General features: G+C 74.2%; 61 protein-coding genes, 2 tRNA genes and 1 pseudogene (1 of these 64 running past the window's edge). 46 read left to right on the top strand and 18 right to left on the bottom strand.

The features are described 5' to 3' along the window. Positions 1-201 precede the first annotated feature (201 nt). The 11 genes from K7640_RS07060 to K7640_RS07010 all read left to right on the top strand — a co-directional run bounded on the left by K7640_RS07060 (position 202) and on the right by K7640_RS07010 (position 8,566). A complete protein-coding gene (locus tag K7640_RS07060; RefSeq protein ID WP_222953904.1) occupies positions 202-717 on the top strand; it encodes a MaoC family dehydratase in 516 nt (171 codons plus the stop codon). A 98-nt stretch (positions 718-815) separates the two neighbouring features. Further along, positions 816-1,304, top strand: a complete 489-nt coding sequence (locus K7640_RS07055) for a hypothetical protein (RefSeq protein WP_222953903.1) — start codon at positions 816-818, stop codon at positions 1,302-1,304. Between the two features lie 46 nt (positions 1,305-1,350). Continuing rightward, positions 1,351-1,974 carry an RNA methyltransferase gene (locus tag K7640_RS07050; protein WP_222953902.1) on the top strand — a complete coding sequence of 208 codons (624 nt, stop codon included), beginning with the start codon at positions 1,351-1,353 and terminating at the stop codon, positions 1,972-1,974. Positions 1,975-2,021: 47 nt separating this feature from the next. Continuing rightward, entirely contained in the window at positions 2,022-2,720 is a 699-nt protein-coding gene (locus tag K7640_RS07045) for a DUF6758 family protein (RefSeq protein ID WP_374198064.1), read from the top strand. Between the two features lie 117 nt (positions 2,721-2,837). After that, a complete protein-coding gene (locus K7640_RS07040; protein WP_007455302.1) occupies positions 2,838-2,996 on the top strand; it encodes a hypothetical protein in 159 nt (52 codons plus the stop codon). A 6-nt stretch (positions 2,997-3,002) separates the two neighbouring features. After that, a complete protein-coding gene (locus K7640_RS07035; protein ID WP_222953901.1) occupies positions 3,003-3,866 on the top strand; it encodes a PH domain-containing protein in 864 nt (287 codons plus the stop codon). Positions 3,867-3,970: 104 nt separating this feature from the next. Next, positions 3,971-4,804 (top strand): SigE family RNA polymerase sigma factor, encoded by an 834-nt coding sequence (locus K7640_RS07030; RefSeq protein WP_222953900.1) that lies wholly within the window; start codon positions 3,971-3,973, stop codon positions 4,802-4,804. Continuing rightward, complete coding sequence (locus K7640_RS07025; RefSeq protein ID WP_222953899.1) at positions 4,801-6,069, top strand: hypothetical protein; 1,269 nt, start codon at positions 4,801-4,803, stop codon at positions 6,067-6,069. The genes K7640_RS07030 and K7640_RS07025 overlap by 4 nt, the downstream gene beginning before the upstream one ends. A 20-nt stretch (positions 6,070-6,089) precedes the next feature. Beyond that, a complete protein-coding gene (locus K7640_RS07020; protein ID WP_222953898.1) occupies positions 6,090-6,950 on the top strand; it encodes a PHP domain-containing protein in 861 nt (286 codons plus the stop codon). Between the two features lie 32 nt (positions 6,951-6,982). Continuing rightward, positions 6,983-7,597 carry a MarC family protein gene (locus tag K7640_RS07015; RefSeq protein ID WP_222953897.1) on the top strand — a complete coding sequence of 205 codons (615 nt, stop codon included), beginning with the start codon at positions 6,983-6,985 and terminating at the stop codon, positions 7,595-7,597. A 147-nt stretch (positions 7,598-7,744) separates the two neighbouring features. Beyond that, complete coding sequence (locus K7640_RS07010) at positions 7,745-8,566, top strand: PD-(D/E)XK nuclease family protein (RefSeq protein ID WP_255608453.1); 822 nt, start codon at positions 7,745-7,747, stop codon at positions 8,564-8,566. Positions 8,567-8,569: 3 nt separating this feature from the next. On the opposite strand, the gene K7640_RS07005 is transcribed toward K7640_RS07010, so the two are convergent. Then, positions 8,570-9,424 (bottom strand): oxygenase MpaB family protein, encoded by an 855-nt coding sequence (locus tag K7640_RS07005; RefSeq protein WP_222953895.1) that lies wholly within the window; start codon positions 9,422-9,424, stop codon positions 8,570-8,572. Between the two features lie 141 nt (positions 9,425-9,565). Here K7640_RS07005 and K7640_RS07000 point away from each other — a divergent pair, with 141 nt between their 5' ends. Further along, complete coding sequence (locus K7640_RS07000; protein WP_222953894.1) at positions 9,566-10,048, top strand: DUF2231 domain-containing protein; 483 nt, start codon at positions 9,566-9,568, stop codon at positions 10,046-10,048. Between the two features lie 32 nt (positions 10,049-10,080). On the opposite strand, the gene K7640_RS06995 is transcribed toward K7640_RS07000, so the two are convergent. Beyond that, complete coding sequence (locus K7640_RS06995) at positions 10,081-10,425, bottom strand: hypothetical protein (protein ID WP_222953893.1); 345 nt, start codon at positions 10,423-10,425, stop codon at positions 10,081-10,083. Between the two features lie 176 nt (positions 10,426-10,601). Here K7640_RS06995 and K7640_RS06990 point away from each other — a divergent pair, with 176 nt between their 5' ends. Further along, a complete protein-coding gene (locus K7640_RS06990) occupies positions 10,602-10,808 on the top strand; it encodes a hypothetical protein (RefSeq protein WP_222954380.1) in 207 nt (68 codons plus the stop codon). Positions 10,809-10,858: 50 nt separating this feature from the next. Here the strand turns inward: K7640_RS06990 and K7640_RS06985 are convergent, their stop codons facing one another. From K7640_RS06985 to K7640_RS06975, 3 genes are all read right to left on the bottom strand, one after another. Further along, positions 10,859-11,368 (bottom strand): flagellar biosynthesis protein FlgA, encoded by a 510-nt coding sequence (locus K7640_RS06985; protein ID WP_222953892.1) that lies wholly within the window; start codon positions 11,366-11,368, stop codon positions 10,859-10,861. Between the two features lie 250 nt (positions 11,369-11,618). After that, positions 11,619-11,993: an FmdB family zinc ribbon protein gene (locus tag K7640_RS06980; RefSeq protein ID WP_222953891.1), complete on the bottom strand. Its 375-nt coding sequence runs from the start codon at positions 11,991-11,993 to the stop codon at positions 11,619-11,621. Between the two features lie 40 nt (positions 11,994-12,033). Next, positions 12,034-12,720 carry a 5-formyltetrahydrofolate cyclo-ligase gene (locus K7640_RS06975; RefSeq protein ID WP_222953890.1) on the bottom strand — a complete coding sequence of 229 codons (687 nt, stop codon included), beginning with the start codon at positions 12,718-12,720 and terminating at the stop codon, positions 12,034-12,036. 81 nt (positions 12,721-12,801) lie between these two features. Here K7640_RS06975 and K7640_RS06970 point away from each other — a divergent pair, with 81 nt between their 5' ends. The 8 genes from K7640_RS06970 to K7640_RS06935 all read left to right on the top strand — a co-directional run bounded on the left by K7640_RS06970 (position 12,802) and on the right by K7640_RS06935 (position 20,109). Then, positions 12,802-15,018, top strand: coding sequence for a diguanylate cyclase (locus K7640_RS06970; protein WP_222953889.1), 2,217 nt, complete (start codon positions 12,802-12,804; stop codon positions 15,016-15,018). 9 nt (positions 15,019-15,027) lie between these two features. Next, the gene (locus K7640_RS06965; protein ID WP_222953888.1) at positions 15,028-15,975 is read left to right on the top strand and encodes a UTP--glucose-1-phosphate uridylyltransferase; all 948 of its coding nucleotides are present in this window, start codon (positions 15,028-15,030) and stop codon (positions 15,973-15,975) included. Beyond that, positions 15,972-17,285 (top strand): gephyrin-like molybdotransferase Glp, encoded by a 1,314-nt coding sequence (gene glp / locus K7640_RS06960; RefSeq protein WP_222953887.1) that lies wholly within the window; start codon positions 15,972-15,974, stop codon positions 17,283-17,285. The genes K7640_RS06965 and glp overlap by 4 nt, the downstream gene beginning before the upstream one ends. Positions 17,286-17,337: 52 nt before the next feature. Further along, complete coding sequence (locus K7640_RS06955) at positions 17,338-17,982, top strand: GNAT family N-acetyltransferase (RefSeq protein ID WP_222953886.1); 645 nt, start codon at positions 17,338-17,340, stop codon at positions 17,980-17,982. 180 nt (positions 17,983-18,162) lie between these two features. Further along, entirely contained in the window at positions 18,163-18,957 is a 795-nt protein-coding gene (locus K7640_RS06950; protein ID WP_222953885.1) for a hypothetical protein, read from the top strand. Positions 18,958-19,093: 136 nt separating this feature from the next. Beyond that, positions 19,094-19,170, top strand: a tRNA-Ala gene (locus K7640_RS06945). A gap of 9 nt (positions 19,171-19,179) precedes the next feature. Then, complete coding sequence (locus K7640_RS06940) at positions 19,180-19,341, top strand: hypothetical protein (RefSeq protein ID WP_222953884.1); 162 nt, start codon at positions 19,180-19,182, stop codon at positions 19,339-19,341. Positions 19,342-19,476: 135 nt separating this feature from the next. Further along, on the top strand, positions 19,477-20,109 hold the full coding sequence (locus K7640_RS06935; protein ID WP_222953883.1) for a hypothetical protein: 633 nt from the start codon (positions 19,477-19,479) through the stop codon (positions 20,107-20,109). A 192-nt stretch (positions 20,110-20,301) separates the two neighbouring features. Here K7640_RS06935 and K7640_RS06930 read toward each other — a convergent pair whose 3' ends face one another. Both K7640_RS06930 and K7640_RS06925 read right to left on the bottom strand, forming a co-directional pair. Beyond that, positions 20,302-20,706: a hypothetical protein gene (locus K7640_RS06930; RefSeq protein WP_222953882.1), complete on the bottom strand. Its 405-nt coding sequence runs from the start codon at positions 20,704-20,706 to the stop codon at positions 20,302-20,304. A 328-nt stretch (positions 20,707-21,034) separates the two neighbouring features. Next, positions 21,035-21,730, bottom strand: a complete 696-nt coding sequence (locus tag K7640_RS06925) for a proteasome protein (protein ID WP_222953881.1) — start codon at positions 21,728-21,730, stop codon at positions 21,035-21,037. Positions 21,731-21,934: 204 nt separating this feature from the next. Between K7640_RS06925 and K7640_RS06920 the strand changes: the two genes are divergently transcribed. The 4 genes from K7640_RS06920 (at position 21,935) to K7640_RS06905 (ending at position 25,290) form a co-directional block, all read left to right on the top strand. Continuing rightward, positions 21,935-22,414 (top strand): hypothetical protein, encoded by a 480-nt coding sequence (locus K7640_RS06920; RefSeq protein WP_374198069.1) that lies wholly within the window; start codon positions 21,935-21,937, stop codon positions 22,412-22,414. 78 nt (positions 22,415-22,492) lie between these two features. After that, a complete protein-coding gene (locus tag K7640_RS06915; protein WP_222953879.1) occupies positions 22,493-23,695 on the top strand; it encodes an MFS transporter in 1,203 nt (400 codons plus the stop codon). 244 nt (positions 23,696-23,939) lie between these two features. Further along, positions 23,940-24,251, top strand: a complete 312-nt coding sequence (locus tag K7640_RS06910; protein ID WP_222953878.1) for an NIPSNAP family protein — start codon at positions 23,940-23,942, stop codon at positions 24,249-24,251. Positions 24,252-24,405: 154 nt separating this feature from the next. Then, a complete protein-coding gene (locus K7640_RS06905) occupies positions 24,406-25,290 on the top strand; it encodes an aminoglycoside phosphotransferase family protein (RefSeq protein ID WP_222954324.1) in 885 nt (294 codons plus the stop codon). Positions 25,291-25,374: 84 nt separating this feature from the next. Here K7640_RS06905 and K7640_RS06900 read toward each other — a convergent pair whose 3' ends face one another. Next, entirely contained in the window at positions 25,375-26,490 is a 1,116-nt protein-coding gene (locus tag K7640_RS06900) for a hypothetical protein (protein WP_222953877.1), read from the bottom strand. Between the two features lie 148 nt (positions 26,491-26,638). On the opposite strand from K7640_RS06900, the gene K7640_RS06895 reads away from it, so the two are divergent. Together K7640_RS06895 and K7640_RS06890 are read left to right on the top strand one after the other, a co-directional pair. Then, positions 26,639-27,190 carry an RNA polymerase sigma factor gene (locus K7640_RS06895; protein ID WP_222953876.1) on the top strand — a complete coding sequence of 184 codons (552 nt, stop codon included), beginning with the start codon at positions 26,639-26,641 and terminating at the stop codon, positions 27,188-27,190. Positions 27,191-27,201: 11 nt separating this feature from the next. Continuing rightward, on the top strand, positions 27,202-28,323 hold the full coding sequence (locus K7640_RS06890; protein ID WP_222953875.1) for a CU044_5270 family protein: 1,122 nt from the start codon (positions 27,202-27,204) through the stop codon (positions 28,321-28,323). A 71-nt stretch (positions 28,324-28,394) separates the two neighbouring features. Here K7640_RS06890 and K7640_RS06885 read toward each other — a convergent pair whose 3' ends face one another. Together K7640_RS06885 and K7640_RS06880 are read right to left on the bottom strand one after the other, a co-directional pair. Then, a complete protein-coding gene (locus K7640_RS06885) occupies positions 28,395-28,748 on the bottom strand; it encodes a hypothetical protein (protein WP_222953874.1) in 354 nt (117 codons plus the stop codon). A 267-nt stretch (positions 28,749-29,015) separates the two neighbouring features. After that, entirely contained in the window at positions 29,016-29,444 is a 429-nt protein-coding gene (locus K7640_RS06880) for a hypothetical protein (RefSeq protein ID WP_222953873.1), read from the bottom strand. Between the two features lie 117 nt (positions 29,445-29,561). On the opposite strand from K7640_RS06880, the gene K7640_RS06875 reads away from it, so the two are divergent. Further along, positions 29,562-30,146, top strand: coding sequence for a hypothetical protein (locus tag K7640_RS06875; protein WP_222953872.1), 585 nt, complete (start codon positions 29,562-29,564; stop codon positions 30,144-30,146). A gap of 9 nt (positions 30,147-30,155) precedes the next feature. On the opposite strand, the gene K7640_RS06870 is transcribed toward K7640_RS06875, so the two are convergent. Continuing rightward, a complete protein-coding gene (locus tag K7640_RS06870; RefSeq protein ID WP_222953871.1) occupies positions 30,156-30,812 on the bottom strand; it encodes a 4'-phosphopantetheinyl transferase in 657 nt (218 codons plus the stop codon). A gap of 232 nt (positions 30,813-31,044) precedes the next feature. Between K7640_RS06870 and K7640_RS06865 the strand changes: the two genes are divergently transcribed. Further along, complete coding sequence (locus tag K7640_RS06865; RefSeq protein WP_222953870.1) at positions 31,045-31,314, top strand: hypothetical protein; 270 nt, start codon at positions 31,045-31,047, stop codon at positions 31,312-31,314. Positions 31,315-31,699: 385 nt separating this feature from the next. On the opposite strand, the gene K7640_RS06860 is transcribed toward K7640_RS06865, so the two are convergent. The 3 genes from K7640_RS06860 to K7640_RS06850 all read right to left on the bottom strand — a co-directional run bounded on the left by K7640_RS06860 (position 31,700) and on the right by K7640_RS06850 (position 35,711). After that, positions 31,700-32,479 carry a peptidase gene (locus K7640_RS06860; protein ID WP_222953869.1) on the bottom strand — a complete coding sequence of 260 codons (780 nt, stop codon included), beginning with the start codon at positions 32,477-32,479 and terminating at the stop codon, positions 31,700-31,702. Positions 32,480-32,481: 2 nt separating this feature from the next. Beyond that, entirely contained in the window at positions 32,482-33,762 is a 1,281-nt protein-coding gene (locus K7640_RS06855; protein ID WP_222953868.1) for a VWA domain-containing protein, read from the bottom strand. Positions 33,763-34,043: 281 nt separating this feature from the next. Beyond that, positions 34,044-35,711: a dolichyl-phosphate-mannose--protein mannosyltransferase gene (locus K7640_RS06850; protein ID WP_222953867.1), complete on the bottom strand. Its 1,668-nt coding sequence runs from the start codon at positions 35,709-35,711 to the stop codon at positions 34,044-34,046. A 92-nt stretch (positions 35,712-35,803) separates the two neighbouring features. Here K7640_RS06850 and rsmI point away from each other — a divergent pair, with 92 nt between their 5' ends. Then, positions 35,804-36,646, top strand: coding sequence for a 16S rRNA (cytidine(1402)-2'-O)-methyltransferase (gene rsmI / locus K7640_RS06845; RefSeq protein ID WP_255608349.1), 843 nt, complete (start codon positions 35,804-35,806; stop codon positions 36,644-36,646). A 65-nt stretch (positions 36,647-36,711) separates the two neighbouring features. Here the strand turns inward: rsmI and K7640_RS06840 are convergent, their stop codons facing one another. Continuing rightward, positions 36,712-37,620, bottom strand: a complete 909-nt coding sequence (locus tag K7640_RS06840) for a hypothetical protein (protein ID WP_308042478.1) — start codon at positions 37,618-37,620, stop codon at positions 36,712-36,714. 147 nt (positions 37,621-37,767) lie between these two features. Between K7640_RS06840 and metG the strand changes: the two genes are divergently transcribed. Then, complete coding sequence (gene metG, locus K7640_RS06835; protein ID WP_222953865.1) at positions 37,768-39,570, top strand: methionine--tRNA ligase; 1,803 nt, start codon at positions 37,768-37,770, stop codon at positions 39,568-39,570. 88 nt (positions 39,571-39,658) lie between these two features. Here the strand turns inward: metG and K7640_RS06830 are convergent, their stop codons facing one another. Then, a complete protein-coding gene (locus K7640_RS06830; RefSeq protein ID WP_222953864.1) occupies positions 39,659-40,510 on the bottom strand; it encodes an alpha/beta fold hydrolase in 852 nt (283 codons plus the stop codon). Between the two features lie 48 nt (positions 40,511-40,558). After that, positions 40,559-41,818: a hypothetical protein gene (locus tag K7640_RS06825; protein WP_222953863.1), complete on the bottom strand. Its 1,260-nt coding sequence runs from the start codon at positions 41,816-41,818 to the stop codon at positions 40,559-40,561. A 71-nt stretch (positions 41,819-41,889) separates the two neighbouring features. Here K7640_RS06825 and K7640_RS06820 point away from each other — a divergent pair, with 71 nt between their 5' ends. From K7640_RS06820 to K7640_RS06795, 6 genes are all read left to right on the top strand, one after another. Beyond that, positions 41,890-42,789: a TatD family hydrolase gene (locus K7640_RS06820; RefSeq protein WP_222953862.1), complete on the top strand. Its 900-nt coding sequence runs from the start codon at positions 41,890-41,892 to the stop codon at positions 42,787-42,789. A 91-nt stretch (positions 42,790-42,880) separates the two neighbouring features. Next, entirely contained in the window at positions 42,881-43,750 is an 870-nt protein-coding gene (gene rsmA, locus K7640_RS06815) for a 16S rRNA (adenine(1518)-N(6)/adenine(1519)-N(6))-dimethyltransferase RsmA (protein WP_222953861.1), read from the top strand. A 106-nt stretch (positions 43,751-43,856) separates the two neighbouring features. After that, positions 43,857-44,804 carry a 4-(cytidine 5'-diphospho)-2-C-methyl-D-erythritol kinase gene (locus K7640_RS06810; RefSeq protein ID WP_222953860.1) on the top strand — a complete coding sequence of 316 codons (948 nt, stop codon included), beginning with the start codon at positions 43,857-43,859 and terminating at the stop codon, positions 44,802-44,804. A gap of 133 nt (positions 44,805-44,937) precedes the next feature. Continuing rightward, complete coding sequence (locus K7640_RS06805) at positions 44,938-46,737, top strand: ABC-F family ATP-binding cassette domain-containing protein (RefSeq protein WP_222953859.1); 1,800 nt, start codon at positions 44,938-44,940, stop codon at positions 46,735-46,737. A gap of 93 nt (positions 46,738-46,830) precedes the next feature. Then, on the top strand, positions 46,831-47,286 hold the full coding sequence (locus tag K7640_RS06800; RefSeq protein WP_222953858.1) for a DUF4383 domain-containing protein: 456 nt from the start codon (positions 46,831-46,833) through the stop codon (positions 47,284-47,286). Positions 47,287-47,420: 134 nt separating this feature from the next. Then, positions 47,421-47,891, top strand: coding sequence for a DUF4383 domain-containing protein (locus K7640_RS06795; protein WP_222953857.1), 471 nt, complete (start codon positions 47,421-47,423; stop codon positions 47,889-47,891). Positions 47,892-47,897: 6 nt separating this feature from the next. Here K7640_RS06795 and K7640_RS06790 read toward each other — a convergent pair whose 3' ends face one another. Then, positions 47,898-48,578: a TetR/AcrR family transcriptional regulator gene (locus K7640_RS06790; protein ID WP_222953856.1), complete on the bottom strand. Its 681-nt coding sequence runs from the start codon at positions 48,576-48,578 to the stop codon at positions 47,898-47,900. A gap of 86 nt (positions 48,579-48,664) precedes the next feature. On the opposite strand from K7640_RS06790, the gene K7640_RS06785 reads away from it, so the two are divergent. From K7640_RS06785 to K7640_RS06745, 9 genes and pseudogenes are all read left to right on the top strand, one after another. Next, entirely contained in the window at positions 48,665-49,528 is an 864-nt protein-coding gene (locus K7640_RS06785) for a helix-turn-helix domain-containing protein (protein WP_222953855.1), read from the top strand. Positions 49,529-49,538: 10 nt separating this feature from the next. After that, a tRNA-Gln gene (locus K7640_RS06780) sits at positions 49,539-49,610 on the top strand. 122 nt (positions 49,611-49,732) lie between these two features. Continuing rightward, positions 49,733-51,256, top strand: a pseudogene (gene glmU / locus K7640_RS06775) (bifunctional UDP-N-acetylglucosamine diphosphorylase/glucosamine-1-phosphate N-acetyltransferase GlmU); the annotation flags it as partial. Positions 51,257-51,312: 56 nt separating this feature from the next. Further along, the gene (locus tag K7640_RS06770; protein WP_222953853.1) at positions 51,313-52,293 is read left to right on the top strand and encodes a ribose-phosphate diphosphokinase; all 981 of its coding nucleotides are present in this window, start codon (positions 51,313-51,315) and stop codon (positions 52,291-52,293) included. Positions 52,294-52,543: 250 nt separating this feature from the next. Next, positions 52,544-53,251: a 50S ribosomal protein L25/general stress protein Ctc gene (locus tag K7640_RS06765; RefSeq protein ID WP_222953852.1), complete on the top strand. Its 708-nt coding sequence runs from the start codon at positions 52,544-52,546 to the stop codon at positions 53,249-53,251. 136 nt (positions 53,252-53,387) lie between these two features. After that, complete coding sequence (gene pth, locus K7640_RS06760) at positions 53,388-53,978, top strand: aminoacyl-tRNA hydrolase (protein ID WP_222953851.1); 591 nt, start codon at positions 53,388-53,390, stop codon at positions 53,976-53,978. 100 nt (positions 53,979-54,078) lie between these two features. Further along, positions 54,079-54,912, top strand: a complete 834-nt coding sequence (locus K7640_RS06755) for an inositol monophosphatase family protein (RefSeq protein WP_222953850.1) — start codon at positions 54,079-54,081, stop codon at positions 54,910-54,912. A 79-nt stretch (positions 54,913-54,991) separates the two neighbouring features. After that, the gene (cysD, locus tag K7640_RS06750) at positions 54,992-55,900 is read left to right on the top strand and encodes a sulfate adenylyltransferase subunit CysD (protein WP_222953849.1); all 909 of its coding nucleotides are present in this window, start codon (positions 54,992-54,994) and stop codon (positions 55,898-55,900) included. Then, on the top strand, positions 55,900-56,026 hold the 5' end (the start) of the coding sequence (locus K7640_RS06745) for a sulfate adenylyltransferase subunit 1 (RefSeq protein WP_222953848.1). It continues 1,175 nt past the right edge of the window; only the first 127 of its 1,302 coding nucleotides appear in the window; it begins with the start codon at positions 55,900-55,902; the stop codon falls past the right edge of the window. Before cysD ends, K7640_RS06745 begins: the two co-directional genes overlap by 1 nt.

The raw sequence follows: 56,026 nt of genomic DNA, 5'->3' as shown, positions 1-56,026 counted from the left end.
AGAATCTTGAGCATCAGAGCGTGGGCGGCGGGTGCCGGGGAGGGCCCCGCCGCTCATTGCGTCTCCACCCGGATGCCCCGATGTCTCGCGGCGGCGCGGCCGGTGTGACTTTTCCGCCCCGCCAGCGCCCCCGGCATCGCCTTAACAAGCGGTAAGGCATGCTGTGCCGAACTCCATCGCCGCCCGTCGAAGGGGACCAGGATGCAGTTCGGCCGCTACTACGAGGAGTTCGAGGTCGGCGCGGTCTACCGGCACTGGCCGGGCAAGACCGTCACCGAGTACGACGACCACCTCTTCTGCCTGCTCACCATGAACCACCACCCGCTGCACATGGACGCCCACTACGCCGAGTCGGCGAGCCAGTTCAAGCGCAACGTGGTGGTCGGCAACTACATCTACTCCCTGCTGCTCGGCATGTCGGTGCCGGACGTCAGCGGCAAGGCGATCGCCAACCTGGAGATCGAGTCGCTGCGCCACGTCGCGCCGACCTTCCACGGCGACACCATCTACGGCGAGACCACCGTGCTGGACAAGCGCGAGTCCGCCTCGAAGCCCGACCGGGGAGTGGTCGCGGTGGAGACCCGCGGCTACAACCAGGACGGCACGCTGGTCTGCGTCTTCCGACGCAAGGTAATGGTCCCGAAACGGGAGTACGCGGCGGCGGCCGTCCCGGACGGCGTGGACCCGGAGCGGCCCAGCTTCCCCCAGCCCCGCTGAGCCACGCGTCGCGGCCAGGGTCCCGTCCTGCCCGGTGTCTGTCGCGGGAACGGGGCCCGTTCCGCCTTTCGGGGCATATGCTGACGCCGGAGGTTCCCATGAGCCACTCCCGCGCCGGAGAGCCGCCCGCCGCCGGCCGCCGTGCCGCTCCGCTGACCACCGCCGTCTACTCCGCCGCCGAGTGGGAGTTGCTGACCAGCCTGCCCGGCCGGGTGCTGGTCGCCGCCGCGGCACCCGGGCCGGGCCGCCCGCCGCGGGGGGTGGCCGCCGGCCTCGCCGGCCTCGACGCGGTGGCCGCCGGCCGGGCCTTCGACAGCGATCTGGTCCGCGCCGTGGTCGCCGCCATCTACGCCCGGCACGACGGGACCCAGCCGTCGGTCGAGCGCCTCGCCGACGTGGTGGACCTGCTGGCCGCCTGCCGCGCGGCCGTCCGCGTGCTGAGCCGCCGGGCGGACCCGGCCGACTCGGCCGCCTACCGGCAGTGGGTGCAGTCGGTGGCCGCGCGGGTCTGCCGCACCGGCGACGGAACGATCCCCGCCGACCGGCGCCTGCTCGACCGGCTCGCCGACGCGCTGAGCCTGCGCTGAGCCCGGCCGCCGGCAACCCTCGCGCGGACCGTACGCTCTGGAAACCGTGACCGACGACCAGTTCGACGTGGGGGTGGGCCCCTGGCCCGGCGACCCGCCCGACGACCCCCGGTACGACCCGGAGCTGCTCGCGGCGGGCGACCGGCGCAACGTGGTCGACCGCTACCGGTACTGGCGTCGGGAGGCCGTGGTGGCCGACCTGGACCGCCGCCGGCACGACTTCCACGTGGCGATCGAGAACTGGCAGCACGACTTCAACATCGGCACCGTGGTCCGCAACGCCAACGCCTTCCTCGCCGCCGAGGTGCACATCGTGGGGCGGCGGCGGTGGAACCGGCGCGGGGCCATGGTGACCGACCGCTACCAGCACGTCCGGCACCACCCGACGATCGAGGAGTTCGTCGCCTGGGCGGCGGGGGAGCGGCTGGCGGTGGTCGGGATCGACAACCTGCCCGGCTCGAAGCCGCTGGAGAGCAGCGTGCTGCCGCGCCGCTGCGTGCTGCTCTTCGGTCAGGAGGGGCCGGGGCTGTCCGAGCCGGCCCGGGCGGCCTGCGCCGAACTCTTCTCCATCGCCCAGTACGGCTCGACGCGCTCGATCAACGCCGGGGTGGCCAGCGGCATCGCCATGCACGCCTGGGTCCGCGCGTACGCCGGACCGCCGCCGGACTGAGTCGGCCCGCTCCGCTTGACGGGCGGGCGGGCCGGGGTGACCGTGGGGTGGTGACTGTCGCGGTGAGTTGTCCGAGGTGCGGTGGCCCGGTGCGGCCGCCGGACCTGATGCACAGTGGCTCGCGCTGTGCCCGCTGCGGACCGGTCCCCCCGCTGCACGTGCCCGAGCACATCGGCCCGGACATCGTGGCGAGCGTGGTGGAGCGGATCAGCGGCGCAGACGAGCCGGACGGGCCCCGCCCGCCGCTCTGGTGCCCGTGGCCGCTGCCTCCGAGCTGGACCCTGACCGGGGTGGCCTGGGCGGGGGACGAGGGCGCCGGGGTGCGGGCCACGGCGGTGGCCTGCGCCGGCCCGGCGCCGCTCGGCGGTGGGCCGGCCGACCTGGTCTTCGTCGCCGAGGAACCGGGCGTGGGGCTGGGCAGCCGGTTCGCCGGCACGGCCGGCCCGGACCCGGGTCCGGAGCTGGCGGAGGCGCTGGCCGAACCCGGGCGCGGCCACCCGGAACGGGTGGCCCACGCGAAGATCCGGGTCGCCGGCCATCCCACTCCACTTTGGCCGGTGAATTCCTCCACGAATCGAAGCGCGTACGCCGGCGAGGCTCGGGGAATGTGGCTCCATGCGATAGCCTGGCCGGCGAGCGCGGGTCACCTCCTCGCGGAAGAGGTCATGCTGCACGACCTTGCCGAGTGGACTCCGCCCGAGCTCGTGTACGGCGCACCATCTCCGTACCTGCACGGCGCGGCCTGAGGGCCGAACCGGGCGCGTCGGGGTCGATACGCAGATATTCACTGTACGAGACGATGCTGATACTCTGGGTGCCGCTGCGGTAAACGGACCCGGCGCCGCGCGAGAGGATGGCCCGCCATGGTCAAGAAGGTCCTCACCTGGGCCGGAATCGCATTCTTGATCTTCTTCGTCGCCTATCGACCCAACTCGGCGGCGGACGTGTTCAAGTCCCTCGGGGGCGGCATCATGGACATCGCCCAGGGCTTCGGCGACTTCTTCACCAGCCTCGTGGCCTAGCCGCCGATGGGAAGCCCCTCCGGACCACCGTTCGATCCCGACGACCCCGACCGGGAGCGCCGGGAGCGCGACACGGAGCCGATCCCGCGGCACCGCCCGGACGACGGGCCGGGCTACGGGTCGGGAGCCGGGCTGTCCGACGGCGCCTCCTTCTCGGACGACGTCGGCTACGGGCCGGGGCCGGGCTACGCGGGCGAGGGCCGCACCTGGGCCCGGGACCCGGACGAGCCGCCGGTCATCTCCGAGGAGGAGCTGGCCGGTCTGCGGGTGGACGCGTCCGGGATGCCGCTCGGCCCCCGCCGGGTGCTGCCCCTGGAGGACGAGCCCAGTTCCCTGGTTGCCCGCTACCTCTTCCCCACCGAGCGCTACCGGGGCGAGTGGAAGCGGCACTGGATCCACCTCACCACGCCGATCCTCATCGGCATCGGGGCGACCTTCGTCCTGGGCTACCTCTCCGGCTTCCTGGCCGGGCAGGACGTCGGGGCGCTCACCACGGTCGCGGTGCTGCTCTGGTTCGCGGTGATGGGCTGGGTGGCCTGGCGGGTCGCCGACTGGTGGTACGACCGGTTCATCCTGACCAACAAGCGGGTGATGGTGGTCAACGGCATCGTCACCCGCCGGGTCGCGATGATGCCACTGGTCCGGGTCACCGACATGAAATACGAGCAGTCCCCGACCGGCCGGGCGCTCAACTACGGCACCTTCGTGCTGGAGTCCGCCGGCCAGGAGCAGGCGCTGCGCGAGGTCAAGAACCTGCCCAACCCCAACGAGCTCTACCTGCGCGTGGTCGAGGAGATGTACGAGCCGCAGGCCGTCGAGGCGCGGCTGGGCAAGGAAGCGGACGAGGCCAAGGCCGACGACGGGGCGTGAAACTTTCCGACCGATGATCGGAGCAGTTCCACACCTTTTGCCGTCGACCCGGGCCGCCCGGCCGTGGCAGCCTTCCTCCAGGTACGGGGGCGAGGAGGTGAGCGGTGGCGGCGAGGGACCCGCTGGAGGAGGAGTTCCGCGAGTTCGTCGCGGCGCGCTCACCGGCCCTGCTGCGGACCGCCTACCTGCTCGCCGGTGACTGGGCGACGGCCGAGGACCTGCTGCAGACGGCGCTGACCAAGACCTACCTGGCCTGGAAGCGGCTCGGCGGGATCGAGGCCATCGAGCCGTACGCGCGGCGGGTGCTGGTCAACACGTCGACCAGCTGGTGGCGGCGGCGCTGGCACGGCGAACGCCCGACCGACGTGCTGCCCGAGCGGGCCGGCATCGACGAGATCGAGCAGCAGCTCGACCGGGACGTCCTCTGGCGGCACCTGACCGCCCTGCCGGCCCGGCAGCGCGCCGTGCTGGTGCTCCGCTTCTACGAGGACATGTCGGAGGCGCAGACCGCGGCCCTGCTGGAGATCTCCACGGGCACCGTCAAGAGCCAGACCTCCCGGGCCCTCGCCACCCTGCGTCGCCGCCTCGGCGAGTCCGCGGCGGCTGAGCTGGCCGAGCGGGAGTCGGCGGCACCGGCCGGCACCGCCCGCCGTACCCCCGAACGGTCGGCGCCGCCCACGGTCGGCCCGGACCCGCGTAGCCCCGAGCGGTCGGCGCCGCCGGCGGCCCGGCCGGACCCGCGTAGCCCCGAGCGGTCGGCGTCCCAAGCGGTCCGGCCGGCGAGCACGGCCCCGGCGCCCGTGCCGGCGTCCACCGTCCCGCCGCGCCCGGCCGGCCCCATCCGGAGGGCGGCCCCGGCGGGCCCGGCCCGGAGCGCGGCCCTGGCCGGCGGGACGGCGACCCCCTCCACGGTCGGCGCGGCCCGGGAGCTCCCGTGAACACCGGCCGCCCCGACGCCGACAACCGGACGGTCCCGCCGGAGCGTTCTACAGCCGTGGGGCAGGACGAGCTGGAGCGGGCGCTGCGGGAGATGCTCTCCCGGCAGGCGGGTGAGCGGCGGGCGCCCGGCGCCGCCGACCACGCCGACCTGGCCATCCGCCGCGCCAACCGGGGACGGCGGCGGCGCACGTTCGCCGGGACCGCGCTGGCCGCCGTCGCCACCGTCCTGGGCTCGGTGGGGCTGGGCCAGTTCGGCGGGCTGGCCGGCGGTCCGGCCGCGCCGGTCGTGGTGCTGGCCGACCCGGATCTCACCGCCGCGCCGACCTCGGCCGCCCCCCGTTCGACGGAGGCCGGCGGCACCGTCCGCGCCGAGGTCGACCTGATCATCGCGGGCAGTCTGCACGCGCGGGGCGGCTGGCGGGTGGACCTGGCCGGGCTCGGGCCGGTCGACCGGGCGCAGCGGGTGGCCGGCACCGACAGTTGGCTGGTGGCGGGCGCCCGGACGCTGGCCGGCCGGACGCTGTGGCTGGTACGCCGGGACACGCCCCCGCAGGTGCTGCTGGCCGGCGCCGAGTCGATCGTCTTCGCCCCCGACGGGCGGTACGTCGCCTGGCGGGAGGGGTCCCAGTTGGCCACCGCCATGCTGGTCGGCCACCGGCTGGTGGCGGTCAGCCGGGTCCCCGCGCCGGTCCGCGCGGCACCGGCCGGCTTCGTCGGCAACGCGGTCCTGGTCAGGTGGGACGAACGTGCCCCGGGCGTCACGGTGTGGCGCCCCGGCACCGGCCCGCTGACGGCCGGCGCGGACCGGCGCACCATCGCCGTCTACGGGGTGCTGCCGGACGGCCGGGTGGTCGGTCAGGTCGCGTCCGACCCGGGCGACCGGGCCTGCCTGGCGCTGCTCGACCCGAGCCGCGACCTGGCCCCGGTCCGCACCGACTGCGAGCTGAGGCTGCGCGCCGACGGGCGGGGCGGGGTGTCGCCGGACGGCCGCTGGCTGCTGGTGAACGGCGTGAAGGACGGCGCCGCCGGGGCGTACCTGGTGGACCTGGCCGCCCTCGGCCGGGTCGTCGCCCGACCTGCCGGCCCTGAGGTCACCGGCGACGTCGCCTGGGCGTCGCCGCAGGCCGCGGTGTACGTCGCCGGCGAAGGCGCGCTGAAACGGTTCCAGGTCGACGGGGTGCTCGCCGGCGAGCAGGCCACCGGTGACGTGGCCGCCGTGGCGCCGGCCGACCGTCCGGTGGTGGTGCCCGGCGAGGGCGGCTGACCGCCCGGTAGCGTCGGCCGATGACCCCGCGCATCGACCTGCACACGCACTCGACCGCCAGCGACGGCACGCTCACCCCGGCCGAGCTGGTCCGGGCCGCCGCCGACGCCGGGCTGGACGTCGTCGCGCTCACCGACCACGACACCACCGCCGGCTGGGACGCCGCGGCGCGGGCCCTGCCACCCGGCCGCACCCTGATCCGGGGTGCGGAGCTGTCCTGCCGGTGGCACGGGGCGGAGCCGGCGGTGCCGCTGCACCTGCTGGCGTACCTGTTCGACCCGGCGGAGCCGGAACTCGTCGCCGAGCTGGCCCGGGTCCGGCAGGCCCGGCGGGAGCGCGGGGAGCGCATCGTCCGGCTGCTCCAGGCCGACGGGATCGAGGTGAGCTGGCCGGAGATCCTCGCCGGGGCGGCCGGCGGGACGGTGGGCCGCCCGCACATCGCCGCCGCGCTGATCCGGGCCGGGCTGGTCGCCACCACCACCGAGGCGTTCGGGCCGGACTGGCTGGGCGAGCGGTACCGGCTGCCCAAGGACGACATCGACGTGTTCCGGGCGGTGGCGCTGGTCCGGGCCGCCGGCGGGGTGCCGGTCTTCGCCCACCCGCGGGCCACCCGGCGCGGCCGGATCGTGCCCGACGAGCTGATCGCCGAGCTGGCCGCCGCCGGGCTGGCCGGCCTGGAGGCCGACCACGAGGACCACTCCCCGGCCGAGCGGGCGCACGTGCGCGGGCTCGCCGCCGAGCTGGGCCTGCTGGTGACCGGCTCGTCGGACTTCCACGGCAGCCACAAGACGGTCCGGCTGGGCGCGCACACCACCGACCAGGAGGCGTACGAGCGGATCCTCGCCGAGGCCAGCGGGGTGACGCCGGTCATCTCGACCTGATCGAGCGGCACCCGCGCCGCTACCGTGTCCGGGTGGATGTCAAGCTCTTCGTCGAGGTCTTCGTGACCCTGTTGGTCATCGTCGACCCGCCGGGCATGATGCCCATCTTCCTCGCGCTGACCGGGCCGCTGGCCGCCCGGGACCGGAACCGGGCCGCGTGGCAGGCCGTGGCGCTCGCGCTCGGCGTGATCGTGATCTTCGCGGTGGCCGGCCAGACCCTGCTGGCCTACCTGCACGTCGACCTGCCCGCGTTGCAGGCCGCCGGCGGCCTGCTGCTGGTGCTTGTCGCGCTGGAACTGCTGACCGGCAAGGCCGACGACCCGAGCCAGCAGGTGACGTCGAACATCGCGCTGGTGCCGCTCGGCACGCCGCTGCTGGCCGGCCCGGGCGCGATCGTGGCGACCATGCTCTTCGTGCAGCGGGCCGACGGGCTCGGCGACTACTCGGCGATCGGCGCCGCCATCATCGCGGTGATGGTCGCGGTCTGGGTGGTGCTGCGCTTCTCCGGCGGCATCGTGAAGGTGCTGCGGCCCGGCGGCATCGAGGTGCTGACCCGGATCGCCGGCCTGCTGCTGGCCGCGATCGCGGTGCAGCTCATCGCCGACGCGGTCGCCGCCTTCGTGACCCAGTACATCAACACGGCCTGACGCCTCGGCGGGCCCGACCGGCCGGTGTCGGACCGGGGTGGCAGGATCGGCGGCGTGCGAGGATCCTCCCCTTCCGGGCGACCCACCGCCGGCACCCGGGCGCCCCGGCCCCGGGCCGAGCAGCCCGAGCAGCTCGGCTTCGAGGGCATGCCGGAGCGGCTGTTCGTCTGCACCCCGAGCAAACTCGGCGCGTACGAGGACTGCCCCCGCCGCTACCGCTACGCCTACGTCGACCGGCCCGCCCCGCCCAAGGGGCCGACGTGGGCGCACAACTCGCTCGGCGCCAGCGTGCACACCGCCCTGAAGAACTGGTATGCGCTGCCCGCCGACCGGCGCCGCCCCGAGGCGCTGCCGGCCCTGCTCAAGGGCACCTGGGTCCGCGAGGGCTACCGCGACGACGAGCAGGAGCGGGCGGCCTACCGGCGGGCGCTGGGCTGGCTGGAGTCCTACGTGGCGACCCTCGACCCGGCCGAGGATCCGCTCGGCGTCGAGCGGGTGGTGGCGGTCAAGACCGGGGTGCTGGCCTTCAACGGGCGCGCCGACCGGATCGACTCCCGCCCGGGCCCCGACGGGCCGGAGCTGGTGATCGTCGACTACAAGACCGGCCGCACCGGGCTGGACGCCGACGACGCGCGGGGCTCGCAGGCGCTGGCGCTCTACGCGTACGCGGCCGAGCGGACGTTCCGCCGGCCCTGCCGGCGGGTCGAGCTGCACCACCTGCCGACCGGCACGGTCGCCGGGCACGAGCACACCGCAGACTCGCTGGCCCGGCAGCTCGACCGGGCCGAGGCGACCGCGCGGGACATCATGGCCGCCGAGCGGGCGGTCGCCGAGGGCGCCGACCCCGACGAGTCCTTCCCGACCGTCGCGGGGCCGCGCTGCGGCTGGTGCGACTACCGCCGCAGCTGCCCCACCGGCGCCCAGACTCCCGGCAAGGAGCCCTGGTCGGCGGTCGCCGCCGCGACCTGACGGTCAGGCGGCGGCGGAGAGGCGGGCCGCCCGGGCCTTGGCGGCCTGCTGGAGCGGGCCCTCGCGATAGCGGCGGGGCAGGGCGGCCAGGGCGAGCCGGAGCGCGCGGACGCTGAGGTCCGCCGAGAGCGCGGTGGTCGGCAGCCCGAGCCCGCCGTACATCCGGCGGGCCCAGGCCGGCAGCAGCGCCAGGGCGGTGCCGGCGATCCCGAGGTACGCCCAGCGGGGCGGCCCCAGGTGCAGGCCGAGCTTGACCGGCAGGCTGACCTTCCACGGGATCGGCGGCGCGGTCAGGAAGAGCGCGGTCTCCGCCGCCTCCTTCGTCATCCGCAGCTCGGGCCGGACCCGGCGGTAGTAGTCGGCCACCTCGGCGGCGGTGCCCGGCACGTCGCCCGGGTCCAGGCCGACCAGGGCGGCCGAGCGCCGCTGCTCGGTGTAGTAGCGGTCCACCTCGGCGCCGGTGAGCGCAACCCCGGCGCGGCGGGCGGTGCTGAGGAACGACTCGACCTCGGTGACGTGCACCCAGCGCAGCAGGTCCGGCTCGTCGACCCGGAACACCTCGCCGGTGACCGGGTCGGTGGCCCGCAGCCGGGCGTGCAGCGCGCGTAGCCGGCGGCCGGCCGCCTCGACCTCGGCGGTGGTGCCGTACACGGTGGTGCCCACGTACTCGGCGGTGCGGACCAGCCGGCCCCACGCGTCGCGCCGGTAGTTGCTGTTCTGGGCCACCCCGGCCATCGCCCGGGGGTGCAGGGCCTGGAGATAGAGCGAGCGGAGGCCGGCGACGATCAGGATCGGTTCCTCGTGCAGCTTCCACGTGACCGATCCGGGACCGAACAGGCCGAGGTCATCGGAGTCCACCGACCAAGCGTGCCACGCCCCGCCGGCGCCGGCCCCCGGGAGCTGAACCGATCCGAGGGCCGGAGCGTGTAATCGGTCGACGGGGCACATCCGTCGTACGCTGCTCTTCGCGCCACCGCGCGTCGACCATCGGAGGTGCTGGTGTTCAGGGAGATTGCCGGTCTGCCCGGCCACGTGCTGATCGTGCACGCCGTGGTGGTGCTGGTGCCGTTGCTGGCGCTGCTCTCGGTGGCGTACGGGGTGCTGCCCCGCTGGCGGTCCCGGCTGGGCTGGGCGGTGGCCGCGCTGGCCGTGCTGAGCCCGATCTTCGCCTTCGTGGCCACCGAGTCCGGCGAGGCGTTCCAGGAGGTGCTGGAGGAGCGCGGCTACCCGGCCGACGCCCTTCAGAAGATCCACGAGCACGCCGAGTACGGCGAGGACCTGCGCCTGTACGTGGTCGGGTTGGCCGTCGCCGCGCTGGTGCTGCTGGTGCTGACCAGCGGCCACCCCCGGGTGCCCCGGCTGCCCGGGTTCGTCGTGCCGGCGGTGACCGTGGTGGTGATCGTGCTGGCGGCCCTGTCGCTGCTCTACGCCTACTGGACCGGGGACTCCGGCGCCCAGTCGGTCTGGGGCAACACGCTCTAGACCCCGGGCGGTGGCCCGTCCGCGCGCCGGGGTCAGCCGCGCAGGAACGCCCGGGAGCAGAGCAGGCAGAGCAGCGCGAGCAGCACCACGCCGGCCGCCGCGCCCAGCACCCAGGTGACCCGCTGGGCCTGCTGCTCGTCGGCGTCGATCGCCGCCATGTCCTGCGGTGGCAGCCGCCGGGGCGGGGTGCCCTGCACGTGCACCGGCGGTCGCCAGTCGGGCGGGGGTGGGGTGGTCGCGGGCGGCCCGGCGTACCCGCCCGGCCCGGTGCCGGGGCCCGCCGGCCCGCCGGTCGCCGCGCCGGGGGTGCCGGCGGCGGTCGGGTCCGGCCGCCGCCAGTAGTCGTCGTCGGGGCTGGCGCCGCTGGGGGTCGTCACGCCGTCCGACGCTACCAACGCCGCCCCCGCACCGCCCGATCCGCGCCGCCGCCGCCCCCTGGGAGGGGCCGAGGTGCGGCATGCGGGGGTGTAGACGCGCCGCGAAGGGCGCGGGTGCGGAATGTCGGGGTGTAGGCGCACCGCGCCGGGCGAGGCGCGGGCTAGGCTTGCTCCTCGTGAGCCCCGAACACTCCGGTACGCCGGTCCGCGGCGACGACCATCCTGCCGTCGCCCACGGCGACGACGACCGCGTCGTCGACTTGGGCGACGACTTCGTGGTGCTGCCCGAGCAGACGGCCGACGACACCGACCGGGGCTGGGGCGAGCGGGCCGGCGGCAACGACGACTGGTTGCTGGCCGAGCGCCCGCCGCACTGGGACTAGGGCCTGTTTCGCGAGGCCGGCCAGTCCTTGTCAAACGCGGACTGAGCCGGTCAACCGCGCACCACGACGGCGAAGCGGCTGCCCTCCGGCTGGCCGACGGCGCGCCGGGCCTGCTCCGGGGTGAGCGCGAGATAGAGCGCCGAGGAGCCGTCCGCCACGTCCGCGCCCACCACGTCGAGCACCCGGGCGCCGGCCGCGACCAGCACCGTCTCGGCGGTCCGCCCGCCGGCGGGCACCACCAGCAGATCCACCCGGGCGCCCGGCCGGAGCACCGCCAGCGCGGCCGGCTCGGCCAACCGGACCGGTACGCCCACCGCGCCGGGCGGCAACGGCAGCGCGCCGCCGGGGGACAGTGGTGCTCCGGTGGCCGGTGCGCCGCCGGTGGTGGCGGGGGCCGCCGGTCGCACCCTGGTGGCGGTGGGTGGGCAGCCGGCCGGTGTCTTCAGCACCGCCGCCGCCAGCCCGAGCAGGGCGGCCACCAGCGCGATCCGCACCAGGGTGCCGCCCCGGGGCAGCCGTGGGCGGCGGGCCGGACGCAGCGGATCCGCTTTGCCGCCCATGCCGTCCTCCCGCCCGCGCCGCCCATCGGGAGCGCCGCTGCCCCGGTGGCAGGTTAGGGGCGCAGCGGCCGGTGGGGCGCGGCACGGCGCCGGCCTGTGGACAACCGGGGCGGCCTGTGGACAACGCCCGCGCCGCCCGGCGATCTGCTATGCACGCCGAGGGCCGGGCGGGCGGTTGTCCGTCTGCTTCGCGCCCGTCGAGCGCCCGGGCGGCGAGGGCGGTCAGACAGCGGCGGTCAGACAGCGGCGGTCAGGAGCCGGCGGTGCTGGCGGCCGGGGCCTTACCGGTCGAGCCGCCGCCGGACGAGCCGCCCGAGGACGAGCCGGAGCCGCCGGTGGACGGGCTCGACGAGCCGCCGCCCGAGGCGCCGGACGACGTCGAGGAGCCGCCGGACGAGTCCGACTTGGCCCCGCCGGTGGCCGGGGTGCCCTTGCTCTCCGAGCCGGACGAGCGGGAGTCCGTCCGATAGAAGCCGGAGCCCTTGAACACCACCCCGACCGAGTTGAAGACCTTGCGCAGCCGCCCCTCACACGCCGGGCACTCGGTCAGCGGGTCGTCCGAGAACGACTGCACCGCCTCGAGCTGGTGGCCGCACGTCGTGCAGGCGTACTGGTACGTGGGCACGTTCTCCTCCGGATCGTGGATCGGCTGCTTGGCACTCGCACTATTCGAGTGCCAATGTTGCGTCATCGGACCCGGGTTCGTCCAGCGGAAGTGCCGGGAGCGACACCGGACCGGGTGCCAGCGGGCGCAGCCCGCCCGTCGGGGTGATCACCGCCCGCACCGGGCGGTCGTGCGGCTCGCCGGGCACCCACTCGACCAGTTCACCGTCGTGCAGCAGGGCCACGGTGAGCGCCGCCGCCGGCACCCGGGCCAGCGCCCGGTCGTAGGAGCCGCCGCCGCGGCCCAGCCGGATCCCGCGCCGGTCCACCGCCAGCGCCGGCACCACCACCAGCCGCGCCGTCGAGACCGCCGCGACGCCGAGCCGGGGACCGGCCGGCTCGCGCAGCCCGCGGCCCGCCGCCACCAGCGAGCCGGCACCGGTGTACCGGGCCCAGTCCAGGTCCAGGTCGTCGCGGAGCACCGGCAGCAGCAACTCGGCCCCCGCCGGCAGCGCCGCCCGCAGCACCGCCGGCAGGTCCGGCCCGCCGGGCTCCGAGCCGACCGGGACGTACGCCGTCATCCGCGCCGGCCGCAGCCGGCGGACCAGGGCGGCCAGGGCGACCTGCACCCGCGCGGCGGCGGCGGTCCGGTGCGCCGGGTCCAGCCGGTGGCGGTGGGCGAGCCTGTCGACCCGCGCCCGCCGCTTCGCCTCGTGGGCCGGTTCCGCTCCATCAGAAAAATCCGGCACGCAACACTCCTGACGCAACGTGGGCCTACCGGTCGCCCTGTGTCAGCATCGCAGCATCGGGCGGAACTTCCGGGGGGAAGCGTGACGCTACGCGGGCGACTGACCGCCGCCTTCCTCGCGGTGGTGCTCGGCCCGGTGCTGCTCGGTGCCTTCTTCATCGGGTCCACGCTGACCGCCCTGGACCGGAGCCGGGCCACCGAGCGGCTGGGCCTCGCCGCGGCGGCCGCCCGGACCTCCGTGGACGCCCTCTGCCAGCAACTGCGGGCCGCCGCCGACGCGGTCGCCCTGCACGCCGACCCGGCCGGCCGCTCCGCCGCGGCGGAGCAGTTGGTCGGCCGGGGGCTGGCCGCCGCCGTGACGGTCACCGACGTGACCGGCCGGACCACGTACGCCACCGCGGGCGCGCCCCCGACACCCTGGCGGGACTGCGCGGGCGGCCCGGCCGCCACCGACGGGGTGCCGGCGCTCGCCGCCCGGGTGGAGCTGCGCGACCGGGCCGGCGCCGCGCTCGGCACGGTGGCCGCCGCCCAGCCGGTCGACGCCGGGTTCCTGGCCCGGCTGGGCGCGGCGACCGGGGCGGGGGTCACCCTGCTCGACGGCGGCCCCGGCCGGGCCGCGCGGACCACCGAGCCCCCCGACGTACGCGACGCGGTGCTCGCCGCCGCGCCGGCCACGGTCGGGGACCGGGTCGTCGAGACCACCGACGGCCGGTACGTGCGCCGGGTCGGCCCGTCCGCCGACCAGCCGCTACCGCTGGTGCTCTCGGTGCCCGGCGAACGCCCGCCGGGCCTGTGGGCCGCGCTGGCCGGTGCGGTGTTGCTCGCCGCCCTGCTGGCCGTGCTGGTGGCCGGGCGGCTGGCCCGGGTCACCACCCGGCCGCTGGTCGAGCTGGCCGGCGCGGTGGACCGGGTGGCGCGCGGCGACCTGACCGCCCGGGTGCCGGTGCGCACCCGCGACGAGCTCGGCCGGCTGGCCGGCGCGTTCAACCGGATGGCCCGGGAGACCGGCACCTACGTGGCGGCGCTGACCAGCAGCCGGGACCAGCTGCGCGGGCACCTGGGGGTGCTCGGCGACACCCTGGCCAGCACCCACGACCTGCAACGGATCCTGCGGCTGATCCTGCACAGCGCGATCGCCGCCACCGGCGCCCGGGCCGGCGCGGTGCTGCTGCTCGACGGCGGCGGGGAGCTGGTCGGGCAGTGCGCCGAGGGCCTGGACGGGCGGTGGCTGCGGGCCGAGCCGGCCGCGCTGCGGGTGCCGGTGGGCGCCGGGGTGCTCGGCGCGGTCGCCGCCACCGGGGTGCCCCGGCGCGGCCGGTGGGAGCCGGACGCCGCGTCCGCCGGGGAGCCGCGCTGTGCGACGTACGTGGCGGTGCCGTTCGCCGCACCGGGCGGGACGGACCCGGTGGGCCGGGGCGGCGCGGACCCGGCGGGCCACCCACCGGAGGGCGGCCCGGGTGGGACGCTCGGCGTGCTGGCCCTCTACGACCGGCTCGGCGGCGAGGAGTTCGACGACGACGACCTGGGCACGCTGCGCACCTTCGCCGGGCACGCGGCGGTGGCGGTGGACAACGTGCGGGTCCACGAGGAGGCCCAGCGGCTCTCCCTCACCGACCCGTTGACCGGCCTGTGGAACCGCCGCTACCTGCGCGAGTCGCTGCGGCGGGAGGTGGAGCGGGCCAGCCGGTTCGGCCGGATGCTCAGCGTCCTCGCGCTGGACCTGGACCGGTTCAAGGCGGTCAACGACACCTGGGGGCACGCGGCCGGTGACACGGTGCTGGCCGAGTTCGCCCGCCGGGTACGCGGCGAGATCCGCGAGGTGGACCTGGCCTTCCGGCAGGGCGGCGAGGAGTTCGTGCTGCTGCTGCCGGAGACCGACGCCCGGGGCGCGGCGATCGTCGCCGAGCGGCTCGGGGCGGTGGTCCGGGACCGCCCGGTCCCGGTCGACGGGCAGTCCGGCGCGCCGGTGCCGGTGCCGGTGACCGTCTCCATCGGCATCGCCGTCTATCCGGACCACGCCACCACGGGCCAGCGGGTGCTGGCCGCCGCGGACGACGCGCTCTACGCCGCCAAGGCGGCCGGCCGGGACACCTACCGGGTGGCGGAGCCGCGGCCCCGACCGCTGACCGAGGAGATCGCCGTGCCGGCGGGGGCGGCGAGCCCGGCGGACGGCCTGCCCCGGGCCGGTGCGGCCGAACCCGGTACGGCCCGCAGCGATCCCGCCCACGCGGCGCCGGCGCCGTCACCGGGCGGCGCGTCTTCCGGTCCTCACCCGCCGCGGCAGAGCCGTGGCCGATAGTCTCGCGACATGTCGGAGCACTCAGCGAACCCCTCAGCGGCCACCGGCCGTCCCCGTGCGGTCAAGGCCGTCATCCCGGCCGCCGGGCTGGCCACCCGGTTCCTCCCGGCCACCAAGGCGGTGCCGAAGGAGCTGCTGCCGGTGGTCGACCGGCCGGTCCTGCAGTACATCGTCGAGGAGGCCACCCAGGCCGGCATCACCGACGTGCTGCTGATCACCGGCCGGGGCAAGACGTCGATGGTGGACCACTTCGACCGCCGCCCCGACCTGGAGGAGCGGCTCGCCAAGAAGCCGGAGCTGCTGGCCGAGGTCAAGCGCACCGAGGAACTGGCCGCGATCTACACCTGCCGGCAGCCGGAGCAGCTCGGCCTGGGCCACGCCGTCGGGTACGCCGAGTCGCACGTCGGCGACGCGCCCTTCGCGGTGCTGCTGGGTGACGAGTTCGTCAAGCCGGCCGAGCCGCTGCTGCCGGCCATGTTGGAGCTACAGGCCCGCACCGGCGGTGTGGTGCTCGCGTTCTTCGAGGTCGACCCCGCCGAGACCAGCCGTTACGGCATCGCCTCGGTCGAGCCGGCCGAGTCGGAATACGCCGACATCGCCGAGGTCGTCAAGGTCACCGGGATGGTGGAGAAGCCCAGCCCGGAGGAGGCGCCCAGCAACCTGGCCGTCCTCGGCCGGTACGTGCTCCCGGGGCGGATCTTCGACGCGATCCGGCGCACCGAGCCGGGCAGCGGCGGCGAGATCCAGCTCACCGACGCGATGGAGCTGCTGCGCACCGAGGGGGTCCCGGTGCACGCCATCGTCTACCGGGGCACCCGCTACGACACCGGCATGCCGCTCGGCTACCTGCAGACCGTGGTGCAGATCGCCGCCGAGCGCGAGGACCTGGGCGCCGAGTTCCGCAAGTGGCTCGCCGAGTTCGTCAACTCCGACGCGTCCGGCGGTGCCAATACATGACCGCGACGGCCGACGCCGAGGCGGCCGCGAACGAGTTGACGCCGCTCGCCGACTACCTGGGCAGTGTGCTGCGCAGGTTACGCGCGCTGCCTCCGCTCGACCTCGACCTCACCCAGGCGTACGGCAACGTCCTCGCCGAGGACGTCGTCGCGCCGCACTCGTTTCCCGCCTTCGACCAGGCGGCGGTGGACGGGTACGCGGCCCGCTGGGAGGACATCTCCGGGGGGAGCCGGGGGCCCGGCTACGTCCCGGCCCCCTCCGGAGCGCCCGGCGGGCGCAGCATCCGGCTCAACGTGGTCGGCGACCTGGGCGCGGCGAGCTGGCGGCCGGTCCGGCTCACCCCCGGCTCGTGCTTCTCGGTGGCCGCCGGGGCGCCGCTGCCGGCCGGCGCCGACGTGGTCGTCCCGGTGGAGTGGACCGACCAGGGCATGGCCGCGGTGGAGATCTTCCGCGCCCCCAAGCGGGGGTACGGCCTGCGCCGCGCCGGTGAGGAGTTGTCCGCCGGCACCCTGCTCGCCCGCGCCGGCACGTACGTGTCGCCGGCGCTGGTGGCCGTTCTCGCCGCCACCGGCATCGGCCACGTGGTGGTCCGGCCCAGCCCGCGGGTGGTCATCGTGGCCACCGGCGACGAACTCGTCGACGTGGGCCGGGGCAGCCAGCCCGGCCAGGTGGTGGACGCCAACTCGCACGCGCTGACCGCCGCCGCCGCCGAGGTGGGCGCGCTGGCCTACCGGGTGGGGATCTGCGACGACGACCCGGAGGGGCTGCGCGGCCTGCTGGAGGACCAGACCCTGCGGGCCGACCTGATCATCACCACCGGCGGCACCGGCACCGGCCCGGGCGACATGGTCCGCCGGATCCTGTCCCGCCGGGAGGGCACCCGCGCCGGGCCGGTGACCTTCACCGAGGTGGCCCTCTATCCCGGTACGGCCCTCGGATTCGGTACGGTCGGCGCCGAGGAGGTGCCGGTGGTCTGTCTTCCCGGTGATCCCGGTGCGGCGCTGATCGGCTTCGAGGTGCTGGCCCGGCCGGCGATCAACCTGCTGGCCGGCGCGGAACCGGTGTTCCGCCCCAGCGTGCGGGCGCACCTGCTGGAGACCATCACCTCGCCCGTCGGGCTGCGCGAGTTCCGGCCCGCCCACGTGGCCGAGCGGCGCGGCGGCGGCTACACCGTCCAGCCGCTGCCCGGCGGCCCGTTCACGCTGTCCGGGTTGGCCGAGGCGAACGGGCTGATGGTGCTCGGCGAGCGGGTCAACACGGCGGCGGCCGGTTCCACGGTGGACGTGCTCCTGCTGGACCGTCGCCGGTGAGCGCGAGGAGTGAGCTTGCGAGCCCCGCAGTCGTGAGCGGAAGGCCCGCTCGGTGAGTGTGTTGCGGCGGCCGCCGGGGTGGCCGGTGGTGCTCGCCGACGGGCCGGTGCTGCTGCGCCCGTACCGGCGGTCGGACGCGGCGGCCTGGTCGGAGGTGCGCCGGGCCAACGAGGCGTGGCTCTCCCCCTGGGAGTCGCACCTGCCGGGCACCTGGGCCGAGATGAACTCGCCGGCCGCGTTCCGCTACGTCCGGCGGGACCAGCACCGTTCGGCGCGTACCGGCGAGGGGATGCCGTTCGCGGTCTGCCTGCGCGAGGGCGGGCGGGAGCGGTTGGTCGGGCACCTGAACGTGGGCAGCATCGTGCGCCGCGCGTTCTGCTCCGGATACGTCGGCTACTGGGTGGACTCCCGGGTCGCCGGCCGGGGCGTCATCCCGACCGCGATGGCGCTCGCCGTCGACCACGCGTTCGGCCCGGGCGGGCTGCACCGGGTCGAGGTGAACATCCGGCCGGAGAACGGTCCGTCCCGGCGGGTGGTGGAGAAGCTGGGCTTCCGCGAGGAGTCGTACCACGTGCGGTACATGCACATCGACGGCGCCTGGCGTGACCACATCGGATACGCGATGACCAGCGAGGAAATCGCCGCCGAGGGCGGCCTGCTGGCCCGCTGGCACCGGGTACGCCACGGCGGGGCGTGACGCGTTCCCGCACGCCACGCCCGGCGCGGCGCGCTGCCAACCGGGTCGGTGGCCCGTAACCTCAAGTAACTGCAAGCTATGGCAAGCGCTGCCTGCCCGTACGATCTGCGCCGTAAACGACGGTCAGTGGAAGAAGTTGCGGCCGAGTGGTGCTCGCCCCGAATTTCGGTGACGGGAGGGGTGAGGGTGCCGACCTCGGTGCTCCTCGCCGTCCTCGCCGCCGCCGGTCTGCTCGCCCTCGCTCCGGCGCTGGTCCGCCGGTACGACGCCACCGAGCGGCTGGTGGCGGAGCGGGCGCAGTCGACGGCGCGGGTGCTCCAGCGCCGCCGGCGGCGCCGTACTGTCCCGGGTCGCCGGCCGGTCAATCCGTCGCGTACCCTTGTCGTCACACTCAGTGAAGATGCCGCCACCGGCGGTCTCTCCGCGCCGGTCTCGGGGCCGCCGGCCCCGCGCCGGCCGAGCCGGCTGCGGGCGGTGCCGACGGACGACCGGCGGTCCCGTCGACGGAACCCGCCGCGGCGGCGTCCGCACACCCCGGCGATCTACCGCCGGCGGCGGGTGCTGGCCGCGCTGCTGCTGCTCAACTTCGTCGAGCTGATCGGCGTGATCGCCGTCGGGCCCGGCTTCTGGATCAGCGTGACGGTCACCGGCACCCTGCTGCTGGTCTACGTCGGCCACCTGCGCAGCCGGGCACTGACCGAGCGGCGCCGGCGGCGGGCGCAGGCCCGGGAGGCCGCCTGGCTGGCCGCCCGACAGGCCGAGGTGCGCCGCGAACAGGCCCGCCGCGCCGCCGCCCGCCGGGAGGCGCAGCGCCGGCTGGCCGCCCAGCGCGAGGCGGTCCGGCGTACGGCGATGGGGCTGGACCGGCCGACGGACCTGCCGGCGGCGGCCAACGGCGGCTCGGTCTCCTACCGCCGGGCCGGCGGCCTGCGCGGGCGGGCCTACGAGGCCGGCCGGGGCTCGCACAGCGCCTGAGCCTCGGCGAGCCCCTCCGGCGGGCAAGATCCGGCATTCGGTGGGGCGATTCGCACGGCGGGTCGGTGACCTGTTAGCCTTGTCGCCGGCCCGCCCGGTGAAAGCCGGGTGGGACCGACGCTGGTACGCCAGCGGAGGGGCTGTGGCGCAGACCGGTAGCGCACCTCGTTCGCATCGAGGGGGTCAGGGGTTCAAATCCCCTCAGCTCCACCAGTAACACCGGTGAGCAGCGGCAACGCTGCTCACAAGATCGGCAAGTGCATTTCCGGTACATATCAGCGCTGCTCCGGGGTCTACGGGGAGCGCTGGCGCTTGCTGCTCGCGTCGCGCAGCGCGCTGCTGATGGTGTTGCGGCGATCTTTCTTCGGCCACCAGTGGACGTAGGTCTGCCAGAGGTCGGACCAGCGTTGGTTCCGGATCGACCGCCCCAAACGTGGGCGACACGTCCGGCTAGACGATCTTTAGACAACGAGGTCGGTAACTGAGGTACCACAGCTCGTACCCGAGCTACGATCAGCCGTGGCGCATGTCAACCCTGACCCGGACGTAGTTGTAGCGCTGGAGGCGGCCTTTCCACGGCATCTCCGCGCAGAGGTAGAGAACGTGTTGGGCGTGCTGCCGCCAGCGAAGTACCAGCCGGCGTGGTCCTTTCACGTGCTTGTAGCCGGCGAGCCAGTGGCGATCCCGTACCGCATCTACCCAGACGAGCCGTCACCGGACGCGCAGGCAGCACTGCCGCCAACCGAGCGCGCGATCGTCGACTGCCTGTACACCCGGCACCACGACGGCCGGGTGCGGCAGAACCATCTGGAACGGGTGGTCGGCCTGACCGAGCCCTGGGTGGCGCCATTTGTGGTGCAACTGGTCGGCGAGTACGTGGACGAGATCCTGCTCGTCATTCAACGTGATCTCGCCCCATCATTGACTACCCCTGGCAACTCCGCAGGCAGGGTCTACGGACGATTCGTCGCCGAGAATCCGGCCTTCCTAGCGCTCACGGGCCAGCGAGTGGCCAGTTACTGGAGTTGCTACTACCGGCAGCGCTACCCGGCGCTAACCGACTACCCCGGCCACGCCCTCATCGCGGCTTTGCGCACCGCGGGCCGCCGGTGCAGGGCAGCAGTCAGCGGAGTGTCACCCAGGTCCGGCTAACGATCTGTCACGCAGGTCCCGAGACCGGACATGACCCAAGGAGTGCTGTCGGGCTCCACTTGATGCATTTACGGATTGCTGTCACTTGCTCCGTGACACGTCCGGCTAGAAGATCTTGGTTGGTTCCTTGTCTCAGGATACTGGTGTTCAGTCCCAGAAGTTGAACAGCAGCTCGCCGACTGTGGTCGGTTCTCAGTAGGAGATCTGGTCGTGTTCGTGCGGGCTGAGGGCGCTCAGGTCGACCTGTGACAGGGAGGTCTGTAGCTGCTCGGTGGTGAGGGCCTGGGCGTCGGTCAGGTTGGTGAGGGCGGCCGCGAGGTCGGGGTGGTCGACGAACGTCAGCATGACGTCGCCGTCGGTGTGGGGGTGGGCGAAGGCGATGAACGGCAGGGTGGTGTGCCGTAGCACCGCGATGTGATGCTGGCCGTCGGCGATATCGACCGTGTGGAAGTTGGGCGTGACACCAGCGGGATTGACGCCGGTGACGGTGGCGTCAACCGCGCGGGCGGCGTGGTGACAGACGGCGGTGAAGGCCCTGAGATCCGCTTGGGCGCCGGGTGGCGGGTTGAAGCCGGTGGCTCCGGGCGGCAGCTTCATGGTCGGGCTCCGTGGTTGTCGCGGTCGGTGCAGGCTATCCGACGTTGTCGTGGAGGCTCGGGTTTGCGGACCTTGAACGGGGCGATGGGCTTGGTGCTCGTGCGAGGTACTTCGGTCAGGAGTTGGTCGCCGTCGTGGACGCCGCCGTCGGCGAGGAGCTGACGCAGTGGATATAAGGATTCAAATCCCCTCAGCTCCACCCAGCAAAAAGGCCGTTTCCCGTGGTGGGAAACGGCCTTTTTCAATCTTGTTCAGCGGCGGCGCGTCCGCACGGTGGCCACCCCGACGGGCCGCCACCGTGCCGGTCGTCGCCGATCACCCGCCGGCGTCAGTCGAACAGCCGGTCGAGCGCTTCCTGTTCGAGGTCGCGCCAGCGCTGGACGTCCTTCAGCGCCTTGGCGATCTCCTTCTCGTCGAGGTGGTGGGCGCCCTCCTCGCGGATGGACGCGACGCTGAACGGCCTGCCGACCGACGGCGAGGTCCGCTCCAGCGCCTCCAGCACCCGTACCACGCCCACCACGCCGTACTCGACGGTGCGCGCGGTCATCCGGAAGTGGGACAGCAGCGCGCCGGCCTGCTGGGCCATGGGCGCGCCGGAGCCGATGGCGTGGAAACCCACGTCCTCGTAGCGGCCGATGAGCCCGTTGGGGTTGATCTCCACGACCCACGGCCCGCCCTGGCTGAAGCCGGCCGCGAGCAGGTACGCCGACACCCCGCCGCCGCCGTCCTCGCCGGGCACGTCCGGGATGTAGTTCTCGTAGTGCTTCTTGAAGACGGGCAGGACGCGCTCCTGCAACTCGCCGCCGATGTCGGGTGCTTCGAGGATGGCGGTGGCCGAGTCCTGGAGGAGGGGGCGCAGGTCGTTGAGTACCCCCCGCGCGCCGCTGCCGCCCCAGGCGGCGCAGGAGCCCAGCGGGTGCAGCTTCTGGGCGGGGAAGCTCAGACCGCGGTCGCTCTCGGTGATCTGGGAGTCCGCGCCGATCACCACCCCGTCGCTGCAGACGACGGCGAGTACGACGGTCATGGGGGCCTCCTGGGCAGGGGTATGGGGTCGGGCGCGAGGTACCCGGCATCCCGCTCGCCTACACCCCGACGGGTGTCGGCCCCTTCGCTGCCCGGAATGAGAGTCCGCTTCTGCCTGCCCAGGAGGGGACTCCCGCGCGCCGGCGATGATCGCGGGAAGGAAGGGCGTTGGCGATCCCGTCTGTCAACGTATCGTTGACAGGTGATCCCTGAGGTAGCTCAGTTGGCCGAACTCGGCGACGCCCGGGCCCGCCTGGACGAGCGGGAACTCGACCTCATCGACCGGGCGCGCCATGCGGGCGCCACCTGGGCCGAGATAGCCGCCGCGCTGGGCCTGGGCAGCCGGCAGGCCGCCGAGCAGCGCCGCCAACGCCTCGCGGCGGCCCGCCGGTCGAGACGACGGCAGCTCGATCTCGGCTACTCCGGCCGGATCGCGGTGCTGCGCGGGGTGCTCGCCGATCTCCAGCGGTGGTGCGACGCGGACGGCGGGTGGGACGGCCGGTTCCCGCGGGCGGCGCTGGTGCGCCGTACGACCGCGCTGGCCCTCGACGCCGCGCCGGGTTCGCTGTACGCGTTGGCGGCGCACCTCGCCGAAGACCTGGCCGACGCCGGGCGGGAGCGGCTGCCCCTGCCGGTGCGGGCGGTGGCCGATCGACTGGCGACGGCACTGTCAACAGAAGATTGACGCAGTCTCCGCCGTATTGCCGTCGATGCGCTCAGGATCCGAGGATATGAGTCGTCCCGGCTCAACTGTGGAGGACTCGTGCGTCGCAACCGTCGACTGTTCGTGGCGATCTCGCTGGTGTCCGGCTTCGGGAGCAGCGCCATGTCGCTGGTGTCCGGCATCTGGATCCTCGACCTCACCGGTTCCAGTGGCCTCGCCGCGCTCGCCCAGCTCTGCGTCTACGCCCCCGTGCTCGCCGGGCCATGGCTCGGCGGCGTGCTCGACCGGGCACCCCGGCGACCGCTGATCATCGGGGTCAACCTCGCGCTCGCCGCCGCCCTGTCGACCCTGTTCGCCGTACGAGGGCCGGGCGACGCGTGGCTGATCTTCGCCGTCTCGTTCGCGTACGGCGTCAGCTACGTGATGATCGACGCGGGTGAGACGGCACTACTGCCGTCCGCGCTCTCCGCCGCCGAACTGGCCGATGTCAACGGGTGGCGGTCCAGCGCCCAGGAGGGCATGAAGCTGGTCGCCCCGCTGGCCGGCGCGGGCCTCTACGCGTGGCGCGGTGCCCACCCGGTCGTCGCGATCAGCGCGCTCATGCCGATCCTGGTCGCCGGCCTGTATGCCGCCCTGCGGCTGGCCCGGCAGCCGCCCGCACCACCGGTCGAGCGGCGGCACGACCTGCGCGCCGGGCTCGTCGCCGTGTTCGAGCGGCCCGCGATCCGGGTGCCCGTCCTGCTCGCCGCCGTCTCGATCTCGATGTCCGGCTTCGCGACCGCCGGCTTCTACGCGGTGGTCACCAGAGAACTGAACCTGCCGGCGACGTTCCTCGGCGTGCTGGTCAGCGCCCAGGGCCTCGGGTCCATCCTCGGTGGAATGATCGTCGGCCGCCTCATCACCCGGCGGGGCGCGACCGCCGTCGCGGTGGCCGGTACGGTCCTGTTCGCCGCCGGCTGCCTGGGCCGCTGCCTGCCCTGGTGGCCCAGCACCGTCGCCGCGTCGGTGGTGGCGGGGGTCGGCCTGCCCTGGGCGCTGGTCGCGGCGGTCACCGCGATCCAGACGCGTACCCCGGCGGAGTTGCTCGGGCGGGTTACCGGAACAGCCAACACCGTGATGTTCGGACCCATCGCCCTCGCCATCCCGCTCGGCGCCGCGGCCGTCCAACTCGGCAGCGCCACGCCGCTGATCGCCGCCGCCGCGTTCTGCCTCACCGCAGCGGCCGTCGCCGCCCGCCGGCCGATCCCGCCGGAGCGAGAAGAACCGGCGATCTGTAGCCCCCAGGTCTCTACACGGAGGTAGCGGGTCGCCACCTGTCGGCCATCGTCGAACAGGCGACCGACCCGGTCTCGATAACGGTCGAGACGCGGATCGTGGACGGCTTGGCCGGTCGGGCGTAGCGGCATGCCGCCATGATCCCCACTCGCGCGGCGGTCAGCGCACCCACCGGCCGGGTGGCGAGTCAGCAGACGAAGGTGCCGTCCTGATTCATGATCTCGTCTCGGCTCAGCGGTGCCCAGGCGGCAAATCCCCGTAGGGTGAGCCAATGATCACCTGCGTGGTGCACTACACCATCGACCCCGGGCAGATCGAGGCGTTCGAACGCTTCGCGCGGGAGTGGATGCGGCTGGTCGCCCGGCACGGCGGCATGCACCACGGCTACTTCCTGCCCGCCGAGGGGGCCAGCGACCGGGCGGAGGCGCTGTTCAGCTTCGAGAGCCTGGCCGCGTACGAGCGCTACCGGGCCCGGTTCGGCACCGATCCGGAGTTCGTCGCCGCCGACCGGATCCGCGACGAGTCGGGCTGCGTGCTCCGTTACGAGCGCACCTTCATGCGCCCCCTCCTGCCCACCGACTGACCCCTGCACTGCGGGTTCGCAGATCTTGGACACTTACCGTTCGCGCGGAACGGTAAGTGTCCAAGATCGCGGGTGACCTTGCGGTGGGCAGTGGGGGGCGGTGGGGAAATGCGTTGTCAGGGGCGCGGCGGGGGCGCAGGGTGGCGGCGTGGTGATGCATGAGGACCAGGTGGAGCTGACCGGGGAGATGGCCCGGCGGCTCGTCGACGACCAGTTCCCGCAGTGGCGGCACCTGCCGCTGCGCGCGGTCGAGTCCGACGGCACGGTGAACGCGATTTTCCGGCTCGGCGACGAGCTGGCCGCGCGCTTCCCGCTGCGGGCCATGGACCCGGCCGAGGCGCTGGCGTGGCTGGCCGCGGAGGCCGACGCGGCCCGGGAGTTCGCCGGGTGCCCGGTGCCGGCGCCGGTGCCGGTCGCGCTGGGCGCCCCCGGGCACGGCTTCCCACTGCCATGGAGCGTGCAGACCTGGCTGCCCGGCCGGGTCGCCACCCTGGACGACCCAGGCGGCTCGTTCGCGTTCGCCCAGGATCTCGCCGACCTCATCGCCGCCCTGCGGGCGGCCGACACCCGGGGCCGCCGGTTCTCCGGCGGTGGCCGGGGCGGGAACCTGCCGGATCACGACGAGTGGATGGAGACCTGCTTCCGGCAGAGCGAAGGGCTGCTCGACGTCGCCCGGCTGCGCCGGCTGTGGGGCGAGCTCCGGACGCTGCCGCGCACCGCACCGGACGTCATGTCCCACACGGACCTGATCCCGGGGAACGTGCTGGTGCGCGACGGGCGGCTCGTCGGCGTACTCGACACCGGCGGGTTCGGGCCGGCGGACCCGGCGCTGGATCTCGTCGCCGGCTGGCACCTGCTCGACGGGCCGCCCCGCGCGGCGCTCCGCCGGGCCCTGGGCTGCGGCGACGTGGAGTGGGGGCGCGGGATGGGCTGGGCGTTCCAGCAGGCGATGGGGCTGGTCTGGTATTACGCCGAGACCAACCCGCCGATGAGCCGGCTGGGCCGACGCACCCTGGACCGACTGCTGACCGAGAGCTGACCCAACCCCGAAACGGCACGCGTCGGCCCCCCGCGCCGAGCGTCGGCAGCCCCGCGCGGCGCGTCGGTCGGCCCGCGCCGGGCGTCAGCGGGCCCGGACCGCGCCGGAGTTCCGGTCCGCCATCAGGCCGGCGGTGTCGACGGCCTCGAAGTCGCTGCCGCGCAGGTTCTTCAGTACCCGCAGCGCCGAGTTGGACCAGCGCTCGTCCGGCGCCCCGGACAGGTACCAGGGGGAGCCGTTGTCCGCGACGATCACGCCGTACCGCTGCATCGCCTCGGCGATGATCCGGGCCTGCCGGGGCATCGCCGAGGTGTCCACACTCGCCTTCAACCGGAGGCGCAGGCCCATCGGCGGCAGCGCCGGGTCCGACGAGGCGGACGCCGCGTGCCGGGCCGGCCAGACGTAGCTGTCGCGGGAGCGCGGGACGGTGATGCGGACCGCGTGGCCGATCCGCCCGGCGGCGACCTCCTCGTAGCGGACCAGGCCGGCGAAGACGGACAACCCGGCGGCGTCCGCCGAGGTCCAGCCGGCCGGGCGCAGCCGGTTGGAGCGCAGGTCGAAGACCGCCCCGGAGCCGGCCCGCCAGCCACCGCCCGCCGGGCGCGCGGCGAACAGCTCGTACACCTTGCAGGCCGCCGGGTCGTGCACGATGACGTGCCGGTCACCGGTGCCGTCGGGGCCACCCTCCACCGTGGCGTCGGCCGGGATCGGGTACGGGCCGGGGTCGCTCTCGTCGGCGTACTCGAAGCTGACCGGGACCCTGCGCTGGCCCGACCGGACGACGGTGACCGGGATGCCGATCGGGGCGCCCTCCCACCGGCCCGCGCCGAAGTCCGGGTGCATCGGTGCGGCCGCGCCGATGCTGTTCACGTACGTCGCCGACGAGCGGTGCACCGGCAGCTTCGACACGTCCGCCCGCCACACGCTGTCGGCGGGGAACCCCGCGCACGCCGCGCGGGCCGGGCCGGCGGACGGGGTGCGGCGCGGGCTCGGGGTGGCCGACGGCTGCGCCGGGCGTGGGGTGCGGCTCGGCGCGGCACCGGACGGCGGTGCGGTCGCGGTCGCCGGACCGGGCGCGGCCGGCGAGGGCGTCGCCGGCCCGGCCACGAAGGTGGGGGATTCGCCGCTCGCGCAGGCGGCGAGCCCGAGGACCGCCGCGACAGCGGCGAGGCGCAACGGCACGGTACGGGACGGGAACACGCGCAGAATCTAGTGGCATCCGCCGACGTCCGGTAGCCGCCGGCGTCCCGCCCGTCCACCGCACCACCGTCGACCCGCCGGGTCCGCCCGGTAATCGTCGGGCGGCCCGCGACAAGTACCGGGTGAGAGTCCGAGAGGTGGAGGTGCGGTGGGCGAACGTGAGCAACGGCTGAGTCAGCTCTTTCGGAGACACGCCGACGATCTGTACGCGTACGCGTCCTGGCGAGTGGGTCGGCACGAGGCCGCCGACGTGGTGAGTGAGGTGTTCCTGGTGGCCTGCCGGTCGCTCGACCGGGTACGGGCCGGACAGGAGCGCGGCTGGCTCTTCGGGGTCGCCCGCAACACGGTGCTGGCGCGCCGCCGGCGGGGTGCCGCGGCGGCGGCCTTCGAGGACCAGCTCGACAGCGGGGAGCGGGAGGCCGGCGTGGACCGGCTGGCCGAGGACGTGGCGACCCGGGACCAGGTCCGGCGGGCGCTGGGACGGCTGCGGGACGCCGACCGGGAGCTGCTGGTCACCACGGTGTGGTTCGACCTGAGTCCCACGGAGGCCGCCCGGGCGCTCGGCATCACCCGGGCGGCCTACGCCGTGCGGCTGCACCGGGCCCGGCGCCGCTTCCGGGAGGCGTACCAGTGCGCCGAGCCGGCGGAGTCGCCGCCCGCGCCGCGCGTCCACCCCGTCCTGAGCAGGCCGTCACAGTGAAGGAGCTTCCGATGAAGGTTGACGATCTCGTACGTAGCGCGCGACCGCTCGACGCGGCCGGCTGGTCGGCCGGCCGCGAAGGGCAGCAGGTGCTCGAATCGGTGCTGCGCGCGCCGCTGGCCGGGCCGGCGCGGCCGACGCGGCGTACGGCGCGCTGGTCGCTCGTCGGCACCGGGGTGATCGGGGCCGCCGCCGCGGTGACCCTGGTGATTCCCGCGTTGTCGGCCGCGCCGCCGCAACCGCCGAGCGGACCCCCGGCCGTCGCCGGTCCCGCCACCGGCGGACCGGCCGGCTCCGCGCGCTCGGCGCCGGAGATCCTGTTGGCGGCGGCCACCCGCGCGGAGGCGGCCCCGGAGAGCGGTAGGTACTGGCGGGTGCGGAAGCTGTTGGTCCTGCCCAACATCCGGGTCGACGGCTACCAACTGGCGGCACGCCGCGTGATCGAGACGTGGGACCCGGGTGCCGCCACGGACGACGGATGGAACGGCTACCGCGACCTGGGGGTGAAGCCGGCCACCGAGGCCGACGAGCGGAAGTGGAAGGCGGCGGGGTCGCCCACCGAATGGAACCTCGGGCCGGGGGACACCGTCACCGGACGGGACCAGATCCTCTCCACGAAGCCGGCCGCCGGAGAGCTGTCGCGCAACACCGAACCGGTCAGCTACCTGCTCGACCTGGGCGGTCTGCGGCTCGCCCAGGTGCGGGAGCTGCCCGACGACCCGGCGCGGCTGCGCGCGTGGGTGGACCAGCAGGTACGGAAGGCGCGGCTCGCCTCGGCCGGCCCGGACGCCGAGCGTGCCGCGTTCGGCGTGCTCAGCCAGCTCTTGCTCGAAGTGCCGGCACCGCCGAAGGTGCGGGCCGCGGCGTTCCGGGCGCTGGCGGACATCCCCGGGCTGCGCGCCGTCGGGACGGTGCGGGACCAGGCCGGCCGGACGGGAATCGGACTGGAGTACACCGAGACGAGCCCGGCCTACTACCGCAGCCGGATGATCATCGACCCGGACACCCATCTGGTGCGGGCGGTCGAGGAGGAATCGGGCCGGACCGCCGGGGAGAAGCTCAAGCGGCGCGACAGCGTGATCCTCGCGGCCGAGTGGTCGGACGCGAAGCCCCAGGCGCCCGGTCTCCGCTGAGGCCCGGGTAGCTGAGCCATGGGATCGGGTCCGCTCGCCGATCGGGCGGGCGGACCCGATCGCGCGCCAAGCTAGCCGCGTCGGGACACGCCGGGATAGGCGGTCGCCACGGTGGCCCGGGCCGGATCGGTCCGGCGGCCAGGAGCGGCCGGCGAGGCGGTCGTCCGGCGGCCGTCGGTCGCGGGCCACGGGCGCGGCGCGGGCCGGGCGGCCGGGCCGGGGCGACCGGGGGCAGCCGACCGCTCCCGCGCCCGCCGCGCGAGGTGGTCCACCAGCGCCGCGCGCACCCGGGTCAACACCGGCCGGTACGCCTCGTGGCCCGGCGTGTCGGCCAGCGCCACGTCGGCCGGGTCGAACCCGGCCCAGCTGACGAAGGCGGTGAAGCTGACGTCGGGGGCGGCCACCCGTGCGGGAAGCTCGGCCAACGGAAGACCCTCGCCGTCACACAGCACCAGTTGGTGGCCGAACCTCGCCCGCCACTCGACGATCTCGAGCGTCGGATCTCCGCACGGGCCGGGGTGATCCAGTGGGAGCTCCCACCGGTGCCTGCTCAGCTCGAAGACCATCAAGAACCGCCTGCCTTGGCGCGTATGTGCCGGTATGTCGGTTTCTCATACCAGTCGACACCGCGCCGGGCCCGCCCCCGATAGCCACCCCTGTCACCCGATCGGGTGACACCGTCGCCGGCTCGGTCAGGCGACCGGGCGGCCCGCCGAGAGCCACCACGAGTCGTCGATGGCGAGCCGGCCGGTGTCGAAGAGGTCCCGCTCGAACGAGACCGGGTCGACCGCAGCGGGTGGCTCGTCCATCAGGCCGACCACCTCGTCGGGCAGCCGCAGGTGGTGCGCCTCGACGTAGTGCGCGAGACCCTCCGGCCAGACGAAGTGCCGCCCGTCGGTCAGCTCGGCCGAACCGTTCGGCTCACCGCAGAGCCGGCACCGGGCGGTCCCCGTGGTGGTCATGCAGGTCGTGCCCGCCCGCAGGTACGCCACCACCCGCTCCCGGGCTGCCGGGTCCGCATCGCGGTCCACGAACGCCGCCGGATCCGGCCAATCCTCCTGCCCGGGACCGGTCCAGTAGCCGATCAGGCGCAGCACCTTCTTGTCCGCGTCGTCGTCCACGCCGCCATGGTCGCAGGAACCTCACCTTCGGCGGCAGAAGCCGCCCGGCGCGTTGCGGGTCATCCGTACGGGCCGGGCGGCGGCACACTGGGCGGTGAACCTATCCAGGGAGGTCCGGTGGCCGGGTCGCAGGTGTTCTGGCTGGACGACAACTACGACCGGGAACACGCCCCGGACGGGCGCAGCCGGTACGCCGCCGAGGTGCGCCGCCGGCTCGACGAGTTCACCGGCACCTGGGGCGACTTCGCCCCGATCGGCTTCGCGGTGGCCGCCTGGCGGGTCGCCACCGAGCTGTCCCCGGGCTACGTCCGATGGCACCGGCGGGTCACCTCGGCGGCGCTGCGGCGCAGCCCCTGGGACGGCACGCTTACCTGCCAGGTGTCGCTGGTGGCGCCGTGGCCGGCGGAGCTGACCCACACCCGGCAGTGGTGCCGCGACCGGGGCTGGCGGGACTGGCCGCAGCTCTTCGGCCAGTACGCGCCCCCGTCCGAACAGGATCTGACCCGGGCACCCCACCTGCGGGCGTCGCTGCTGGTGGAGGCGCCGATTCCGTTCACCGACCTGCCTCCGGCGCCCGAGGGGCCCGGCGACGCCCCGGAAGCCGCCGCCCGCCGCGCCCTCACCGTGCTGGTCCGCGAGCTGAACGAGCTGCTGGGTCCGATGATCGGGCAGCTGGAGGCGGGCGTGCCGGCCGACTCGTGAGCCCTCGCCTCAGTCGTGTCGCAGGACGGCGGCGGTGCGGACCAGGCCGTCCGCCACGGTGAAGCGCCCGGTCAGCACGGCCGGTGGGCGCAGCGCCGCAGCGGCGTCCAGCCGGGCCGGGGCGATCCGGGCGGTGAAGGTGCCCGCCGCCGGGTCCAGCTCCACCCGGGCGTCGAGGAAGTCCAACCAGTCCCGCACGATCGGGTGCCACACCTTGTAGACGGTCTCCTTGGCGCTGAAGATCACCATCTGCCAGCAGGTGCCGGCGGGCAGCCGGGCACAGTGGTCCTCCTCCTCGGGCAGGCAGATCACCCGGCGTACCTCCGGGCTCAGGGTCTTGTGTCGCTCGGCGTCCAGGCCCACGGACCGGACGTCGGCGGAGCGCGCCGCCGCGGCGGCGCAGTAGTCCCGGGTGTGGGTGATCGCGCCGACCACCCCCGCCGGCCAGACCGGCGAGCGGTCGGCCGCCGCCGGCACGGCCGCCGGCGGAAGGCCCAGCGTGGCCATCGCCCGCCGGGCGCAGACCCGCCCGGCGGTGAAGTCCCGCCGCCGGCTCGCCACCGCCCGCTCGCCGAGGCAGGCCCGCTCGTCCGGCAGCAGCTCGCCGGCCCAGTCCGCCGGGCCGGCCACTGCCACGGCGACCGCCGGCGGCAACAGGTCACGCATCGCCGGCACTCCTCGGCCGCGCCCGTGCCTGGTCCCGCCGAGCGGTCCGCCGGGCCGGGATCCGGCCGGCGGTCAGGGTGGGGAGGGCCATGGCAGGTGAACGTACCGCATCCGTGTAACGCCAGAGCGTTGCGCGGCGCTTCCTGGTCGACATCGCTGGTTCGCATCCACTGTCGAGGGTGACGGCGCCCGCTGGGCCGGCCGTCGCCGAGCGCGGGCGAAGGGGAGTTGCATGACCGCAGGCGCGGAACCACCCGGCCGTTGGCCCGACGAGCACGTCCCGGTGACACCCGGGTGGACCTGTGATTCCTGCGGCGAGGACTGGCCCTGCCCGCCGAAGCGCGAGCGACTGCTGCGCGAGTACGAAATCGACCGCGCCTCGCTCAGCGTCTACCTGGGTTCCTGTCTGGCGGCCGCGACCGAGGACCTGCGCGGCGCGCCGGCGCCGGCGCTGCGGAGCCGCTTCATCGGCTGGGTGCCGCGCGGCCCGCGCGGCGCCTGACGGCATCGTTCGCACCGCCGGGGCGGATGGGGCCGCTCGGGTCGCCGGTCGCCGGCTCGCGGTCGTCGGCTCGCGGTCGCCGGACGACGCCGCGGCGTTGGCCGGGGTCGCGCGTTGCCGGCGGGTCCCGCGTGGTCGCGTTGCCGGCGGTTGCCGGCGGGTCCCGCGTGGTCGCGTTGCCGGCGGTTGCCGGCGGGTCGCGCGTCGCCACCGGCTGCCCGCGCGAGCGTGATACCTCAGAGTCATAAAAATACCTCTGAGGTATCACGCTCGTGGGGGTCTCCGCCGGCTACCTGATCACGGACCGTGACCAGCGCCGGTCAAGGGCCGTGCTGGTCAAGGGCCGTGCTGGTCAAGGGCCGTGCTGGTCAGGGGGCCGTGCTGGTCAGGGGCGGCGCGGGCGGCGGGTCAGCGCGAATCCGACCACTCCGGCCACCGCGGCGAGGATCCCGCCGACCGTCGTCCAGACCCAGCGCGAGCCCGGCTCGGGCAGCCAGCCGGTGAGGCCGCTGCCGCCGTCGTCGGCGAGCGGGGCCGGGGTCGGTTCGGCGGTCAACACCCGGCCGGCCCGGTTGTCGGCGGTCAGCGGCACCTTCAGCTCGCCGTCCTCGGCCGACGACCCGCCGTCGCCGGTGGCGGAGAGCAGCAGCTCCACGTCGACCGGCAGGCCGAGGTCGGGTTCCGGCAGGTTCACCACGGACAGCCGCACGTAGTAGGTGCCGGGCAACGGGTCGGCCGACCACGCCTCGGCCCAGGGCCGCACCTCGGGCAGCCGGCAGCCGAGGGCGACGCTGTCCGTGGCGGCGGCGACCGTCGGGGTCTGCGCCCCGGCGGTGCAGGCCTGCCGGCGGCGCAGCCCGTCGAAGACGTCCACCGACCAGGTGGACGGGCCGGTGCGTGGCCGGGGGAAGGAGACCGTGGCGGTGATCTCGTGCACCTGGCCGGCCCCGGCGGTGAACGACCAGTAGAGGTGGTCGCCGGTGGACGCGCCGACCCGGACCGGCTGGCCGGCGGTGATCGGGGTGGCGGTCAGGAACGCCGTGCCGGCCTTGGTGACGGTCTCGGCGCCGGGCGAGGGGGTGGGCGCGGCGCCGGCCGCGGTGGCCGGCAGCGCCAGGCCACCGGCGGCGACCAACGCCGCCGCGGCGATCGACAGGGTACGCATCCTCAGTTCTCCCTCCAGGTGGCGACCCACCAGCGGGTGAGCAGGCCGGTGAGCAGCCCGGTGAGCAGCCCGGCCACGGTCAGCAGGGCGAGCAGCAACCAGCCCCGGCCCAGGTCCGGCCCGGTCGGAGCCGGTGAGGCGGCGACCACGCCGATGGTCAGCTCGACCGGCATGCCCGGCTTGGCCTCGGTACCCGAGCGGGGGGCGAACGCGTTGCTGACCACCAGGCAGACGACGTCCGGCTCGATCAGGGTGCCCGCGCTCGGTCGCGGCGACGGCGCGGCGGACGGGTCGGACCAGCGCAGCCCGGCGGAGATCACGTCGGTGCGGCCGCTGCCGGCGTCCACGCCCCGGACCAGTTCCCGGCCGTCGCCGGTGGTGGCCCGCAGCAGGACGCCGTAGTCGGGGCGTACCGGGCGGTCGAGGGCCACGCTGACCGAGGCGCGCAGTTCCTGGCCGGGCGGCACCGGCACCCGGTACCAGCGGTGCGCGGAGAACTCCTGCCGGTCGGTGTAGACGCCGGGGGAGAGCAGCGGGGCCCCGGCGCAGCCGTCGGCGCCGTCGACCACGGTCGGTGCGGCGGTGTACGTGTCCTTGGCCCGGTCGACGAGCTGCTTGATCCGGCCGGTCAGCTCCTCGGCGCTCTCCGCCGCGGTGTACGTGCCGCCGGTCGCGCCGGCGATGCAGAGCAGCTGCCGGCGTACCTTCGCGTCCGGCGCCAGGCCGAGGGTGTCCACCACCAGCCGGGTGCCCTGGGCGGCCAGTTCCCGGGCCACGTCGCAGGGGTCGGGCGGGGCGCAGGTGTCCTCGCCGTCGGTGATCAGCACGATCCGCCGGGCGGTGCTGCCGGTGCCGAGATCTCGCGCGGCGGAGCGCAGCGCCAGGCCGACCGGGGTGAAACCGGTCGGGCGCAGGGTGGCCACCGCCGCCTTGGCCTGCGTACGGTCCACCGGGCCGACCGGCACGATCTGCTGGGTGTCCAGGCAGCCCTGCTTCTTGTCCTTGCCCCGGTAGGTGGCGCCGAGGACCCGGATGCCGAGCTGGGTCTCCTCCGGCAGCGCGTCGACCACCTCGTTGAACGCCTGCTGCGCCACCGAGATCCGGCTCCGGCCGTCGATGTCCCGGGCCCGCATCGAGCCGCTGACGTCGAGCACCAGTTCGACCTTCGGTGGTTCCGCCGCCGGCTCGGTGGTGTCGTCGGCCGTCGCGGGCCGGGGGCCGGTCAGCACCGTCGCGGCCAGCAGTCCGAGAAGGACGGCTGTTGATCTTCTTTTGTTGATCACCGGGCGAAGTGTAGTGAGATCCACTTTGGATGATCACCGGGGGCGGACGGTCGCCGCCGGCACCGGAGGGTGGCCGACGGGTGGCGCAGGGTCAGTTGCCGGTCGTAAACCTCTTGACGCCCGATGTATGCGTCAGAAATCTGACTTAACTTGACCCGTTGTGCCGGTGCTGCATCCGTGGTTAAGCTTTTCGTGCGCGCCCCAATCGCCCGCTTCCCCCGTGGCAGGCGATCGGGGCGCGCGTCTTTGTCTCTGCCCTGCGTCCGCTCCCCCGGGAGCGGTCAGATCCAGCGGCCGTCCAGCCACATCCGCGCCGACCACCCGTCGTACGGCAACGGCTGCCCCACGAAGATCGGGTAGAAGTACGCGAAGCAGAGCGCCACCAGCAGCAGGTACGCCCCGACGATCACCCCGCCCACCAGCCGGCGGTCGTAGCCGTCCTCGATCGAGGCGGCCGGCGCGCCGGCCGGCGAGATGATCGCGCCGAGCACGTAGACCACCGCCAGCACCAGGAACGGCAGCACCGGCGCGGCGTAGAACGAGAACATCGTCCGGCCGTCCAGCGCGAACCAGAACCAGGGCAGCAGCCCGGCCGCCACCGGAAGCAGGATCGCGCCGGCCCGCCAGTCCCGGCGCGCCGCGCCCAGCCAGGCCAGCCCGGCCAGCGCCGGCAGGAACGACCACCAGAGCAGCGGCGTGCCGAGCAGCAGCACCTCCTCCGCGCAGCTCGCGGCCCCGCAGTTGGGGGGCTGGATCCAGTGGAACGCCACCGGCCGGCCCAGCAGCAACCACTGCCACGGCCACGACTGGTACTTGTGCGGGTCGTCCAACTGCTTGTGGAACCCGTACGCGGCCTCGTGGTATTTCCAGAGGTTGTACAGCGGGTTGTCGCTCAGCCCGCTGTTCGGGTAGCGGGCGGCGTCCCGGTAGTAGCCGATGTCGGTCAGCAGCCAACCCGACCAGGTGGCGACGTAGGTCAGCACCATCAGCACGCCGGCCAGGGCCAGCCAGGGCAGCTCGTCCAGCAGGGCGTCCCGCCACGGGCGGCGTACCCCGGCCGAGCGGCGGACGCCGACCTCCCAGAGGATCACCAGCAGGGCGAACGCCGGGACGAAGTACAGCGCGCTCCACTTCACCGCGCAGGCGCAGCCGAGCAGCACCCCGGCGGCCAGTCGCCACCACGGCCAGTCGCGCCAGCCGCCCGCCGGTCGGCCCGCCCGCCCGGGGGTGGCCGGATCCAGCCCGCCGTCCAGCGCCCGCGTCCAGCGGCGGCGACGGGCGTCCCGGTCGAGCACCAGCGCACCGAACGCGGCCAGCACGAACAGCAGCAGGAAGATGTCGAGGATGGCGGTGCGGGACAGCACCAGGTGGAAGCCGTCCAGGGCGAGCAGCAGCCCGGCGGCGCAGCCGAGCATGGTGGACCGGAACAGCCGCCGGCCGATGCGGACCAGCAGCAGCACCGACAGCGTGCCGGCGATCGCCGCGGAGACCCGCCAGCCGAACTCCGGGGCGGTGGTCAGCAGGTGCCCCGGCGCCGAGACGCCGCTCTCCGCGTCCTGGTAGCCGAAAGCCCACTCGCCGAGCCCGATCAGCCACTTGCCCAGCGGCGGGTGGACCACGTACGACGGGCCGTTGTCCTTGTAGCTCCACTCGACGCCCTTGTCGACCAGGCCCCAGGCGTCCTTGGCGTAGTACGTCTCGTCGAACACCTTGCCCGGCGGGTGGCTGAGCCGCAGGAAACGCAGGATCGCCGCGATCGCCACCACCACCCCGGTGGCCAACCAGGAGTGCAGGGAGAGGCCCGCCTCGACGGTGGCCAGCCGGCGGCGCACCACGGCGGGGACGCCACCACCGCCCGCCTCCGGCGGCCGCCCGGCCCCGGTGTCGCCCGCCGTCGGCTCCCCGGCCGGCTCCGTGCTCACGCTCTGCGCTGTCGACGCACTCGTCACCCGGCGATCGTAGGCTGCGGAGGTGCCCGGTGGCGTACGTCGTCCCCGAAGCCGGGACTGATCTCGACGAAGGAGTGCCGCCAGTGGGTGCTATGTCCGAAACCGGCCGCCTGATCCTGCTCGGCGCGCCGCTCGGCAACCCCGCCGACGCCTCCGCCCGGTTCCGGGAGGTGCTCGCCGCCGCCGACGTGGTCGCCGCCGAGGACACCCGGCGGCTCACCCGGCTGGCCCGGGACCTGGACGTGTCGGTGCCCGGCCGGATCGTCTCCTACTTCGAGGGCAACGAGGAGCGGCGTACCCCCGAACTGGTCGACGTGCTGGCCGCCGGCTACACGGTCGCGCTGGTCACCGACGGCGGCATGCCCAGCGTCTCCGACCCCGGCTACCGCCTGGTCCGGGCGGCCCTCGACGCCGGCCTCCCGGTCACCGCGGCGCCCGGCCCGAGCGCGGTGACCACCGCGCTGGCCCTGTCCGGCCTGCCCTGCGACCGGTTCTGCTTCGAGGGGTTCCTGCCCCGCACCCCCGGCGGCCGGCGGTCCCGGCTGAGCGCCCTCGCCGCCGAGGAACGCACCCTGGTCTTCTTCGAGGCCCCGCACCGGATCACCGGGGCGCTGGCCGACCTGGCCGCCGCCTTCGGCGCGGACCGCCCGGCCGCGCTCTGCCGCGAGCTGACCAAGACGTACGAGGAGGTCGTCCGCCGGCCGCTCGGTGAGCTGGCCGAGTGGGCCGCGGCCGGTGCGCCGCGCGGCGAGATCACCCTGGTGGTCGCCGGGGCGTCCGCGACGCCGGCACAGCGGCCGGACGACGACGCGTTGCGGGCCGCGGTGGCCGAGCGGGAGGCCGCCGGGCTGTCCCGGCGGGACGCCATCACCGAGGTCGCCGCCGGCTACGGGCTGCGCCGCCGCGAGGTCTACGGATTGGTGCACGAGGGGTAAGGAGGGGCCCCTTGTTAACGCATTCGGTATAGGAGGGGCCCCCTGCAATCACCCCGCGGACCGGGTCACCAGGCGGCGGCGAGGAAGCCGGCGGAGATCAGCACCGGCCCGCCGACGGCGGCGGCCACCGCCCAGCGCCGGGCCCGCGCGTCGGGCAGCCGGGTGGCGCCGGTCCACCGGGCGATCCCGGCGCCGCAGGCCAGCACCAGCAGCAGCCCGAGCAGCCAGCGCAGGTGCCGCCCGGCGCCCCGATCGGCGTACGCGGTGTCGCCGTCCGCGCCGGTCATCCGGGCCGGCAGCGTGGCGCCGGTGGTGGCCCGCTCCCGGGGCACCCCGCTGACCCGGACCCCGTGCACGATGAACCGCTCGCCCTCGGCGGTGAAGATCCCCCGGCAGCGCTGGCTCAACCCGGCCCCGGTGCAGCTGCCGATCACCACCGTGCCCTCGGTGGCGTGCCCCACCGCCAGCCAGAACGGCCCGGCGCTGACCCAGCCGAAGAACGCCGCGACCAGGCTCAACGTCACCAGGACGGCCAGCCCGCGCAGCGGGTCCGGCGGCCGGGCGGCCCGGGCGCCGCGACCACCGGCGGGTGCGCGTCGCCGGCTGGTCGCCGGCTCGGCGCGCAGCGGGGTGCCGTCCCAGTGCACCTCCTCGATCGGGGCCCAGAACAGGCCGTCGTCCTGGTCGGCCGGCGCGTCGCCGGCGTCCCGCCCGCGCCGCCGCCAGCGGGGCTGCCGGACCGGCACCCGGCGGGGCAGCGCGTCCACCGGCGCGCCGGTGGTGGGCTCGACCTGCACCTCGTCCTCGGCCGCCGCCGTACCGTCGGGTGGTGCCGGCGCCGCGCCCGGCCGTGGCTGCGGCGCGACGGCCCCGCCCCGCGACGATCGCCCGGGGGTACGCCGCGGCGGCGCGGCCCCCTCCACGGCTCCGGTGTGCGGTTCGTCGCGGCCGGCTGCCGCTGGTCTGCCAGTCACGCCGTTCATTGGACACCGGTGGATGGGAGCGGACGGGCAGCTCAGTCCGCGTGTCGGCGACAAATCGGACGGGCTGCCACCGACCGGCCGTGGCGCGCACCCTATTGGTTCGCCGGGGACCGGTGCCGGTCATTAGGCTTGCTGCTCATGAGTCACGTTCTCGCCGCGGTCGCCTGGCCCTACGCCAACGGCCCGCGCCACATCGGCCACGTATCCGGATTCGGCGTTCCCTCCGACGTCTTCGCCCGGTACATGCGGATGGCCGGCCACGACGTGCTCATGGTCTCCGGCACCGACGAGCACGGCACCCCGATCCAGGTGCAGGCCGACGCCGAGGGGGTCACCCCGCGCGAGCTGGCCGACCGGTACAACCGGGTGATCGCCGAGGACCTGCGGGCGCTGGGCCTGTCGTACGACCTGTTCACCCGGACCACCACCCGCAACCACTACGCGGTGGTGCAGGAGCTGTTCACCGGGCTGTACCGCAACGGCTACATCGTCCCCAAGGTCACCACCGGGGCGATCTCCCCGTCCACCGGCCGGACCCTGCCCGACCGCTACATCGAGGGCACCTGCCCGATCTGCGGCTACGACAGCGCCCGTGGCGACCAGTGCGACAACTGCGGCAACCAGCTGGACCCGATTGACCTGATCAACCCCAAGTCGAAGATCAACGGGGAGACCCCGGAGTTCGTCGAGACCGAGCACTTCTTCCTGGACCTGCCCGCCCTGGCCGACGCGCTGCGGCAGTGGCTGGACACCCGGGAGGGGTGGCGCCCCAACGTGCTGCGGTTCTCCAGGAACCTGCTCGACGACCTCCAGCCCCGGGCCATCACCCGGGACCTGGAATGGGGCGTGCCGATCCCCCTCGACGGCTGGCAGGACCGGTCGGACAAGCGGATCTACGTCTGGTTCGACGCGGTCATCGGCTACCTCTCCGCCTCCATCGAGTGGGCCCGCCGCACCGGCGACCCGGAGGCGTGGCGCAGGTGGTGGTCGGCCGACGGGGAGGGCAAGGACGCCCGGGGCTACTACTTCATGGGCAAGGACAACATCGTCTTCCACTCGGTGATCTGGCCGGCGCTGCTCGGCGGATACTCCGGCGCGGGCTCCCGGGACGGCGAGCCGGGTGAGCTGGGCCGGCTGAACCTGCCCACCGAGGTGGTCTCCAGCGAATACCTGACCATGGAGGGACGGAAGTTCTCCTCCTCCCGCAAGGTGGTCATCTACGTCCGTGACTTCCTGGAGCGGTACGACGCCGACGCGCTGCGCTACTTCATCGCGGTCGCCGGGCCGGAGAGCAACGACACCGACTTCACCTGGGCCGAATTCCTCCGCCGCAACAACGACGAGCTGGTCGCCGGCTGGGGCAACCTGGTCAACCGGTCGGTCTCGATGGCGGCGAAGAACTTCGGGGCCATCCCGCCGGTCGACCCGGCCGGGCTGACCGAGGCCGACGAGGCGCTGCTCGCGGTGGCCCGCGCCGGCTTCGCCACCGTCGGCGACCTGATCGCCCGGCACCGGCAGAAGCAGGCCATCGGCGAGGCGATGCGGGTGGTCGCCGAGGCCAACAAGTACCTGTCGGAGCAGGCGCCCTGGAAGCTCAAGGGCGAGGACGACAAGCCCCGGATGGGCACCATCCTGCACGTCGCCCTCCAGGTGGTCAGCGACGCCAACACGCTGCTCACCCCGTTCCTGCCGCACTCCGCGCAGCGGATCCACGAGCTGCTCGGCGGCACCGGCGTGCACGCCCCGATGCCGGTGCTGGAGGAGGTCGAGGACCTCGACGGCGGGCCCGGGTATCCGGTGTTGACCGGCGACTACACCGTCGGCGCGCGCTGGGAGTCCGTACCGGTCGAGGCGGGCCGGCCGCTGGCCGCGCCCAAGCCGGTGTTCCGCAAGCTCGACCCGTCCATCGTCGACGAGGAGCTGGCCCGACTGGCCGGCTGACGTTGGTTGTTAGGAGGGGGCCCTTGTTATCGCGTACGCGATAACAAGGGCCCCCTCCCAGCGCAGCGCCGCGCCGCCGGACGTCCGGTCAGGCGCGGGCCATCGACGGTGCGCCGATGAACTGCATCAGCGCCTGGTTCACCTCGGTCGGGTGCGTCCACGGGATGCCGTGCGGCGCGCCCTTGAGGGTGACCAGCCGGACGTCGGCCAGCATGTTCTGCAACCGCTGACCCGTCTTCGGGTACGGCAGCACGTTGTCCTTGTCGCCCTGGATGATCAGCACCGGTATGTCGATGTTCGGCAGGTCGCCCCGGAAGTCGGTGAGCCAGGCGTCCACGCTGTCGTGGGTGCCCTTCGCCGACGCCTGCGCCCCGATCTGCCAGTGCGCGTGGTACGCCTCGTCGCTGACCAGCTTGCCCCGGTTCTCGCTGGCGTTGAAGAACGCGTCGCAGAACTGGGTCAGGTAGGCGAACCGGTCCTGGAGGATGGCCTGCTGGAAACCGTCGAAGAGGTCCTTCGGCACGCCCTCCGGATTGTCCGGCGTCTGCAGCAGGTACGGCGCGATCGGGGCCATCAGCACCGCCCGGTCCACCCGGTTCGAGCCGTACGCGCCCAGATAGCGGGTGATCTCCCCGGTGCCCATCGAGTGCCCGACCAGGATCGCGTTGCGCAGGTCGAGCTCCGTCATCAGCACGTCGAGGTCGGCCGCGAAGGTGTCGTAGTCGTACCCCATGGCCGGCTGCGCGGAGGCGCCGAAGCCCCGCCGGTCGTACGTGATCACCCGGTAGCCGGCGGCCAGCAGCGGGCCGCTCATCTTCTCCCAGGTCGCGCCGTTGAACGGGAAACCGTGGATCAGCACGATCGGCTGACCGGAGCCGTGGTCCTCGTAGTACAGGTCGATCGGCGCGGAGTTCTCCGTGCCGACGGTGATGAAGGGCATGGCCTCTCCCGGATCCGTGTCGAAGTCGGACCCCGCGGCTTTCCCGCGTCACGCCCCGTTAACCGCCCCGTACGGCAGGTCGACCACCCGGTCGTCGGCCAGCTCGGCGGCCGGCGCCCACGCCTCGTACACGCCCCGTTCGTGGCACTGCGCGGCGGTTGCCGCCACCGAGTCCGGATCCGGCCGGCGCAGCCGCAGCCGCAGCCAGCCCGCCTCCTCCCGCAGCACCAGGCACGGCACGCCCCGCCAGGTCGCGTACCGCAGCCGGCGGGCCGCCGCGTCCACCGGGTAGCGCGCCGCCCGGGTCATCGCCAGCACCCGGAACCCGTCCGGCTGGTCGGCCACCGCCTCGAACTCGTCGCCGCCGTAGCGGCCGACCAGTTGGGTCGAGCGGGGCGCGTCCCCGGTCGGCACGTACTCCTGGTCCGGCGGGAGTCCGGGCACCGCGGCGAGCAGGTGCCGCCACTGCGGGCCGGCCATCCGCAGCCAGCCCCGCTGCTCCGCCTGGTAGCGGTAGAGCACCACCTCGACCCCCTCCGCCGGGTAGGCCAGCAGGGTGGCGTTCGCCGGCATCGGCAGGTCGGCGAAGTCCCGGGTGACGAACTCCGGGATCAGCTGGACGCTGCTCGGGACGAACCCGGTGCCCAGCACCGGCGGACCGAGCCGGTCCCGGGGCGGCAGCGCGGTCAGACCGCGATGCGCCGGGCCCGCCGGCACGTCGTAGTCGGCCGGGTCCGCGGCCCGCCAGCGCAGCGCGTACGCCACGTCCTGGCCGTCCCGGCCGACCGGCCCGTCGGCCCGCAGCACCGCCAGCGCGGCGGGCGTACGCAGGTGCGCGACGTCGTGTTCCCGGTAGCAGAAGCCGTGCGGCAACCACCCCCGGACGTGACCGGCGAGCTGGCGGGCGGAGAGCACCTGCACCATCCGGGTGCCGGGCCGGATCACCGCGGACCCGCGTACCGCCGCCAGGGTCGGGTCGCCGGCCGCCGCCGGCTGCTGGCTGAGCTGCTGCACCTGCGGCCAGCCCCGCTCCCGGTGCAGCGGCAGCATCAGCGGCGCCTCGGGCTCCTCGACCGGGGGCGTCGCCCCGTGCACCACGGTCACCTCGGTGACGTGCGCGAACCGCCGCCACGGGTGGGGCGCGCCCGGGCGGGGCGCCCACTCGAAGCCGGCCACCTCGCCAGCGCTGAACAGCTCGTACGCCGCGCCCCGGGCGATCTCCTCCGCCGGGTACACCGCGCCGTCGTACGTCACGCGCAGCCCGGTCCGCTCCGCGGCGGCGTCGCTGGCCTGGGGAGTGACGGTCACCGTGCGGACGCTAGGCGTGACACGTGCCCGGCAGGTGAACGGCCGGTCACGGGCGGGGAACGCGGTATGTGATGCTGGCGACGATGAGTGAGCAGACCGAGTCCCGCAAGCAGCGCGCCGCCCGCCGGGCCGGCGAGTTCCCGCCCGCCCCGGAGGCGCTGCCCCGCCCGGTGCTGGACAGCCACACCCACCTCGACATCACGGTCAGCGAGGCCGGCGTCCCCGGCGGCGGGCCGAGCGACGATCCGGTGGCCACCGCCGTCGAGGTGGCGGCCGGGGTGGGCGTGGACCGGCTGGTGCAGGTCGGGGTGGACGTCGAGTCGTCCCGGTGGGGGGCCGACGTCGCCGAGAAGTACGCCGCCGTACTGGCCACCGTGGCGCTGCACCCGAACGAGGCGCCCCGGCTGGCGGACCTGGACGAGGCGCTGCGCGAGATCGAGACGCTCGCCGCCCGGGACCGGGTGCGCGGCGTCGGCGAGACCGGGATGGACTTCTTCCGTACCGGCGACGAGGGGCGGGCCGCGCAGGAGGAGAGCTTCCGCGCGCACATCGCCATCGCCAAGCGGTACGGCAAGGCCCTGGTGATCCACGACCGGGACGCCCACGCCGACGTGCTGCGCGTCCTCGACGACGAGGGTGCGCCGGAGACCGTGGTGCTGCACTGCTTCTCCGGCGACGCCGACTTCGCCGCCGAGTGCGTCCGCCGGGGCTACCTGCTCAGCTTCGCCGGCACCGTCACCTTCGGCAGCGCCGCGGCGCTGCGCGAGGCCGCCGCGCTCACCCCGCTCGACCAGATCCTGGTGGAGACCGACGCCCCGTACCTGACGCCGATGCCGCACCGGGGCCGGCCCAACGCGTCGTACCTGATCCCGCTGACCGTGCGGTCGCTGGCCGCGACCACGGGCGCGGACCTGGACGAGCTCTGCGCGGCGATCTCCGCCAACGGTGACCGTGCGTTCGGCCCCTGGTGATTGGGGTGTAAGGAGGGGCCCCTTGTTAACAGACGTCTGTTAACAAGGGGCCCCTCCTTACACCGCAGCCGGGGCGCATACGCTACGGGGCGTGACCGATCTCCTCGGCCCGGCGGAGATCCGGGAACTCGCCGCGCGCCTCGGCGTCGCCCCGACCAAGAAGCTCGGCCAGAACTTCGTGCACGACCCGAACACCGTCCGCCGGATCGTCACCGCCGCCGGCCTGAGCCCGGACGACGTGGCGCTGGAGGTCGGTCCCGGCCTCGGCTCGCTCACCCTGGCCCTGCTGCCGGCCGCGGCGCACGTGCACGCCGTGGAACTCGATTCGAAGCTGGCCGCCGCGTTGCCGTCCACCGCCGCCCGGTTCGCCGGCGCCGACGCCGCCCGGCTCACCGTGCACCACGCCGACGCGCTGCGGGTACGCGCCGCCGACCTGGCCGGCCCCGCGCCGACCGCGCTGGTGGCGAATCTGCCGTACAACGTCGCGGTGCCCGTCGTGCTGCACCTGCTGGCCGAGCTGCCGACGCTGCGGCACGGCCTGGTGATGGTGCAGAAGGAGGTCGCCGACCGGCTGGTCGCCGGTCCCGGTTCCAAGGTGTACGGCGTCCCCTCGGTCAAGCTCGCCTGGTACGCCCGGTCCCGGGCCGCCGGCAAGGTGCCGCCGAACGTCTTCTGGCCGGTGCCGAACGTCGACTCCGGGCTGGTCGCCTTCACCCGCCGCGAACCGCCCCGCCCCGACGTGGCCCGGCGGGCCGTCTTCGCGGTGGTCGACGCGGCGTTCGCCCAGCGGCGCAAGACCCTGCGCGCGGCCCTGGCCGGCTGGGCCGGCGGCGCCGACCGGGCCGCCGCCGCGCTCACCGCCGCCGGGGTCGACCCCGGCGCCCGGGGTGAGTCGCTCACCGTCGAGCAGTTCGCCGCCGTCGCCGCGTCGGCCCCCGCCGCCGCGCCCACCCCGCAGTAGGCTGTGGCCGTGCCCGCCGAGGAGGTATACGAGTGAGCGCGCGGATCGAGCCGAATCCGGTGCCCGGCTACCCGTACGACCTGGTCGACGTCCGGGACGTCGCCCCGTGACCGAGGCCTGGCGACCGGAGGACGACCAGCCGCGCGGGGCCAGTGGGCCGGTCCGCGTCCGGGTGCCCGCGAAGATCAACCTGCATCTCGGGGTGGGTCCGCTGCGCCGCGACGGCTACCACGAGCTGAACACCGTCTACCACGCGATCTCGCTGCACGACGAGCTGACCGCCCGCCGGGGCGACACCCTGACCCTGACCATGGAGGGCGAGGGCACCGGCGAGCTGGCCCTGGACGACTCCAACCTGGTGCTGCGGGCCGCCCACGCCCTCGCCGGTTACGCCGGTGTCCCGCCGTACGCCCGGCTGCACCTGCGCAAGCAGATCCCGCTGGCCGGCGGGCTGGCCGGCGGCAGCGCCGACGCCGCCGCCGCGCTGGTGGCCTGCGACGCGCTCTGGGGCACCGGGCTGTCCCGCGACGAGCTGGCCGGGATCGCCGCCGACCTCGGCTCCGACGTGCCCTTCCTGATCCACGGCGGCACCGCGCTGGGCACCGGCCGTGGCGAGGCGGTCAGCCCGGTGCTGGCCCGCCCCACCACCTGGCACTGGGTGGTCGCGGTCGCCGAGGGGGGCCTGTCCACCCCGGAGGTCTACCGGGAGCTCGACCGGCTCCGCGACGCCGGCACCGCCGGCGCCCCGCTGGGCAGCACCGACGCCCTGCTCGCCGCCCTCCGGCAGCGGGACCCGGCGGTCCTGGCCGCGGCCCTCGGCAACGACATGCAGGCCGCCGCGCTCTCCCTGCGCCCCGCCCTCGGCGCCACCCTGAAGGCCGGCGAGGCGGCCGGCGCGCTCGCCGGCATCGTCTCCGGTTCCGGCCCCACCTGCGTCTTCCTGGCCGCCGGGGAGTCCGACGCGCAGCGGATCGCCACCGAGCTGGCGGCGGCCGGGGTGTGCCGGGCGGCCCGGGCCGCCCACGGCCCGGTGCCCGGGGCGCGGGTGGTCTGACCGGCCGGCCCGTCCCGCCCGCGCCGGACGGGCCCGCGAGGCGGGGCGGCCGGAGCCGCGTACCCTTGGAAGCCTCAGGCGTCCCGTGCCCGCCGGCACCGGGACGCCTTGATCATGGAGGGTGGGTGGGGTCGTGGCGAACATCGTCAACCTGGACCGGGTGTCCAAGGGGTACGGGGCCGCCGGGCCGCTGCTCACCGACGTCTCGCTCGGCCTCGACGACGCCGACCGGATCGGCGTGGTCGGCCTCAACGGCGCCGGCAAGTCCACCCTGCTGCGGCTGCTCACCAAGCAGGAGGAGCCGGACGACGGCCGGGTCACCCACCGCCGGGACCTGCGGGTCCTCTGGCTGCCGCAGAGCCTGACCCTCGCCGCCGACGCGACCGTCCGGGACGTCGTGCTCGGCACCGCCTGGCTCGGCGAGAGCATGGGCGCCGAGCACGAGTGGGCCGGCGACGCCGGCGTCCGGGCCATCCTCGACGGCCTCGGCATGCCCCACCTCGGCCTCGACGCGGCGGTCGGCCCGATGTCCGGCGGTGAGCGCCGCCGGGTCGCCCTGGCCGCGCTGCTGGTCCGCGACGCGGACCTGCTCATCCTCGACGAGCCCACCAACCACCTCGACGTCGGCGGCGTCGACTGGCTGGCCCGGCACCTGGTCACCCGCAAGGGCGCGCTGGTCGTGGTCACCCACGACCGGTGGTTCCTCGACGCCGTCTGCACCACCACCTGGGAGGTCGCCGACCAGACCGTCCGGGCCTACGAGGGCGGCTTCGCCGCGTGGACGCTGGCCCGCGCCGAGCGGCAGCGGGTCGCCGCCGCCACCGAGGCCCGCCGGCAGAACCTGCTCCGCAAGGAGATCGCCTGGCTGCGCCGCGGCCCGCCGGCCCGTACCTCCAAGCCGAAGTTCCGCATCGACGCCGCCAACGCGCTGATCGACGACGTGCCGCCGCCGCGCGACACCATGTCGTTGCAGCGGATGGCCACCGCCCGGCTCGGCAAGCAGGTGTACGACCTGGCGGACGTGCGGTTGCACGCCGGGCCGAAGGAGATCCTGCACGACACGACCTGGCAGGTCGGCCCCGGTGACCGGATCGCCATCCTCGGCCGCAACGGCGCCGGCAAGACGACGTTGCTGCGGATGCTGGCCGGGGTGACCCGGCCCGACGGCGGCCGGTTCCACACCGGTTCCACGGTCAAGCCGGCGTTCCTCTCCCAGGAACTCGCCGAGCTGCCCGGGCACCTGCGCGTCCTGGAGGCCGTCGAGGAGGTCGCCCGCCGGGTGCAGCTCGGCGACCGGGAGATCTCCGCCGCCCAGCTCGCCGAGGTGTTCGGCTTCGACGACCGGCGGCTCTGGACCCCGGTCAGCGACCTGTCCGGCGGGGAGCGCCGCCGACTCCAGATGCTGCGGCTGCTCGCCGGCGAGCCGAACGTGCTCCTCTTCGACGAGCCCACCAACGACCTGGACACCGACACCCTGGCCGCGCTGGAGGACCTGCTCGACTCCTGGCCCGGCACCGTCATCGTGGCCAGCCACGACCGGTACCTGATCGAGCGGGTGACCGAGTCCGCGTACGGGATGTTCGGCGACGGCCGGCTGGTGCACCTGCCCGGCGGGGTCGACGAATACCTGGCCCGCGCCGCCGCGGCCGGTGGCCCGGCGCCCGCCGACCTCACCCCCGCCGCGGCCGGGCCCGGTCCGGAGGGCATGTCCGCCGCCGAGGTACGCGTCGCGCGCAAGGAGCTCGGCAAGCTGGAACGGCAGGTCGCCAAGCTGGAGCAGAAGGAGGCGGCCCTGCTCGAACAGCTCGCCACCCACGCCACCGACTACGCCAAGGTGGCGGAGCTGGACGCCCGGCTGAAGGAACTGCGGGCCGAGCGGGAGCGGACCGAGGAGGCGTGGCTCGGCCTCGCCGAGCAACTGCCGGAGGGCTGACCAGCGCTCCGGTGGGGGGTGTGCGGCGTCACAGCCCGGCATGCGGGAGAATTGCCGCCGACCCCTCACTCGAACGGTCTTGGAGACGCAGACATGGCCCACACCCCCGTCAACCACCCCGCGCGGCCGATCTACCGGGCGATCGGCGGGCTCGTTGGTCTGTACTTCGTGGTCTTCGGAGTGCTCGGCGCGGTCGTCAGCCTCGGCAACGACTTCTTCGCCCAGGATGACACCAAGGCCCTCGGCCAGGGCACGAATCTCGCCTTTTCCCTGGTCAGCATCCTGATCGGCGCGGCCGTGCTGGCCGGCACCGCGCTCGGCCGCAACCGCGACGTCGTGATCAACGGCTACCTGGCGTACGCCCTGATGGTGATCAGCCTGGGCGGGCTGGCGTTCGTACGGACCGACGCGAACATCTTCAACTTCAGCATCGCCACCGTGATCGTGACGATGACCCTCGCCCTGGTGCTGCTGATGGTCAGCATGTACGGCAAGGTCGGCACGGACGACGAGCACGAGGCGTGGCAGAAGGCCCGGCTGGTGCTCTGACCCTGGCCCGCCTCTCGGACCCGACCCCGCACCCGGGGTCGGGTCCACTGCGTCCGGTGGCGTGTTCGGCGGACACCGGCAGGTGAGCTGGGGGAGAATCCCCCGGAAAGGGTCATCGTCGGACGGAGGCGGTCATGGCGCACTTTCCGGTGAACCACCCCGCGCGCCCGGTCTACCGGGTCCTCGCCGGGCTCGTCGGCCTCTACATCCTGGTCTTCGGGGTGTACGGCACCGTGGCGACCTGGGGGAAGCCGCTGTTCGACCGGGGCGACACCTATGCCCTCGGACTCCGCACCAACCTGGCCTTCGCGCTGGTGTCGGTGGTCTTCGGCGTGGTGCTGCTGATCGGCGCGTCCCGGCGCACCAACCTCGGCCACGTCATGAACCTGACCGCCGGGGTGGTCTTCATGGTCACCGGCCTGCTCATGATGGCCGTGTTGCAGACCAGCGCCAACTTCCTCAACTTCTCGATGTCCACGGTCATCGTCTCGCTGCTGTTCGGGCTGGTGCTGCTCGCCACCGGCCTCTACGACCGGATCGGCCCGGCCGACCACGCCGCCGCGGAGGCGCGACACCGGCGGCCCACCATCGCCGGCAACCGCTGACCGGCCTCACTGCCCCCGGGCGGTGATCAGCCCCGGCTTCGCCTCCAGGTGGGACAGGCCGTTCCAGGCCAGGTTGACCAGGTGCGCGGCCACCGTCTCCTTGCGCGGCCGGCGCACCTCCAGCCACCAGCGGCCGGTCAACGCGACCATGCCCACCAGCGCCTGCGAATAGAGCTCGGCCAGCTTCGGGTCGTACCCCCGGCTGGAGAACTCCGCGCCCAGGATGTGCTCCACCCGGTGCGCCACGTCGTTCATCACGCTGCTGAAGCTGCCCGAGGCGGACATCACCGGCGACTCCCGGACCAGCACCCGGAACCCGCTGGTCTCCTCCTCGATGTAGCCCAGCAGCGCCAGCGCCGCCTGCTCCAGCAACTCCCGGGGGTGGCCGGCGGTCAGCGCCGTGGCGATCCGCTCCAACAGGGCCCGGACCTCCCGGTCCACCACCACGGCGTACAGCCCCTCCTTGCCGCCGAAGTGCTCGTAGACCACCGGCTTGGAGACCTTGGCCCGGGATGCCACCTCCTCGATCGAGGTGGCATCGAAGCCGCGCTCGGCGAAGAGTTGGCGGCCGATCGCGATCAACTGCTCCCGGCGCTGCCCCGCCGACATCCGTACCCGGGACGATTTCGCCGCGGGGGCGCTGCGCCGTCGCATGGTGCTGGGCTCACTGCCGGGTACGTCGGTCATCCGATCCATCCTGCCACGCAGTGCGACGAGGGCGTTGTCCGGTTTTCGGTGCCTCCACTGTCGTACGTACGTACTACGTTTCGGGCATGGCGGAGTTCACCGGTGAGGACGTGCGGCGGTTGCGCGCCGAAGAAGGGCTCTCCGTCGCGCAGATCCGGGCTCGCACCGGCCTGAGCCGGAATCGTGTCTACGAGATGCTGCGTGGCGTCCCGCCGCCGGACTGGACCCGCCGGCCGAGAGCCAAGGACGGGCTTCGGGAGGCTGCGGTGCAGTTGCGCCGGGAGGGCTGTTCGGTCCCGGTGATCGCGTCGCGGGTGGGCGTGTCCCGGTCGACGGCATACCAGTGGGTGAAGCACCTCCCGCTCGACACCGACGGCCCGGCGGCGGCCCGGCGGCGAGAGCATGCGAAAGCGATGACGGACGCGCGGTGGGCGGCGCACCGGGTCGCGCGGGACGCCGCTCGCGCGAAGATGCACGCCGAGGCGGGCGAGGTTGTCGGTGGCTCGCTGGACGAGCGGGACCTGTTGCTGCTGGGCGCGGCCCTCTACTGGTGTGAGGGGAGCAAGTCGAAGCCGTGGCGACGTGACGACCACGTCCGGTTCATCAACAGCGACCCTGGCCTGCTCGCACTGTTTCTGCGCTTCCTGGAGACCTGTGGCATCGGGCGCGACGCGGTCACCTACCGGGTCTCGATCCATGAGACCGCCGATGCCGACGCCGCGGTGCGATGGTGGGCACGAACGCTGGAGCTGCCGGTGCAGCGGTTCAACCGCTCGAACATCAAGCGGCACAAGCCGACCACATCGCGGCGCAACACGGGCGAGGGTTACCACGGCTGCCTGATGATCGACGTGCCGCGTAGCCGTGAGCTCTATTGGCGAATCGAAGGTATGATCGCCGGGCTGTTCCGGATCGCCGGGAGCGGTCATGTCTGGCCGGCGCCGGAGTAAAGCCGGGCGGTGGGGTGTGGGGTAACGGCAACCCGCAGGCCTTTGGAGCCTTGAGCTCCTGGTTCGAATCCAGGCACCCCAGCTCGGCCCGCCGCCGTTGGCGGGCATGATGCCGCCATTTGTGTGGGTGCATGCGGATCGCAGCGGCCGCGTGGTTAGCATGACCGCGAGACCTGTCCGCCATCCCCGACGGGAGCCTGCGTCGTGTCCCAGCCCCACCTCCGCACCGTTGTCGTGCTCGCCGCCGGTGAGGGCAAGCGGATGAAGTCCGCCCTGCCGAAGGTGCTGCACCCGCTGCTCGGCCGTACCCTGATCGGCCACGTGCTGAGCGCGGCGGCGCCGCTGGCCGCGGAGCGCACGGTGGTGGTGGTCGGTCACCGCGCCGAGCAGGTGCGGGAGCACCTGACCGAGGTCGCCCCGCAGGCGACCCCGGTGCTCCAGGAGCGGCAGCTCGGCACCGGGCACGCGGTCCGGATCGCGCTGGAGGCGGTCCCGGAGGCGGGCGGCACGGTGGTGGTGCTCAACGGCGACGTGCCGCTGCTGCGCGCCGAGACCGTCGCCGCGCTTGTCGACACGCACGAGGGCACCGGCGCGGCGGCGACCGTGCTGGCGGCCGAGGTGCCGGACCCGGCCGGGCTGGGGCGGATCGTCCGCGACGGCGCGGGCCGGCTGGAGCGGATCGTCGAGGAGCGCGACGCCACCCCGGAGCAGCGGGGCCTGCGCGAGATCAACGCCGGCATCTACGCCTTCGACGCGGCCCGGCTGCGCGAGGCGCTGGGCAAGCTCTCCACCGACAACGACCAGGGCGAGGAATACCTGACCGACGTCTTCGAGCTGTTCGTGTCGGCGGGCGAGCCGGTGGCGGTGCACGTGGCCGGCGACCACACCGAGACGCTGGGCTGCAACGACCGGGTCGAGCTGGCCGGGCTGCGCCGGCTGCTGCGGGACCGGGTGAACGAGGCGTGGATGCGCACCGGGGTGACGGTGCTGGACCCGGCGACCACCTGGATCGACGTGACGGTGACCGTCGAGCGGGACGCGGTGATCGACCAGAACACCCAGCTCCAGGGCGCCACGGTGGTGGGCGCGGGTGCGCTGGTGGGGCCGGACGTGACGCTGGTGGACACCACGGTGGGCGAGGGCGCCAGCGTGGTGCGCAGCCACGCGGTGGGCGCCGAGGTCGGCCCGCAGGCCAGCGTCGGCCCGTACGCCTACCTGCGGCCGGAGTCGCGGCTGGCCCGCAAGGCCAAGGTGGGTACGTTCGTGGAGACCAAGAAGGCCACCATCGGCGAGGGTTCCAAGGTGCCGCACCTGTCGTACGTGGGTGACGCGACGATCGGCGCGCAGAGCAACATCGGCGCGGCCACGGTCTTCGTCAACTACGACGGCGTGCGCAAGCACCACACCACGATCGGTAGTCACGCCCGCACCGGCGCGGACAACATGTTCGTGGCGCCGGTGGAGGTGGGCGACGGGGCGTACACCGCGGCTGGCTCGGTGATCATCGCGGACGTGCCGCCGGGCGCGATGGCGGTGGCCCGGGGTCAGCAGCGCAACGTCGAGGGTTGGGTGCTGCGCAAGCGGCCCGGGACGCCGGCCGCGGAGGCGGCCCGGCGGGCCGGTGAGAATGCGTCGGACCCGGCCGGTGCCGCAAGCGAAGGTGACTGAATCCACGGGGGGCCGTGGGCCCTGGGTGGACCGGTGAACGCGGGGGATACTGCAACCGAACAGCCCCCGGCCCCACCGCCGCCGGGAACCACCGACATACGGGAGCAGACGGGCCCATGGGCAGCATCGTCGCCGAAAACCGCAAGAGCCTGATGCTCTTCTCCGGACGCGGCTTTCCGGAGTTGGCCAAGGAGATCGGCGAGGTGCTCGGCGTGGCGCCGACCCCCGCCGACGCGTACGAGTTCGCCAACGGTGAGATCTTCGTGCGTTACCGGGACTCGGTGCGCGGTTCGGACGCCTTCGTGGTGCAGTCCGTCACGCACGGGGTGAACACCTGGGTCATGGAGACCCTGATCATGATCGACGCGCTGAAGCGGGGTTCCGCGAAGCGGATCACCGTGGTGCTGCCGTTCTACCCGTACGCCCGGCAGGACAAGAAGCACCGCGGCCGGGAGCCGATCTCGGCGCGGCTGATCGCCGACCTGCTGAAGACCGCGGGGGCGAACCGGATCCTCACCGTCGACCTGCACACCGCGCAGATCCAGGGTTTCTTCGACGGCCCGGTGGACCACCTCTTCGCGATGGACGTGCTGGCCGAGTACGTGGAGCGCAAGTACGCCGGCCGGCCGATGACGGTGGTGGCGCCGGACTCCGGCCGGGTGCGGGTGGCGGAGCGGTGGACCGACCGGCTGGGCGGCTGCCCGCTGGCGTTCATCCACAAGACCCGGGATCCGTTGAAGCCGAACCAGGTGGTGGCGAACCGGGTGGTCGGTGAGGTCGAGGGCCGGGTCTGCCTGATCGTCGACGACATGATCGACACCGGTGGCACGATCAGCAAGGCGGCGGACATCCTGAAGGAGTCCGGCGCCGCCGAGATCGTGGTCGCCTCGACCCACGCCCTGCTGTCGGACCCGGCGACCGAGCGGCTGAAGAACAGCCCGATCAGCGAGGTGGTGGTCACCAACACGCTGCCGTTGCCGCCGGAGAAGCAGCTCGACAAGCTCACCGTGTTGTCCATCGCGCCGCTGCTGGCCCGGGCCATCCGTGAGGTCTTCGACGACGGTTCGGTGACCACCCTGTTCGGTGGCCTGAGCTGACCGTCGCGCGCGTCCCCCGGTCCGTCGAGGTGAGGGCCGGGGGTGGCGCGTGGGCCGGAAACGGCTCGGGTAGACTGGTGCGGTTGCCACGGCGAGGGTGCCCGGCGGGTCGCTGAAAAGCGCCGCCCGGAGGCGCCGTCATCGACGCGGTGCTCCGGGCAGTCGTTCATGACGCATGAGCCCCAGCGAGCCCCTCGCCCCAGCACCGCCAGTCGACAAGCCGCCGCAGCGAAGCATCAGGAGTTTCCCCGTGTCCGAGGTAAAGATCAGCGCCGAGCCCCGTACCGAGTTCGGCAAGGGTGGTGCCCGTCGTACCCGCCGGGCCGGCAAGGTGCCCGCCGTGCTGTACGGCCACGGCGAGAAGCCCAAGCACATCGCGCTTCCGGCCCGGGAGTTCGCGGCCGCGATCCGTAACGGTGGCGCCAACCAGCTCCTCGCGATCGAGGTCAGCGACGGCACCCAGGTGCTGGCGCTGCCGAAGGCGATCCAGCGGGACCCGATCAAGGACAGCTTCGAGCACGTCGACCTGCTGCTGGTCCGCCGGGGCGAGAAGGTCACCGTCGACGTTCCGGTGCAGCTGACCGGCGAGGCCGCCCGCGACACCCTGATCGTGCACGACCACGACACCCTGTCGGTCACCGCCGACGCGACCAAGGTGCCGGACCACCTGGAGGCCTCGATCGAGGGCCTGGAGGCCGGCAGCCAGGTGACCGCCGCTGACGTGGAGCTGCCGGCCGGTGTCGAGCTGGCCGCCGACGCGGACCTGACGGTCGCCGCGGTGACCGCCGCCCCGACCGCCGAGCAGCTCGAGGCGACCCTGCCCGAGGTCGAGACCGCCGAGGAGGAGGTCGAGGCCGGGGTCGGCGAGGAGACCGCGGAGTCGTCCGAGGGTGCCGAGGAGGGTGCTCCGGCCGCCGCCGGCGGCGAGGAGAGCGCCGAGGCCAAGACCGAGGCCTGATCGGTTCGCAATCGTGTGACAGGCGTCCCCGAGTGCCTCGGGGGCGCCTGTCGTCGTATCGCCCACCCGCCGCCGGGTGGCGGCGCCCGCCGGTGGGCGCGGCGCGGCCGGGCGGTGACACGCGAAAGGAACGGGTGTGACGGACGAGTCGGTGCCGTGGCTGGTGGTCGGCCTGGGCAACCCGGGCCGGGAGTACGCCGGCAACCGGCACAACGTCGGCTTCCTGGTGGCCGACCTGCTGGCCGCCCGGGTGAGCGCGCGGTTCGGCCGGCACAAGCGGGCGGTGGCCGAGGTCGCCGAGGGGCGGCTCGGGTTCGGCGGGCCGCGGCTGGTGCTGGCCAAGCCGTTGACCTACATGAACCTCTCGGGCGGTCCGGTGGCCGCGCTGGCGCAGTTCTACAAGGTGCCGGTGGGCCGGGTGGTCGCGGTCCACGACGAGCTGGACATTCCGTACGGGCAGGTGCGGGTGAAGTGCGGCGGCGGCGAGGGCGGGCACAACGGCCTGCGCTCGATGTCGCGCTCGCTGGGCAGCAAGGAGTACGTCCGGGTGCGGTTCGGGGTCGGCCGGCCGCCGGGGCGGCAGGATCCGGCGGACTTCGTGCTCTCGGACTTCTCCACGGTCGAGCGCAAGGAGCTGGAGTTCCTGGTCGACCGGGCGGCGGACGTGGTGGAGTCGGTGATCACCCGCGGGGTGGAGCCGACCCAGAACGCGTACCACGGCGGGTGAGCCGGGCGGGGCGCGGCCGGGCGGGCCGCGCCGGCCGGTAGATTTGGCCCCTTCTGGCGGGGCGGGCGACGACGCCCGTGGCGAGGCGACGGGAGTGGTGATGGGCAGTCCGCCGATGATCGACGGTGGGTTCGCACGGTGGCTCGCCGCCCGGGCCGGGCAGGCGCTGCTCGGGCTGCGGGAGGAGATGGGCTTCGCCGACGCCGGCGCGCTCAAGGCCGCCGGCGACAAGATCTCGCACGACCTGATCCGTACGGAGTTGGCCCGCTGGCGCCCGGGGGACGCGGTGCTCTCCGAGGAGGACGAGGGTTCCCGGCTGGCCTGGACGGCGGAGGTGGCGCCGGCGGCGGTGTCCCGGCTGACCGCGGATCGGGTGTGGATCGTGGACCCGCTGGACGGCACCCGGGAGTTCGCCGAGGCGGGGCGTTCGGACTGGGCGGTGCACGTGGCGCTCTGGGCGCGCAACGCGTCGCCGTCGCACGGTCTGGTGGCGGGCGCGGTGGCGTTGCCGGCGCAGCACCGGGTGCTGGGCACCGACCACCCGCCGGCGTATCCGCCGTTGACGGTGGAGGCGGCGACGTCGGGGGGCGCGCGGGTCGTCCGGCTGGCGGCGAGCCGGTCCCGCCCGCCGGTCTTCCTGACCGATCTGGCCGAGGACGTCGGGGCGCACCTGGTGCCGATGGGCTCGGCCGGGGCGAAGATCGCGGCCGTGGTGACCGGTGAGGTCGACGCGTACATCCACGCCGGCGGGCAGTACGAGTGGGACTCGGCGGCGCCGGTGGCTGTGGCGACGGCCACCGGGCTGCACGCTTCCCGGATCGACGGTTCTGCGCTGAAATACAACGAGGCCGACCCGCGCCTGCCGGATCTGCTGGTCTGCCGGAAGGATCTCGCGAGTCGGTTGCTTGCAGCGTTGCAGCGGCACTCCGGGTAGCCTGAGGCGCACTTCTTGACGAGTCCGACCGGAAAGGTCTGGATCCCATGAGTGGTTCCGAGCGAATCGAGCACCTCCCGTGACCGCCCCCGCATACCGGGTCTCCCACCTGGACGCGCTGGAGGCGGAGAGCATCTTCGTGATGCGCGAGGTGGTCGCCGAGATGGAGCGGCCCGTGCTGCTTTTCTCCGGCGGCAAGGACTCGATCGTGATGCTCCGGCTGGCGCAGAAGGCGTTCGCCCCGGCGAACATCCCGTTCCCGGTGATGCACGTGGACACCGGGCACAACTTCCCCGAGGTTCTGGAATACCGCGACCGGCGGGTGGCCGAGCTGGGCCTGCAGCTGATCGTGGCGAGCGTGCCGGAGGCGCTGTCGGCCGGGCTGGTCCGCGAGTCGGCCGACGGGATGCGCAACCGGATCCAGACCCCGGTGCTGCTCGACGCGGTGGAGCGGCACCGCTTCGACGCGCTCTTCGGCGGCGCCCGGCGCGACGAGGAGAAGGCCCGGGCCAAGGAGCGGGTGTTCAGCTTCCGGGACGAGTTCGGCCAGTGGGATCCGAAGAACCAGCGGCCGGAGCTGTGGTCGCTCTACAACGGCCGGCACCACCCGGGCGAGTCGATCCGGGTCTTCCCGCTGTCCAACTGGACGGAGTTGGACGTCTGGCACTACATCGCCCGGGAGCGGATCCCGCTGCCGTCGATCTACTACGCGCACGAGCGTGAGGTGATCGAGCGCGAGGGCATGCTCTACGCGGTGAACGAGTTCTTCCGGCCGCGGGCCGGTGAGGAGCGGTTCAAGGCGCGGGTGCGGTACCGGACGGTGGGCGACGCGTCCTGCACCGCCGCGGTGCGCTCCGACGCGGACACGGTCGAGCTGGTCATCGAGGAGGTCGCCGCCACCCGGATCACCGAGCGTGGCGCGACCCGCGGCGACGACCGGGTCAGCGAGGCCGCCATGGAGGACCGCAAGCGGGAGGGCTACTTCTGATGAGCGTGCAGACCCTGTCCCCGGCGGCCGGCGCCGAGGCCCGGCCGATGGACCTGCTGCGGTTCGCCACGGCGGGCAGCGTGGACGACGGCAAGTCGACCCTGATCGGCCGGCTGCTCTACGACA

The sequence above is a fragment of the Micromonospora sp. PLK6-60 genome, from assembly GCF_019890675.1.
Classification (GTDB): Bacteria; Actinomycetota; Actinomycetes; order Mycobacteriales; family Micromonosporaceae; genus Micromonospora.
Note: the sequence above shows the minus strand (reverse complement) of the source record. Positions and strands in the feature narration are given on the sequence as shown.

Bases quoted from the DNA above. Each gene is read 5' to 3' on its own strand.
- K7640_RS06820 (WP_222953862.1), top strand. From the start codon at position 41,890: ATGCTGGCGACGATGAGTGAGCAGACCGAGTCCCGCAAGCAGCGCGCC.
- K7640_RS07055 (WP_222953903.1), top strand. From the start codon at position 816: ATGAGCCACTCCCGCGCCGGAGAGCCGCCCGCCGCCGGCCGCCGTGCC.
- rsmI (WP_255608349.1), top strand. From the start codon at position 35,804: ATGTCCGAAACCGGCCGCCTGATCCTGCTCGGCGCGCCGCTCGGCAAC.
- glp (WP_222953887.1), top strand. From the start codon at position 15,972: ATGACCGCGACGGCCGACGCCGAGGCGGCCGCGAACGAGTTGACGCCG.
- K7640_RS06905 (WP_222954324.1), top strand. From the start codon at position 24,406: ATGCATGAGGACCAGGTGGAGCTGACCGGGGAGATGGCCCGGCGGCTC.
- K7640_RS06770 (WP_222953853.1), top strand. From the start codon at position 51,313: ATGGGCAGCATCGTCGCCGAAAACCGCAAGAGCCTGATGCTCTTCTCC.
- K7640_RS06965 (WP_222953888.1), top strand. From the start codon at position 15,028: ATGTCGGAGCACTCAGCGAACCCCTCAGCGGCCACCGGCCGTCCCCGT.
- K7640_RS06910 (WP_222953878.1), top strand. From the start codon at position 23,940: ATGATCACCTGCGTGGTGCACTACACCATCGACCCCGGGCAGATCGAG.
- K7640_RS07035 (WP_222953901.1), top strand. From the start codon at position 3,003: ATGGGAAGCCCCTCCGGACCACCGTTCGATCCCGACGACCCCGACCGG.
- K7640_RS07010 (WP_255608453.1), top strand. From the start codon at position 7,745: ATGCCGGAGCGGCTGTTCGTCTGCACCCCGAGCAAACTCGGCGCGTAC.
- K7640_RS06785 (WP_222953855.1), top strand. From the start codon at position 48,665: ATGGCGGAGTTCACCGGTGAGGACGTGCGGCGGTTGCGCGCCGAAGAA.
- K7640_RS06755 (WP_222953850.1), top strand. From the start codon at position 54,079: ATGGGCAGTCCGCCGATGATCGACGGTGGGTTCGCACGGTGGCTCGCC.
- K7640_RS06790 (WP_222953856.1), bottom strand. From the start codon at position 48,578: ATGACCGACGTACCCGGCAGTGAGCCCAGCACCATGCGACGGCGCAGC.
- K7640_RS06985 (WP_222953892.1), bottom strand. From the start codon at position 11,368: ATGGGCGGCAAAGCGGATCCGCTGCGTCCGGCCCGCCGCCCACGGCTG.
- K7640_RS06860 (WP_222953869.1), bottom strand. From the start codon at position 32,479: ATGCGTACCCTGTCGATCGCCGCGGCGGCGTTGGTCGCCGCCGGTGGC.
- K7640_RS06870 (WP_222953871.1), bottom strand. From the start codon at position 30,812: ATGCGTGACCTGTTGCCGCCGGCGGTCGCCGTGGCAGTGGCCGGCCCG.
- K7640_RS06865 (WP_222953870.1), top strand. From the start codon at position 31,045: ATGACCGCAGGCGCGGAACCACCCGGCCGTTGGCCCGACGAGCACGTC.
- K7640_RS06800 (WP_222953858.1), top strand. From the start codon at position 46,831: ATGGCCCACACCCCCGTCAACCACCCCGCGCGGCCGATCTACCGGGCG.
- metG (WP_222953865.1), top strand. From the start codon at position 37,768: ATGAGTCACGTTCTCGCCGCGGTCGCCTGGCCCTACGCCAACGGCCCG.
- K7640_RS06925 (WP_222953881.1), bottom strand. From the start codon at position 21,730: ATGACCGTCGTACTCGCCGTCGTCTGCAGCGACGGGGTGGTGATCGGC.
- K7640_RS06890 (WP_222953875.1), top strand. From the start codon at position 27,202: ATGAAGGTTGACGATCTCGTACGTAGCGCGCGACCGCTCGACGCGGCC.
- K7640_RS06930 (WP_222953882.1), bottom strand. From the start codon at position 20,706: ATGAAGCTGCCGCCCGGAGCCACCGGCTTCAACCCGCCACCCGGCGCC.
- K7640_RS06830 (WP_222953864.1), bottom strand. From the start codon at position 40,510: ATGCCCTTCATCACCGTCGGCACGGAGAACTCCGCGCCGATCGACCTG.
- K7640_RS07060 (WP_222953904.1), top strand. From the start codon at position 202: ATGCAGTTCGGCCGCTACTACGAGGAGTTCGAGGTCGGCGCGGTCTAC.
- K7640_RS07040 (WP_007455302.1), top strand. From the start codon at position 2,838: ATGGTCAAGAAGGTCCTCACCTGGGCCGGAATCGCATTCTTGATCTTC.
- K7640_RS07020 (WP_222953898.1), top strand. From the start codon at position 6,090: ATGACCCCGCGCATCGACCTGCACACGCACTCGACCGCCAGCGACGGC.
- K7640_RS06795 (WP_222953857.1), top strand. From the start codon at position 47,421: ATGGCGCACTTTCCGGTGAACCACCCCGCGCGCCCGGTCTACCGGGTC.